The sequence below is a fragment of the Chimaeribacter californicus genome, from assembly GCF_002858675.1.
In the GTDB taxonomy this organism is placed as follows: Bacteria; Pseudomonadota; Gammaproteobacteria; order Enterobacterales; family Enterobacteriaceae; genus Chimaeribacter; species Chimaeribacter californicus.
Genome location: NZ_PJZF01000022.1, coordinates 1 through 55,624 on the forward strand (window position 1 = coordinate 1; position 55,624 = coordinate 55,624).

Annotated in this window: 58 protein-coding genes and 1 riboswitch (1 of these 59 cut by a window edge); of the genes, 28 read left to right on the top strand and 30 right to left on the bottom strand. The window is 62.2% G+C overall.

Features of this window, described 5'->3' with window-relative positions; all coding sequences use genetic code 11:
• Window positions 1–406: 406 nt before the first annotated feature.
• Window positions 407–1,276: an oxygenase MpaB family protein gene (locus CYR55_RS19280; RefSeq protein ID WP_101817976.1), complete on the bottom strand. Its 870-nt coding sequence runs from the start codon at window positions 1,274–1,276 to the stop codon at window positions 407–409.
• Between the two features lie 10 nt (window positions 1,277–1,286).
• A complete protein-coding gene (locus CYR55_RS19285) occupies window positions 1,287–1,946 on the bottom strand; it encodes a TetR/AcrR family transcriptional regulator (protein ID WP_101817977.1) in 660 nt (219 codons plus the stop codon).
• Between the two features lie 231 nt (window positions 1,947–2,177).
• Here CYR55_RS19285 and CYR55_RS19290 point away from each other — a divergent pair, with 231 nt between their 5' ends.
• The 6 genes from CYR55_RS19290 to CYR55_RS19315 all read left to right on the top strand — a co-directional run bounded on the left by CYR55_RS19290 (window position 2,178) and on the right by CYR55_RS19315 (window position 5,896).
• Window positions 2,178–2,432, top strand: a complete 255-nt coding sequence (locus CYR55_RS19290; protein ID WP_146001008.1) for a hypothetical protein — start codon at window positions 2,178–2,180, stop codon at window positions 2,430–2,432.
• Window positions 2,433–2,627: 195 nt separating this feature from the next.
• A complete protein-coding gene (gene bhsA / locus CYR55_RS19295; RefSeq protein WP_101817979.1) occupies window positions 2,628–2,885 on the top strand; it encodes a multiple stress resistance protein BhsA in 258 nt (85 codons plus the stop codon).
• Window positions 2,886–2,943: 58 nt separating this feature from the next.
• A complete protein-coding gene (bhsA, locus tag CYR55_RS19300) occupies window positions 2,944–3,201 on the top strand; it encodes a multiple stress resistance protein BhsA (protein ID WP_101817980.1) in 258 nt (85 codons plus the stop codon).
• Window positions 3,202–3,254: 53 nt separating this feature from the next.
• Window positions 3,255–3,509, top strand: coding sequence for a multiple stress resistance protein BhsA (gene bhsA, locus CYR55_RS19305; protein WP_101817981.1), 255 nt, complete (start codon window positions 3,255–3,257; stop codon window positions 3,507–3,509).
• 127 nt (window positions 3,510–3,636) lie between these two features.
• Complete coding sequence (locus CYR55_RS19310) at window positions 3,637–4,551, top strand: nucleoside hydrolase (RefSeq protein ID WP_101817982.1); 915 nt, start codon at window positions 3,637–3,639, stop codon at window positions 4,549–4,551.
• Window positions 4,552–4,705: 154 nt separating this feature from the next.
• A complete protein-coding gene (locus tag CYR55_RS19315; RefSeq protein WP_101817983.1) occupies window positions 4,706–5,896 on the top strand; it encodes an MFS transporter in 1,191 nt (396 codons plus the stop codon).
• 29 nt (window positions 5,897–5,925) lie between these two features.
• Here CYR55_RS19315 and CYR55_RS19320 read toward each other — a convergent pair whose 3' ends face one another.
• Both CYR55_RS19320 and CYR55_RS19325 read right to left on the bottom strand, forming a co-directional pair.
• Window positions 5,926–7,896, bottom strand: coding sequence for a glycoside hydrolase family 127 protein (locus CYR55_RS19320; protein ID WP_101817984.1), 1,971 nt, complete (start codon window positions 7,894–7,896; stop codon window positions 5,926–5,928).
• A 10-nt stretch (window positions 7,897–7,906) separates the two neighbouring features.
• Entirely contained in the window at window positions 7,907–9,319 is a 1,413-nt protein-coding gene (locus tag CYR55_RS19325) for an MFS transporter (protein ID WP_101817985.1), read from the bottom strand.
• A 272-nt stretch (window positions 9,320–9,591) separates the two neighbouring features.
• On the opposite strand from CYR55_RS19325, the gene CYR55_RS19330 reads away from it, so the two are divergent.
• Window positions 9,592–10,407 (top strand): helix-turn-helix transcriptional regulator, encoded by an 816-nt coding sequence (locus tag CYR55_RS19330; protein ID WP_101817986.1) that lies wholly within the window; start codon window positions 9,592–9,594, stop codon window positions 10,405–10,407.
• Here CYR55_RS19330 and ddlA read toward each other — a convergent pair.
• Window positions 10,404–11,501, bottom strand: coding sequence for a D-alanine--D-alanine ligase (ddlA, locus tag CYR55_RS19335; protein ID WP_101817987.1), 1,098 nt, complete (start codon window positions 11,499–11,501; stop codon window positions 10,404–10,406). The genes CYR55_RS19330 and ddlA overlap by 4 nt on opposite strands.
• Before the next feature lie 110 nt (window positions 11,502–11,611).
• Entirely contained in the window at window positions 11,612–11,953 is a 342-nt protein-coding gene (locus CYR55_RS19340; RefSeq protein ID WP_101817988.1) for a DHCW motif cupin fold protein, read from the bottom strand.
• A gap of 298 nt (window positions 11,954–12,251) precedes the next feature.
• Here CYR55_RS19340 and CYR55_RS19345 point away from each other — a divergent pair, with 298 nt between their 5' ends.
• A complete protein-coding gene (locus CYR55_RS19345) occupies window positions 12,252–13,625 on the top strand; it encodes an NAD-dependent succinate-semialdehyde dehydrogenase (protein ID WP_101817989.1) in 1,374 nt (457 codons plus the stop codon).
• A 168-nt stretch (window positions 13,626–13,793) separates the two neighbouring features.
• Window positions 13,794–15,500 carry a D-lactate dehydrogenase gene (gene dld, locus CYR55_RS19350; protein WP_101817990.1) on the top strand — a complete coding sequence of 569 codons (1,707 nt, stop codon included), beginning with the start codon at window positions 13,794–13,796 and terminating at the stop codon, window positions 15,498–15,500.
• Window positions 15,501–15,503: 3 nt separating this feature from the next.
• Here dld and CYR55_RS19355 read toward each other — a convergent pair whose 3' ends face one another.
• From CYR55_RS19355 to CYR55_RS19365, 3 genes are all read right to left on the bottom strand, one after another.
• Window positions 15,504–15,785, bottom strand: a complete 282-nt coding sequence (locus tag CYR55_RS19355) for a hypothetical protein (protein WP_101817991.1) — start codon at window positions 15,783–15,785, stop codon at window positions 15,504–15,506.
• Between the two features lie 202 nt (window positions 15,786–15,987).
• The gene (locus CYR55_RS19360; RefSeq protein WP_101817992.1) at window positions 15,988–16,578 is read right to left on the bottom strand and encodes a Yip1 family protein; all 591 of its coding nucleotides are present in this window, start codon (window positions 16,576–16,578) and stop codon (window positions 15,988–15,990) included.
• 199 nt (window positions 16,579–16,777) lie between these two features.
• Window positions 16,778–17,083: a PTS sugar transporter subunit IIB gene (locus CYR55_RS19365; protein WP_101817993.1), complete on the bottom strand. Its 306-nt coding sequence runs from the start codon at window positions 17,081–17,083 to the stop codon at window positions 16,778–16,780.
• 290 nt (window positions 17,084–17,373) lie between these two features.
• Between CYR55_RS19365 and CYR55_RS24285 the strand changes: the two genes are divergently transcribed.
• Window positions 17,374–17,457 carry a small membrane protein YohP gene (locus CYR55_RS24285; protein ID WP_455423860.1) on the top strand — a complete coding sequence of 28 codons (84 nt, stop codon included), beginning with the start codon at window positions 17,374–17,376 and terminating at the stop codon, window positions 17,455–17,457.
• A 57-nt stretch (window positions 17,458–17,514) separates the two neighbouring features.
• Here CYR55_RS24285 and pbpG read toward each other — a convergent pair whose 3' ends face one another.
• Both pbpG and CYR55_RS19375 read right to left on the bottom strand, forming a co-directional pair.
• Window positions 17,515–18,453, bottom strand: a complete 939-nt coding sequence (gene pbpG / locus CYR55_RS19370; protein WP_101817994.1) for a D-alanyl-D-alanine endopeptidase — start codon at window positions 18,451–18,453, stop codon at window positions 17,515–17,517.
• 190 nt (window positions 18,454–18,643) lie between these two features.
• A complete protein-coding gene (locus CYR55_RS19375; RefSeq protein ID WP_101817995.1) occupies window positions 18,644–19,243 on the bottom strand; it encodes an NADPH-dependent F420 reductase in 600 nt (199 codons plus the stop codon).
• Window positions 19,244–19,371: 128 nt separating this feature from the next.
• On the opposite strand from CYR55_RS19375, the gene CYR55_RS19380 reads away from it, so the two are divergent.
• The 3 genes from CYR55_RS19380 to CYR55_RS19390 all read left to right on the top strand — a co-directional run bounded on the left by CYR55_RS19380 (window position 19,372) and on the right by CYR55_RS19390 (window position 22,492).
• Window positions 19,372–20,307, top strand: a complete 936-nt coding sequence (locus CYR55_RS19380) for a LysR family transcriptional regulator (protein WP_101817996.1) — start codon at window positions 19,372–19,374, stop codon at window positions 20,305–20,307.
• Window positions 20,308–20,523: 216 nt separating this feature from the next.
• Window positions 20,524–21,540 carry an alcohol dehydrogenase AdhP gene (gene adhP, locus CYR55_RS19385; RefSeq protein WP_206604049.1) on the top strand — a complete coding sequence of 339 codons (1,017 nt, stop codon included), beginning with the start codon at window positions 20,524–20,526 and terminating at the stop codon, window positions 21,538–21,540.
• Window positions 21,541–21,616: 76 nt separating this feature from the next.
• On the top strand, window positions 21,617–22,492 hold the full coding sequence (locus CYR55_RS19390; RefSeq protein ID WP_101817998.1) for an RHS repeat protein: 876 nt from the start codon (window positions 21,617–21,619) through the stop codon (window positions 22,490–22,492).
• On the opposite strand, the gene dusC is transcribed toward CYR55_RS19390, so the two are convergent.
• Both dusC and rhlE read right to left on the bottom strand, forming a co-directional pair.
• Complete coding sequence (gene dusC, locus CYR55_RS19395) at window positions 22,464–23,396, bottom strand: tRNA dihydrouridine(16) synthase DusC (RefSeq protein ID WP_101817999.1); 933 nt, start codon at window positions 23,394–23,396, stop codon at window positions 22,464–22,466. The genes CYR55_RS19390 and dusC overlap by 29 nt on opposite strands.
• A 120-nt stretch (window positions 23,397–23,516) precedes the next feature.
• Window positions 23,517–24,884 (bottom strand): ATP-dependent RNA helicase RhlE, encoded by a 1,368-nt coding sequence (rhlE, locus tag CYR55_RS19400; RefSeq protein WP_101818000.1) that lies wholly within the window; start codon window positions 24,882–24,884, stop codon window positions 23,517–23,519.
• 339 nt (window positions 24,885–25,223) lie between these two features.
• On the opposite strand from rhlE, the gene CYR55_RS19405 reads away from it, so the two are divergent.
• The gene (locus CYR55_RS19405) at window positions 25,224–26,417 is read left to right on the top strand and encodes a multidrug efflux MFS transporter (protein ID WP_101818001.1); all 1,194 of its coding nucleotides are present in this window, start codon (window positions 25,224–25,226) and stop codon (window positions 26,415–26,417) included.
• Window positions 26,418–26,482: 65 nt separating this feature from the next.
• Here the strand turns inward: CYR55_RS19405 and CYR55_RS19410 are convergent, their stop codons facing one another.
• The 6 genes from CYR55_RS19410 to moaA form a co-directional block, all read right to left on the bottom strand.
• Window positions 26,483–27,193, bottom strand: a complete 711-nt coding sequence (locus CYR55_RS19410) for a Bax inhibitor-1/YccA family protein (protein ID WP_101818002.1) — start codon at window positions 27,191–27,193, stop codon at window positions 26,483–26,485.
• A 171-nt stretch (window positions 27,194–27,364) separates the two neighbouring features.
• Window positions 27,365–27,820 carry a molybdopterin synthase catalytic subunit MoaE gene (moaE, locus tag CYR55_RS19415; RefSeq protein ID WP_101818003.1) on the bottom strand — a complete coding sequence of 152 codons (456 nt, stop codon included), beginning with the start codon at window positions 27,818–27,820 and terminating at the stop codon, window positions 27,365–27,367.
• A gap of 2 nt (window positions 27,821–27,822) precedes the next feature.
• A complete protein-coding gene (moaD, locus tag CYR55_RS19420; protein WP_101818004.1) occupies window positions 27,823–28,068 on the bottom strand; it encodes a molybdopterin synthase sulfur carrier subunit in 246 nt (81 codons plus the stop codon).
• A complete protein-coding gene (gene moaC, locus CYR55_RS19425; protein ID WP_101818005.1) occupies window positions 28,065–28,544 on the bottom strand; it encodes a cyclic pyranopterin monophosphate synthase MoaC in 480 nt (159 codons plus the stop codon). The genes moaD and moaC overlap by 4 nt, the downstream gene beginning before the upstream one ends.
• A gap of 9 nt (window positions 28,545–28,553) precedes the next feature.
• The gene (moaB, locus tag CYR55_RS19430) at window positions 28,554–29,099 is read right to left on the bottom strand and encodes a molybdenum cofactor biosynthesis protein B (protein ID WP_101818006.1); all 546 of its coding nucleotides are present in this window, start codon (window positions 29,097–29,099) and stop codon (window positions 28,554–28,556) included.
• Between the two features lie 24 nt (window positions 29,100–29,123).
• Complete coding sequence (moaA, locus tag CYR55_RS19435; RefSeq protein ID WP_165699635.1) at window positions 29,124–30,113, bottom strand: GTP 3',8-cyclase MoaA; 990 nt, start codon at window positions 30,111–30,113, stop codon at window positions 29,124–29,126.
• A riboswitch (molybdenum cofactor riboswitch) is annotated at window positions 30,101–30,250 on the bottom strand. Its footprint overlaps the gene before it by 13 nt.
• Before the next feature lie 230 nt (window positions 30,251–30,480).
• On the opposite strand from moaA, the gene yvcK reads away from it, so the two are divergent.
• On the top strand, window positions 30,481–31,389 hold the full coding sequence (gene yvcK / locus CYR55_RS19440; RefSeq protein WP_101818007.1) for a uridine diphosphate-N-acetylglucosamine-binding protein YvcK: 909 nt from the start codon (window positions 30,481–30,483) through the stop codon (window positions 31,387–31,389).
• 49 nt (window positions 31,390–31,438) lie between these two features.
• Here the strand turns inward: yvcK and CYR55_RS19445 are convergent, their stop codons facing one another.
• Together CYR55_RS19445 and uvrB are read right to left on the bottom strand one after the other, a co-directional pair.
• Window positions 31,439–31,690, bottom strand: coding sequence for a VF530 family protein (locus CYR55_RS19445; RefSeq protein ID WP_101818008.1), 252 nt, complete (start codon window positions 31,688–31,690; stop codon window positions 31,439–31,441).
• Between the two features lie 63 nt (window positions 31,691–31,753).
• Window positions 31,754–33,760 carry an excinuclease ABC subunit UvrB gene (uvrB, locus tag CYR55_RS19450; RefSeq protein WP_101818009.1) on the bottom strand — a complete coding sequence of 669 codons (2,007 nt, stop codon included), beginning with the start codon at window positions 33,758–33,760 and terminating at the stop codon, window positions 31,754–31,756.
• Between the two features lie 1,309 nt (window positions 33,761–35,069).
• Here uvrB and CYR55_RS19460 point away from each other — a divergent pair.
• A complete protein-coding gene (locus tag CYR55_RS19460; protein WP_101818011.1) occupies window positions 35,070–35,777 on the top strand; it encodes an ATP-binding cassette domain-containing protein in 708 nt (235 codons plus the stop codon).
• Here CYR55_RS19460 and bioD read toward each other — a convergent pair.
• From bioD to bioB, 4 genes are read right to left on the bottom strand one after another with little or no spacing between them, the layout of a single operon-like run.
• Entirely contained in the window at window positions 35,758–36,444 is a 687-nt protein-coding gene (gene bioD / locus CYR55_RS19465; RefSeq protein ID WP_101818012.1) for a dethiobiotin synthase, read from the bottom strand. The genes CYR55_RS19460 and bioD overlap by 20 nt on opposite strands.
• Window positions 36,437–37,213 (bottom strand): malonyl-ACP O-methyltransferase BioC, encoded by a 777-nt coding sequence (gene bioC, locus CYR55_RS19470; protein ID WP_101818013.1) that lies wholly within the window; start codon window positions 37,211–37,213, stop codon window positions 36,437–36,439. The genes bioD and bioC overlap by 8 nt, the downstream gene beginning before the upstream one ends.
• Window positions 37,197–38,348: an 8-amino-7-oxononanoate synthase gene (bioF, locus tag CYR55_RS19475; protein WP_101818014.1), complete on the bottom strand. Its 1,152-nt coding sequence runs from the start codon at window positions 38,346–38,348 to the stop codon at window positions 37,197–37,199. Before bioF ends, bioC begins: the two co-directional genes overlap by 17 nt.
• 5 nt (window positions 38,349–38,353) lie before the next feature.
• Complete coding sequence (gene bioB, locus CYR55_RS19480; protein WP_101818015.1) at window positions 38,354–39,394, bottom strand: biotin synthase BioB; 1,041 nt, start codon at window positions 39,392–39,394, stop codon at window positions 38,354–38,356.
• 135 nt (window positions 39,395–39,529) lie between these two features.
• Here bioB and bioA point away from each other — a divergent pair, with 135 nt between their 5' ends.
• The 4 genes from bioA (at window position 39,530) to CYR55_RS19500 (ending at window position 43,266) form a co-directional block, all read left to right on the top strand.
• Window positions 39,530–40,798 (top strand): adenosylmethionine--8-amino-7-oxononanoate transaminase, encoded by a 1,269-nt coding sequence (gene bioA / locus CYR55_RS19485; RefSeq protein ID WP_101818016.1) that lies wholly within the window; start codon window positions 39,530–39,532, stop codon window positions 40,796–40,798.
• A 168-nt stretch (window positions 40,799–40,966) separates the two neighbouring features.
• Window positions 40,967–42,007, top strand: a complete 1,041-nt coding sequence (locus CYR55_RS19490; protein ID WP_101818017.1) for an NADP-dependent oxidoreductase — start codon at window positions 40,967–40,969, stop codon at window positions 42,005–42,007.
• Window positions 42,008–42,037: 30 nt separating this feature from the next.
• Window positions 42,038–42,718, top strand: coding sequence for a type 1 glutamine amidotransferase domain-containing protein (locus tag CYR55_RS19495; RefSeq protein ID WP_101818018.1), 681 nt, complete (start codon window positions 42,038–42,040; stop codon window positions 42,716–42,718).
• Window positions 42,719–42,783: 65 nt separating this feature from the next.
• A complete protein-coding gene (locus tag CYR55_RS19500) occupies window positions 42,784–43,266 on the top strand; it encodes a kinase inhibitor (RefSeq protein ID WP_101818019.1) in 483 nt (160 codons plus the stop codon).
• A 61-nt stretch (window positions 43,267–43,327) separates the two neighbouring features.
• On the opposite strand, the gene pgl is transcribed toward CYR55_RS19500, so the two are convergent.
• Window positions 43,328–44,344, bottom strand: coding sequence for a 6-phosphogluconolactonase (pgl, locus tag CYR55_RS19505; RefSeq protein WP_101818020.1), 1,017 nt, complete (start codon window positions 44,342–44,344; stop codon window positions 43,328–43,330).
• Window positions 44,345–44,537: 193 nt separating this feature from the next.
• On the opposite strand from pgl, the gene CYR55_RS19510 reads away from it, so the two are divergent.
• Window positions 44,538–45,359 (top strand): pyridoxal phosphatase, encoded by an 822-nt coding sequence (locus tag CYR55_RS19510; protein WP_101818021.1) that lies wholly within the window; start codon window positions 44,538–44,540, stop codon window positions 45,357–45,359.
• Window positions 45,360–45,391: 32 nt separating this feature from the next.
• Here CYR55_RS19510 and modC read toward each other — a convergent pair whose 3' ends face one another.
• The 4 genes from modC to CYR55_RS19530 all read right to left on the bottom strand — a co-directional run bounded on the left by modC (window position 45,392) and on the right by CYR55_RS19530 (window position 48,247).
• Window positions 45,392–46,450, bottom strand: a complete 1,059-nt coding sequence (gene modC / locus CYR55_RS19515; RefSeq protein WP_101818022.1) for a molybdenum ABC transporter ATP-binding protein ModC — start codon at window positions 46,448–46,450, stop codon at window positions 45,392–45,394.
• Window positions 46,450–47,139, bottom strand: coding sequence for a molybdate ABC transporter permease subunit (gene modB, locus CYR55_RS19520; protein ID WP_101818023.1), 690 nt, complete (start codon window positions 47,137–47,139; stop codon window positions 46,450–46,452). The genes modC and modB overlap by 1 nt, the downstream gene beginning before the upstream one ends.
• Window positions 47,139–47,930, bottom strand: coding sequence for a molybdate ABC transporter substrate-binding protein (modA, locus tag CYR55_RS19525; protein WP_101818024.1), 792 nt, complete (start codon window positions 47,928–47,930; stop codon window positions 47,139–47,141). Before modA ends, modB begins: the two co-directional genes overlap by 1 nt.
• Window positions 47,931–48,076: 146 nt before the next feature.
• Window positions 48,077–48,247, bottom strand: coding sequence for an AcrZ family multidrug efflux pump-associated protein (locus tag CYR55_RS19530; protein ID WP_101818025.1), 171 nt, complete (start codon window positions 48,245–48,247; stop codon window positions 48,077–48,079).
• A gap of 184 nt (window positions 48,248–48,431) precedes the next feature.
• Here CYR55_RS19530 and modE point away from each other — a divergent pair, with 184 nt between their 5' ends.
• From modE to gpmA, 7 genes are all read left to right on the top strand, one after another.
• Window positions 48,432–49,223 (top strand): molybdenum-dependent transcriptional regulator, encoded by a 792-nt coding sequence (modE, locus tag CYR55_RS19535; protein ID WP_101818026.1) that lies wholly within the window; start codon window positions 48,432–48,434, stop codon window positions 49,221–49,223.
• Between the two features lie 122 nt (window positions 49,224–49,345).
• Complete coding sequence (gene modF, locus CYR55_RS19540) at window positions 49,346–50,815, top strand: molybdate ABC transporter ATP-binding protein ModF (protein ID WP_101818027.1); 1,470 nt, start codon at window positions 49,346–49,348, stop codon at window positions 50,813–50,815.
• A 414-nt stretch (window positions 50,816–51,229) separates the two neighbouring features.
• A complete protein-coding gene (galT, locus tag CYR55_RS19545) occupies window positions 51,230–52,273 on the top strand; it encodes a galactose-1-phosphate uridylyltransferase (RefSeq protein ID WP_101818028.1) in 1,044 nt (347 codons plus the stop codon).
• A 4-nt stretch (window positions 52,274–52,277) separates the two neighbouring features.
• A complete protein-coding gene (galK, locus tag CYR55_RS19550; RefSeq protein ID WP_101818029.1) occupies window positions 52,278–53,426 on the top strand; it encodes a galactokinase in 1,149 nt (382 codons plus the stop codon).
• Window positions 53,420–54,457: a galactose-1-epimerase gene (gene galM / locus CYR55_RS19555; RefSeq protein WP_101818030.1), complete on the top strand. Its 1,038-nt coding sequence runs from the start codon at window positions 53,420–53,422 to the stop codon at window positions 54,455–54,457. Before galK ends, galM begins: the two co-directional genes overlap by 7 nt.
• 151 nt (window positions 54,458–54,608) lie before the next feature.
• Window positions 54,609–54,941 (top strand): PsiF family protein, encoded by a 333-nt coding sequence (locus CYR55_RS19560; RefSeq protein ID WP_101818031.1) that lies wholly within the window; start codon window positions 54,609–54,611, stop codon window positions 54,939–54,941.
• 229 nt (window positions 54,942–55,170) lie between these two features.
• Window positions 55,171–55,624 carry the 5' portion of a 2,3-diphosphoglycerate-dependent phosphoglycerate mutase gene (gpmA, locus tag CYR55_RS19565; protein WP_101818032.1) on the top strand. It continues 299 nt past the right edge of the window, so 454 of the gene's 753 nt are visible here — the first part of the coding sequence; it begins with the start codon at window positions 55,171–55,173; its stop codon lies beyond the right edge, outside the window.

The window sequence follows — 55,624 nt, forward strand, 5'->3', positions numbered from 1 at the left end:
AAATAAAAGGAAGAGATATTGAAAAAGCGCGCCGCATGCTGGTCTCGGCATATCAGCGCCGCTTTTTAAGCGGCACTGAATTTTGTGGGGAGCCGTGACATGCAAGGGGCGCGCGCCTACGCGCCCCTTGCGCGGTGGCAGCAGCAGAGCCGCAGAAAGAAGCCGGGCGTGTGCCAACGCAACAAACCTCGATCAAAAAAAGCTAATTCACCGCTCATAAACAACCGAAACATGCCACTTTATGACCGATGACGGCAGCAGAGCCGCAGAAAGACGCCGGGCGTCTGCCAACGCAACAAACCTCGATCCAAAGAACTAATCCCCCGCTCATAAACAACCGAAACATGCCACCCCACACCCGGTGGCGGCAGCGGAGCCGCAGAAAATAAGGGTCTAAGGCCTCCCCTTACAACCTCCCCATCCTCCGCATGGCCCGGTGCCACGACCCATTCCTCACCGCCCAGCGCAGCAGCCGCGCCAGCCGGCGGGTGCCGAACCGTACGGCGCGGCGGCGGGCCGGGGACATCGGCAGCTGGAGCTGCGCCGCAGCCCAGTCCGGCAGCAGGTCAATGCCCGCCTGCATGATCAGCGCGCCGAATGGCGCAGCGATCCGGCTCGGGGCCGGGGCGTTGAGCAGCACCCGGACGACCTCTGCGGTGCGGGCGTCATAACGCAATTGCGGGCGCATCGCCTGTAAATAGGCGTCAACCGCCGCCACACTCTCCGGCAGCGGCCCGGCTCCCAGCGCATAGGCCACACGCGCCGCCTCGCGGTAGTAGGCGTCCTGATCGGCAGGCGAAAGGTGTGGGTTGCGGTAACGGAGATGGGATTGCAGAAAACTGTAGGTTTCCGCCACATGCACCCAGACCAGCAACGCCGGATCATTGGCTGTGTAAGGCGTGCCGTGCGCGTCATAGCCGCTGACGCGGTCGTGAATCGCGCGTACCCGTTGGATCAGGCGCTCGGCATCGGCGGTCGGCCCGAAGGTGGTGCCGGAGATAAACTGGCTGGTGCGGCGCAGGCGGCCGAGCATGTCGGCGCGGAAGTTGGAGTGATCCCAGACGCCGGCCAGTGCCAGCGGGTGCAGCATCTGCAACAGCAGAGCGCATACGCCGCCGCAAAGCATCGAGGTAAAATCGCCGTGGATGCGCCAGGTCACGGAATCCGGGCCAAACAGCCCCGGGTCACCGGGCGGATGCCCGAAATCAATCCCGCCGAGCGACAGGCCGGAGATGCTCAATACCTGTCGCTCAATCCGTTGGCGCAATACTTCCACGATGAAGGCCTCAGGCAGAGGTAACGGGCTGCGCCTCAAAGGCGATCAGCTGAGGCCAGATCGCCATCACCACATCCACCAGCTGGTTCAGCTCGGCACGGCTCGCCCCATCACGCGCCTGCACTGACATCCCCTGCACCGTGCAGTTCAGGTACTTCGCCAGAATCCGGCTGGAAACCTGCGGCGACAGCTCGCCGGTCTCTTTCTTGCTGTCGAGGAACTCGCTCAGCGTCTCTTCCTGCAAATGGTGGCGTGAACGCAGCATCGAGGCGATCTCCTCCGACGCGGCAGACAGCGTGGCCGAAGTGCAGACCATAAAGCAGCCGGACGGGTTATCGCAGTCGGTAAACAGTGCTGCTGCGGCGCGCAGGTACTCTTCAATCGACTGGCGCAGCGGCACGTCAGACTGCATCAGCGCCCGGTTGCTGGTTTCCACAAACAGGGTCAGATAGTGCTCAACCGCCGCACGGAACAGCCCCTCTTTATTCCCGAACTCGGCATACAGCGTCGGCGCCTTGGCCCCGGTGGCTTCCACCAGATCGGCCAGTGAGGTCGCTTCGTAGCCATATTTCCAGAAAAGTTTCAGGGCCTTGTTTAAGGCGTCATCACGGTCAAACTGCTTCGGGCGTCCGCGGCATTTCTTGGCCAGTGCCATATTTTCAGTGCTCATACACCCTCTCTTATCACTGCTGTGATTAGGTCAGAAAATATTTATTAATGATCATTATAAAAAACAGTGGCAGGTGTGTCGAGGAGTGTTTATAATTTTGTTATCGATCGTTAAACAATTGACGACTCCCACCCTGCCGGGCAGCAACACCGCCACCCCGCCGGAGACTCCGGCGCCCCTGACGGCATCAGACCGGTTACCACGGGACTCGCCCTGATGGGACATATCACCATGAAAACCACGACTCTGCTTATTGCGGCCCTGCTTTCGGCCGCCAGCGCCCTGCCGGCCCTGGCGAACCAACAGGTTATCACGATGCAGGTTGATAGCCAGAAAATTGGCTTCTCAACCTATACCCGCCAGGATCTCTCCGGCCTGAAACCGGCCGCATCGCAGCGCACTGCCCTGCGCGATCCGGTTGCGCGGCAAATTATCGCCAGCTCCGGTGATAACCACCTGTTTGATGACAGCACACTCTACAATTAATTTCCCCGCGTTCCTGGGCGGTACGTGCCGCCCCTGTTGTTTCCTCTGCCGATCGCACACAATGTCAAAGATTAATTAACGAACGTTAAAAAAATAGTTGCACGACTGGGATGATCGGTCTAACATTTAATTATCGATCGTTAATTAAATAACGGTCACCGGACAAAACCCAAATTCGTTATAGGAATTCTCATCATGAAAAACCTGAAAATTGCCCTTGCCGCGCTTGCCCTGACCACTGCTTCTTTCGGTGCCTTTGCTGCCCAGGAAGTCAGCCAGGCCCCGACAGACGCCCAGCAAATCGGCACCGTCAGCGCCCGCTCAACTGACCTGAGTGGCCTGGAACGCCAGATTGCCCATCAAGCCCAGGAACAAGGTGCCAGTGCTTACCGCATCACCTCGGCGTCCGGCAGCACCAACCTGGTATACGGTACTGCAGAACTTTATAAATAAGACCGGCCGTTACCTGAGATAACGACCCTCTCATCACTTGCTTAAAGGAATGACTATCATGAAAAACCTTAAAATTGCCCTTGCCGCGCTTGCTCTGACTACCGCTTCCTTTGGTGCCTTTGCCGCCCAGGAAGTCAACCAGGCCCCGACAGACGCCCAGCAGATCGGTACCGTCAGTGCGCGCTCGACTGACCTGAGTGGTCTGGAACGCCAGATTGCCCATAAAGCGCAGGAACAGGGTGCGAGTGCTTACCGCATTACTTCTGCCTCCGGCAGCACCAATCTGGTGTACGGCACCGCTGAGCTCTACAACTGATACCGGTATAACGATTAATAATAAAATCATCAACTTCGGATAGGAATAAGATCATGAAAAACCTGAAAATTGCCATCGCCGCCCTTGCCCTGACCACCGCCTCGTTCGGCGCCTTCGCCGCCCAGCAGGTTGACCATGCCCCGGCCGGTGAACAAGCTGTCGGTGTTGTCAGTGCGCGCTCACTGAACCTGAGCGATCTGGAAAGCCGTCTGGCGCAGAAAGCCGACGAACAGGGTGCGACCTCATACCGCATTATTTCAGCCTCCGGCAATAACCATCTTTATGGGAATGCTGAGCTGTATAAATAAGCACACGCAGTACGGTCGAAGAGGCGGCATTGGCCGCCTTTTTCTTGCCTGCTTTTCCACGCATTGCCCTCTGCCCCGCCACCCTTTACTGTAGTGCTTCCGATTATCCTGACGTTCAGGTCTCTTCATGGCTTCACACCGTATTATCCTTGACTGCGATCCCGGCGTAGATGACGCCATCGCGATCCTGCTGGCGCTCGCCTCACCGCAGGCCATTACGCTGGCCGGCATCACTACCGTGGCCGGCAATGTCTCCGCCGCCTTGACCGAATACAACGCGCGGCGCATCTGTACCCTCGCCAGCCGCCACGACATCCCGGTGTTTTCAGGCTGCCCGCGCCCGATGCGCGACCTGCACGGCTACCACACGCAGGTGCACGGTCACGATGGGCTGGGCGGCGTGCCGCTGCCGGAGCCGGGTTTCGCCCTGCAACGCCAGCACGCGGTGGATTTTATTATCGAGACCATCAACGCTGAGCCCGGCGAAATTACCCTGTGCGCCATCGGCCCGCTGACCAACATTGCGCTGGCGCTGATCAAAGACCCCGGCATTGCAGGCAAAATCAAACAGCTGGTGCTGATGGGCGGCGCGGCCTTCTGCCCCGGCAACGTCTCTCCGGCGGCGGAATTTAACCTCTACGTTGACCCATGGGCCGCCCATGTGGTGCTGAGTGCCGGTATTCCGCAGGTAATGTTTGGGCTGGATGTGACGTTGCAGGCGCAGATGAACGCCGCCTGGCTCGACGCATTGCAACAGCGCAGCGCCACCGGCGCGACACTGACGGCAATGATGCGCAGCTACGGTGCCGCCGACCCCTGCCTGCATGACCCGTGCGTGATCGCCTGGCTGATTGACCCGACGCTGTTTACCGGCATCGACGGGCACGTCAGCGTGGTGACGGAAGGCGCGGCCGCCGGGCAGACGCTGGCCGCCGTCAAACCGCGCCACCTGGCCGGGCGCGCGCCTAATACCCACATCATGACCGGCGTCGATAACTCGCGCCTGCTGGCGCTGCTGGCAGAACGGCTGGCGGTTTACTGAGCGGGGTTTGACTTGACCTGACGGCACGCCTGTTTTACCGTCGGGTCTCTTGCCCTTTTGCGGAACCTGCCAATGTAGCTGCCTCATAACCTTCGCGTTTTTCTGTCTCCGGCCCGGCCGGATGACTTCTTGCGACTGTTAATGAGGAATAATTATGCTTCAGGCACTCTGTTGCGCCCTGCGCCGTCACCGCTGGCTGGCGCTGCTGGGCGGTGGTTCCCTGCTCTCTTCGCTCGGCAACGGGCTGACGTTTATCCTGGTTTACCATGCGTTACTGCATCTCGCGGCCCCAGCCTCATCACTGGCACTGGCTTACCTGCTCGCCACCCTGCCCGGCTGGCTCGGCAGTTGGCTCGGTGAACGCCTCAGTACCCGTATCCCACCGTTTGGCCTGCTGATGCTCGGCGAAGTTCTCGGGCTGTGTGGCCTGTTGCTGCCGCTCGGCGGCCTGCGGCTGGAAAGCATCCCGCTGCTGCTGCTGGCGCAGGCCTGCTCGGCGTTTACCCTGGGCATCACCTGGCCGGCGTGGAGCCTGATCGTTAAACGCGGCCTGTCGCCCGGTGACCTGCCGGCGGCCACCGCGCTGGAGACCCTGGTGTTTGCTGCGCATGTGCTGCTCGGCGTGGGCGTGGGGGTGCTGTTATTGCGCTGGTGGCCGCCGCAGGCGTTGCTGCTGCTGGACGCGCTGAGTTTTGTCGCCTGTCTGGGGGTGTTGGCGTGCGCACGGCGCGCTTTTCCACAGCCGGACAAGCCACAGCCCCTTGCCCCGGCCGCGGCCTTGCCTCCCCTCAGCCTGCCGCAACGGCGCAGCCTGTGGTTGTTGCCGCTGCTGGCCATGGTGGGCGCCCCGGCCATGGCTCTGCTGCCGGCGCTGGCCCCGATGGGGGATGGCGGGGAAACGGCGCTGGGGTTTCTGTTTGCGCGCAGCCTGGGGCAACTGATTGGCCCGCTGGTGATCCCCGCCCGGCAGATAGCGCGCCTGAGCGGTGACAACCGGTTAATTGCCGCCTGTCTGGCGCTGTTTGTCGCCTGCTACCTGCTGTTACCCTGGTTACCGGCGCGCGGGCTGGCCTGGCCGCTGATTGTGCTGGCGCACATCGCCTCCAATGTGGTGTTTGCGCTGGCCACGTTCAGCTTGCTGAGCCATTTTCCGGCCACGCAGACTACCACGGCCACCGCGCTGGCCTACCGGCGGCAGACCCTGGCCGCCGGTACCGGCTCCTTGCTGGCGGCTTTGCTGGCGGATCATATGGGTGCCCCGCTGGCGGTCGCGGTACTGGGCATCGGCGGCTGGCTGGCCGCCGTTGGCTGGCTGGCAGGACGGCGGGAGAACGTGCCGGGCTAAAAGCCCGGGGGCTTTACCGCCCCTGGTTTTCAGCCTTCGCGCACCCAGACGCGCATCTCGCCTTCGCCGCGGTTGGCCCAGGCGAAGTAAGGAATGAAGGTCAGCGTTTGCGGCGTGCGGGGCGCGGGTACCGGGTCAAACTGGTAGAGCGCGGCGTCGGGTGCGGCAGGCGGCACCCGCTGCCCGGCAGCGCGGATCAGCGTTTTACCGGCCAGTACCCCGTCCCCCTCCTGTAGGCTGAAAGCGGCATCGGGCGGCAACAGCAGGTTATGCAGCTCGCGGCCGTTATCCGCTTCTTCCAGGCAGTAAACCAGCGGCCCGCGCTGCAACGCCACCTGTCCGGCAGCGTGGCGCAGCGGTGCGGCCGCTTTCACCCGCCGTACCTCCATCGGCAGGGTCAGCACGATTTCATCCTCCGGTTGCCAGCAGCGCGTCAGCCAGAGATAGCCCTGCCGCGCCTGCGTGACGTCCTGCGCCCCGCCGTTTACCGTGACCTGCGGCGCCGCGCACCAGCCGGGCAGCCGCAGTGCCAGCGTCCCGCTGACCGGTGCTTCCATTGCCAGTGACAGCCGCATTTCGCCCTGCCGCAGGTAATCCCCGCGCTGGCGCAACGTCACTCCCTGCCCGCCTATCTCCACCCGCGCCTCACTGCCGATATAGAGGTTCACCAGCAGCGACTCAGGGGTCTGGGTGTAAATATACTGCCCCAGTGACGCCAGCAGCCGCGCAATATTCGGCGGGCAACAGGCGCAGCCGAACCAGCGCTGGCGCACCGGTTTGACATGATCATAGATATGGTTGTGGCGGCAGCTCTGCGGCTGCACCTCCAGCGGGTTGACGTAGAAGAAGTGTTTGCCGTCCAGCGCCATGCCCGCCAGCACGGTGTTGTAGAGCGCCCGCTCCATCACGTCGGCGTAGCGCCGGTCAGCCTCCAGATGCAGCATCCGGCGGGCAAACATCATCAGGCCAATCGAGGCGCAGGTTTCGTTGTAGGCGGTGTCGGGCGGCAGATCGTAGTCTGAACTGAACGCCTCGCCGCTGCTCTGTGCGCCGATCGCCCCGGTGATGTAGAGCTGCTTTTGCGCCATGTTGTCCCATAAGCGGCGGCAGATCGCCCGCTGGCCCGCGTCATTGCTGAGCTGAGCAAGGTGGGCGACCCCGGTCAGCAGGTAGACAAAGCGCACCGCGTGGCCCACGGCCACCTGCTGCTCCGCCAGGGGCTGATGCGCCTGGCTGTAGGCTTTGTCTTTCACCATCCACGCCGGGCCGTGCGTCTGCCAGTAGGAGGTGAAGCCGCGCCGGGCGTACTCCTCATCATAGAAGTGCGGCTGGGTACCGCGCTGGGCCACAAAGTATGCGGCCAGCGCCAGGTAACGCGGCTCATGGGTAACCTCATACAGCCGGGTCAGCGCCAGTTCGATCTCCGGGTGGCCGGGGTAACCGGGCAGTTTGCCCGCCTCTGTGCCGAATACGCTGTCGATGTGATCGGCCAGTTTGCAGGCGACGTCGAGCAGGCGGCGCTTGCCGGTGCCGTGGTAATAGGCCACCGCCGCCTCGATCAGGTGCCCGGCGCAGTAGAGTTCATGGCACTCCGCCAGATTCGTCCAGCGTGCGGCGGGCTCTTTCACCGTAAAATAGGTGTTGAGGTAGCCGTCCGGCTGCTGCACCGCCGCCACCAGCTCAATCACCTCATCGGCGGTCTGTTCCAGCGCCCCATCCGGCTGTTTATTAAGCAGGTAACCCACCGCCTCGAGCCACTTGGCGACGTCGCTGTCCTGAAACACCATGCCGTAGAATTCGCCGTCACGCTGCCCGGCAGCGATGCGGAAGTTCTCAATGGCGTGGCTTGGCTCCGCCTCGTCTACCCGATCGTTCAGCGCCGCCCACTGGTACGGGATCACGACGTCGCGGATCAGCTGCTGGTAGGCCAGCCAGAAGTCATCGTGGATGTCGATATTCGCCAGCGGTAATTCATAGGTTGGTTCAGTTGCTCTCTGCATCGTCTCTCCCTCATTTCTCATTCGTGGCGGCCTGTGGCGTAGTGCGCGAGAAGGCCTGCGCCATGGTTGCCAGCAATGCGTTGTCAATTTTGTAGCGGCTGCTCACCGCTGCCAGCAGCAGGTGGGTGATGCCGGGGGCCAGCGTTTGCAGCGCGGTGATCCCGGCCAGCGAGGCGGGCGTCTGGTTGGCTGCGCCGGATTTGTAGGCCACCAGCACAAACACCAGGCTGACAATCCCGGCCCCCGCCGCCCACGCCAGCTTGATAAAGAACAGGTTGAAGGCGAAATTCATGCCGGATGAGCGGATGCCGTTCTTCCAGTAACCGTAGTCATCAGCAAAGGCCATCAGCGAGAAGTGCAGCGGCAGGGTAAAACCGAGCACCGTGCCGTTGAGCAGGATCAGCGCCAGCCACAGCTCCTGGCTTACTGACGGCACAAACCACAGGCCGAGAGAGTAAACGCCCAGCAGCAGATTGCTCCAGGTGTAAGCCCTGGCCGCCGAAACCCGTTTCGTCACCGGGTTCACCAGCAGCGCGCCGAGGATCAGCGAGAAGGTCACCACCGCGAAAAACAGCGAGGTGTAGGCGGCGCTGCCGTGCAGCACATAGGTGATGAAATACATATAGCCGCCGCCGCGGGTGTTGAACACCGTCATCAGCAGGAAGGACATCGCCAGCATCAGCAATAGCTGGTCATTGCGGCGCAGGCCGCGCAGGTGCTCACGCAGGGTAAAGCGGCCCATCACGTTAAGCGGGATGCGTTCACGCACCGTGAAGAAGCACCAGAGGAACATCACCACCGCACAGACGCACAGCAGCGCCACCCCGCGCTGGTAGCCCTGTGCCGCCACGCCCTGCCCGGTGAGCGTCACCAGCCACGGCAGCCCCACCGACACCATAAAGCCCGCCACGCCGCACAGCACAAAGCGCCAGCTCTGGCAGGCCATCACCTCGCGGTGATCGGTGGTCATGGTGTTGATCAGCGCGCAATAGGGCACGTTGATGGCGGTGTAACAGAGCGACAGCAGCAGGTAGGTGCCGAACGCCCAGGCGATTTTGCCGGACTCGCCCAGCTCCGGCACGGTGAAGGTCAGCATCCCGGCGATGCCGATCGGCAGGGCGACCCACAGCTGCCACGGGCGGAAGCGCCCCCAGCGGCTGCGGGTGCGGTCAACGAAAATGCCCATCAGCGGATCGCTCACGGCATCCACCACCCGCAGCAGCACAAATACCGTGCCGACCACCGCCGGCGTCAGGCCAAAAATATCGGTATAGAAAAAGGTCAGGAAATTGCCGATCAGCGCGGTAATTATCGTGCCGCCGGCATCCCCCAGCCCGTAACCTATTTTTTCCCGCACGCTGAGTTTCGCGCCGGCAGCCACAGGCTGGCCGGTTAATTCCACATCATGAAGTGTTGTTGACATCAGGGTACCCTCATTGGCAGAGGTTCTTTTATCAGGGACAGCGGTTATTTTTTATTATCGGTTTATCACGGCGCCCGGCGTTATTTACCGCGACCGGAGTAATCTCGCACAGGCAAAATAAGCCAACAAGGTGCGGCAGCCGTATAAAAACGGGAGAATTCCGATCTGTAAGGGAAAAGTGTGAGGAGGGTCAAACTGCGCGGGAATTCTCCGGCAGGCGCGCCCGCCGGCTGCCAGACTAAGCAGTAATCTTCTTGAATAGGCTGGTAAAAATGCTGAACCTAACGTTTACCCTGCCGGTGCGGGTACAGAATGCCGGGCGGTTTATCTCGCGCGGCATCGGGACACATCCCACCCGCAGGCTTGATTCTTTTGAATTAATTTATGTTGAGCGCGGGCAATTGGCATTGCGGGAAGAGGCGCGGGATTTTTATATTCCCGCCGGAGAAACCCTATTATTATGGCCGGAACGTCAGCACAGCGGAATAGGCCCCTTCCCGCCTGACCTGATATTTTACTGGCTGCACTTTGAGGTATTCCCAGCAGAAACGATACCGGTAAACAGCCAATTATTCCTGGTGCCGCAGCAGGTAAAAATTCAGCAACGTGACGAGGTCGCCGCCCTGTTCCGGTTATTTCTCAGTGAGCAGGCACGGGATAACACCGCCGCCCTGCCGCTGATTCTGTTATTGCTGTTACAGCAGGTCGCGGCGGCGGCGGTCCACCCGCCGGACGCCTCAGCGGGCAGCGCCGCGCTGGCGTGGCAGGCCCGGCAGATCATCAAAACCCAGTTCCACCGGCCGCTGACGGCCTCCATCCTGGCGCAGCAACTGCACTGTAACCCGGACTACCTCGGGCGGGTGTTCCGCGCCACGTTTCACCACACCCTGACCGACGCCATCCACCAGCAGCGCATCCGCTGTGCGGAGGCACTGTTGCGTGAGGAGCAGCACCAGATCGCCGCCGTGGCCCGCCGCGCCGGGTTTGATGACCCCGGCTACTTCCGGCGGGTGTTCCGCAAGCTGAAAGGGATGTCGCCGCTGGCCTACCGGCGGCTTTACTGCAAAGAGCACATCAATTCCGATTAACGCACCGAGCTTTGCAGCCCGCTGTCTGCCTGGTGCCGTTCCAGCGCCAGCTCAATCAGTTGGGTGATGAGGTCACGGTAGGCCAGGCCGCTGGCTTCCCAGAGTTTCGGGTACATGCTGATGTTGGTGAAGCCGGGCAGCGTGTTGATCTCGTTGATCACGACGTCACCGGCGGCCGTCAGGAACACATCGACCCGCGCCATGCCGCTGCACTCCAGCACCTGAAACGCCTGCACGGCGATGGCGCGGATACGATCGTTGACGTCGGCCGGAAGATCCGCCGGGATCGCCACCGTGGCCCCTTCGGCGTTGATGTATTTGGTGTCGTAGGCATAGAACTCATCCTGCAAAATCACCTCGCCACAGACGCTGGCCTGCGGGTGGTCGTTGCCCAGCACCGCGCACTCAATCTCCCGCCCATTGATAGCGGATTCCACCAGCACTTTGTGGTCATAACGGAAGGCCAGCGCCAGCGCCGTGTCGTACTCCTGCGCGGTGCGCACCTTGCTGACACCCACTGAGGAGCCCTGATTGGCAGGTTTGATAAACAGCGGCAGCCCCAGTTTTTCACTGACGCGGGCAAAACCGTGCTGCGCCGCCGTACGCCGCGTCAGGGTCACAAAGGGGGCGACCGCCAGCCCGGCGTCACGCAGCAGCCGTTTGGTGACGTCTTTGTCCATGCTCACCGCCGAGCCCAGCACCCCGGCACCGACAAACGGGATGTTCGCCATCCGCAGCAGCCCTTGCAGCGATCCATCCTCGCCCAGCGTGCCGTGCACAATCGGGAAGATCACATCCAGCTGCGCCAGTGCGCTGGCATCACGGCTCTCAATCAGCTGGTGCTGCTGCTGGCCGGGGATCAGCGCCACATTGCGTTGTGATGGGTTAAGGGCAATGCGCGCCGGGTCGTCGGCGTGTTGCAGGTAGTGGGCGGCGTCGTTGACGTGCCACTCCCCTTGTTTGTCGATGCCGAGCAGCGTGACCTCAAACCGCTCTTTGTCCATCGCGTCCACGATGTTTTTTGCCGATTGCAGCGACACCTCATGCTCTGCCGATTTGCCGCCAAAAATAACGCCTACCCGAATTTTCGCCACGCCGGTTCCTTAATGAGTACAGGGAGTAATTGACGCGAAATAATGGCGCGGCCGGGGGGAGGATGTAAAGACGCTGCGTGCGTAAAACCGCTGTCAGCCAGCAATAACGGCTAGTCGATAATAAACAGCGTTGCGCCTTCGGCGGTAAAGGACTGGTGCGCTTCGTGATCGTCCGCAACCTGGTAACTGATGCCGGGCGTCAGCACAAAGGTGCGGCCGTCGTCGAGCCGGCTTTCGAGTTGCCCGGCCAGGCAGAGCAGGATATGGCCTTTTTTGCACCAGTGGTCGGCCAGGTAGCCGGGGGAGTACTCCACCATCCGTACGCGGACCGGGTTTGCCTCATCACCAAAGTGCCGGGTGCGCCACCGGGCTACGCCCTGCTCGCCGGGGTGTTCGGTGGCCTCAATGGTTGACCAGTCAGTGATGCCGAAGGGAATAGCAGAGAGTTTCATGGAACGCGCCTTTTCTGAATGTCAGGCGTTGCAGCATACGGAATCGCCGGCGGCGCTGAACAGCCGGAAAAAGTGAAAAGTTAAGTAAATCAGGCAAAAAGCAGAAAACGTGGAATTTCAGGCGGTCAGGCAGGGGCCATGCCGGATAACCCACCGCTCTGTTGCAAAACATGTCTGCACGGCAGAAACGCGATTTTTTCAACTATGCTTAAAGACGTTTGCCGCCTTCACCGGTGGCCTCTTTTCACGGCGTACTCTGTTACTCACATGACAATTCGCCGTCACCAAGGAGCACGATATGCCTTATCAAACTGTTAATCCTTTCAATAATAAACTCATCAAAGAATACCCGACCCATGATGACCAGCAGGTGCAGCAGGCGCTGGCGACCGCCCACGATCTCTACAAATCGGAGTGGGCGCAGGGCGACATCCAGCCGCGCTTACAGGTGCTGCATAAGCTGTCTGAGCTTATCTCTGCGCGGGTGGATGAACTGGCAAAGATCGCCAGCGAAGAGATGGGCAAGCTGATTGAGCAGAGCCGGGGCGAAGCGAAGCTCTGTGCCGCCATCGCCAAATACTATGCTGAGCATGCCGAAGAATTCCTGAAGCCGACGCGCTACCCGACTGAGCTGGGTGAAGCCTGGGTGGAAAACGCCCCGATTGGCGTGCTGGTGGCCGTGGAGCCGTGGAACTTCCCCTATTACCAGCTGATGCGCGTGCTGGCACCGAACCTGGCCGCCGGCAACAGCATTCTGGTGAAACATGCCAGCATCGTGCCGCACTGTGCAGAGGTGTTTGAACAGCTGGTCACCGAAGCCGGTGCGCCGAAAGGGGCGTATACCAACCTGTTTATCTCCACCGATCAGGTCGGTAACCTGATTGATGACGACCGGGTACAGGGCGTGGCGCTGACCGGCTCGGAAAAAGCGGGCAGCATCGTGGCCGCACGGGCCGCCGGCAAGCTGAAGAAATCCACGCTGGAGCTGGGCGGCAACGATATCTTTGCGGTGCTGGATGATTGCGACCTCGACAAAGCGGTGAAAGCCGCCGCCTTTGCCCGCCTGAACAACTGCGGGCAGGTCTGTACCGGTGCCAAACGTTTTATCGTGCATGAGAAGGTGGCTGACCAGTTCCTACAAGGCTTCACCGAACAGATGAAGGCGGCAAAACTGGGTGACCCGCTTGACCCAACGACCACCCTTGGCCCGCTCTCTTCCGCGCAGGCGCTGAAAGACCTGGAAAAACAGGTGAATGACGCGGTGAAAGCCGGGGCGACGCTGCACCTCGGCGGCAAGAAAGTGGAAAATAACCCCGGCAACTTCTACCTGCCGACCATCCTGACCAACATCAAACGGGATAACCCGGCCTACTTCCAGGAGTTCTTCGGCCCGGTGGCGCAGGTGTACGTGGTGAAAGATGATGACGAGCTGGTAAAACTGGCTAATGATTCCAACTACGGCCTCGGCGGTGCGCTGTTTACGCAGGACATTGAGCGCGGCAAGAAACTGGCGTCACGCATTGAAACCGGTATGGTCTACATCAACTCCCTGACCGATACCGCGCCGGAGCTGCCGTTCGGCGGCATCAAGCGCTCCGGGTATGGCCGCGAGCTGTCCGATCTCGGCATCAAAGAGTTTGTGAACCAGAAACTGGTGGTCGTCGCGAAATAACCGTGACAGGCACCCTGCCCCTTCCGGCCGCTGCCCTGGCGGCCGGTTTTTATTGTCCCGGCTCCCATCCGGTTCCGCATCAATCCCGCCGTCGTTTTATTGACCATACCCCAGGATAGGATTAGGTTTATTCATCAAGTGAATAATTCATAAGCACAGGGAGAGAGTATGAACCAGCCCGCCAGCGTCAACCGCGTGTTCCTGACGCGCTTACAGGAGATTGTCGGCAGCCAGAACCTGCTGACCGATGCGCGCAGCACCGAACGTTACCGCCACGGCTACCGCTCCGGCGGCGGCAACGCGCTGGCGGTGGTGCTGCCCCAGACGCTGTTGCAGCAGTGGCGCGTGCTTCAGGCCTGCGTGGTCGCCAATAAGATTGTGATTATGCAGGCGGCCAACACCGGCCTGACGGAAGGCTCCACGCCGAGCGGCAATGATTACGACCGCGACGTGGTGATCATCAGCACCCGCAAGCTCGACAAGCTGCAACTGATCAACAACGCCGAACAGGTGATCGCCTTTCCCGGCAGCACCCTGCACCACCTGGAAAAAGCACTGAAACCGCACGGCCGGGAGCCGCATTCGGTGATTGGCTCCTCCTGCATCGGTGCGTCAGTGATGGGCGGCATCTGCAACAACTCCGGAGGGTCGCTTATCAAACGCGGCCCGGCCTACACTGAGCTGGCGCTCTATGCGCAGGTCACTGCCGAAGGGGAACTGAAGCTGGTGAACCATCTCGGCATCGATCTCGGCGAGACGCCGGAGGAGATTCTGACGCGGCTGGAGAAAGGCAGTTACAGCCCGTATGAGATTGAGCAGAGCCCGCGCGCCGCCTCTGACCATGAGTACGTTGAGCGGGTGCGTGACGTGGACGCCGACACCCCGTCGCGCTTCAACGCCGACCCGCGCCGCCTGCATGAGGCCAGCGGCTGTGCCGGGAAACTGGCGGTGTTCGCGGTGCGGCTTGATACCTTCCCGACGGAGCCGCAGCAGCAGGTGTTCTACATCGGCACCAATGACACCGGCGTGCTGACGGCGATCCGCCGCCATATCCTGCGCCATTTTACCGCACTGCCGGTGGCCGGGGAGTATATGCACCGCGACTGCTTCAACATCGCGGAGATTTACGGCAAAGACACCTTCCTGATGATCGACCGGCTCGGCACCGACCGTATTCCGGATCTGTTCCTGACCAAAGGCAAGCTGGATGCCCGGCTGAACAAGGTGCCGCTGCTGCCGCGCAACATGAGCGACCGGGTGATGCAGTGCATGAGCCGCCTATTGCCGGGCCACCTGCCCACCCGCATCACTGACTATCGCGACCGCTATGCGCACCACCTGCTGCTGAAGATGTCCGGTGACGGCGTGGCCGAAGCGGAGGCGTTTTTGACCCACTTCTTCCAGCAGGCCGAGGGCGATTTTTTCGCCTGTACCGAGGAAGAGGGGCGCAAGGCGTTCCTGCACCGCTTTGCCGCTGCCGGGGCGGCGGTGCGTTACCATGCGGTACATCAGGAGGAGGTCGAGGATATTCTGGCGCTGGACATCGCCCTGCGCCGCAATGAGACGGATTGGTTTGAGTCACTGCCGCCGGAGATTGAACAGCAGCTGGTGGCGAAACTCTATTACGGCCACTTTATGTGCCATGTGTTCCACCAGGATTACATCGTGAAAAAAGGGGCGGACGCCCACGCGATTAAGGCGCAGATGCTGGCGGGGCTGGCGGCCAAGGGGGCGGAATACCCGGCGGAGCACAATGTCGGCCACCTCTACCCGGCCAAACCGGCGCTGAAGGCGTTTTACCGTGAGATTGACCCAACCAACAGCTTTAACCCCGGCATCGGCAAGACGCCGAAGCAGAAACACTGGCAGGGGTAAGGGTCAGAGGAAAAAGGCCCCCGCCACGCCGGCGGTCAGCACGACGCCGGCGCACTGCACGCCCACCAGCAGTCTGAACCCGCGCCGCGCCGGTGCCATCGTCAGCATCGCCAGGTGCAACAGCAGCGTGGTGAAATTGGTGATCGCCAGAATGCCCAGCGCCACATAGCCGTTAAAATGCACAAATTCCCCGCGGGGGGCAAACCAGACGGCATCCGCTGCCAGTAACACACCAATCAGGGTGACCATCCACGACACCACCGTAAATAACGCTTTCAGCTGCATACCGTGACGGGCTGTGGCCCGTTCCTCTTTTCCTTTCAGGAAAGCCACTTTAACAAATGACGGCGGAAGGTGCGCGCTAAAGCGTGCGTTCAGGCCAACCGAAGACGGCAAGGTGCAAAAAAAACCCCGCAGCGCCTGGAGTTACCTCAAAGCGCGGCGGGGTTTTCCCGGCGGTGAACCACTGACAACTAAGCAGGAAACCTCAGAAGAAATGCGAGCCGTACCCCCACATCATCACCGCCAGTGCCAGCAGCAATTCCAGCACCAGCACGCCGATGCCGAGCGTGGAGCCGAACACCAGCATCCCCTCCTGCCGGTCGATGCCGAGGAACGCGGGCATTCCGAGCGCCAGCAGGTAACCGCTGTAAGCCAGCGCCAGCGCACCGACAAACAAACAGAGCCATACCATCGGGTAGAGCGCCACCAGCCCACTCAGGAACATCGGCGTCGCGACGTAACCGGCGAACACGATGCAGTCATTGCGTGACGGGCGGCTCGGGTAGCGGCTGGCGAGCAGGTGGATCACCCGCCCCATCACCGCCACCGCGCCCAGCATCAGCAGGTAGAACACCACCGCGATGCCCAGCGCCGTCGAGGGCAGTATGCGCAGGTACTCGCCGTCACCAAAGCTCCAGCCGACCCGCGTAGTGCCGATAAACGAACAGACCACCGGAATGGCGGCCATTAACATGACATGGTGCATATACAGGTGAGGAACCGATTCATGCTCACGTTTAATCTGTTGCATTTCCGGTTCAGGATGGGCAAACAGCCCCCAGACGTGATTGATCATAGCTACCTCCAGTGTCCGCCTGTGGCCGCAACAGACGAACCGGATGAGGCGCGCCCGGGTTGGCCCGGGTGTGTGCGACCCTCTTCAGCTCAAGTATAGTGCTGCTCAGGTTTTATACAGATTCTCTTATGCAGAAAGGCGGCGGCGCAGCAGGAAGCATCAGGGGGAAAGTCCGCGCAGCCCGCTGCGCGGCAGGGGATCAGGGGATCAGGGAGAGCGCCTTATCCAGCACTTTGTCACCGCGCATGGTGCCGTAATCCATCATGTCAATCACATCCACCGGTTTGCCCAGCGGCGCGGCCGCTTCCTGCAACCGTTTCAGCTGGAACTTCACCTGCGGCCCCAGCAGGATGACATCCGCATCCTTGACGATCAGCTCGAAATCCGACACCGGCACCGCCTCGATATCCACCTCAATCTGGCGCTTTTCCGCTTCCTGACGCATCCGCTGAACCAGCATACTGGTCGACATTCCGGCGGCACAACACAGCACGATCTTTTTCATCAGTCACTCCTTGGTGTGTCCATTCAGGTTAGTTACCCAACCATAACCCAGGCGGGGGTGAATACAAGGCGCGCACCGCCCGGAGGCGGACTAAAACTCCGGGTTGCGATAAACGTCATGGTTTTCAGTTGGGTATGCAGGCGTTTTCCGGCAGAAAAGGGGAAACTGTCTATACTTATGGTTACCGCGCCGGTTAACGGGGCGACACGGGATGCGAGGGAACATGCGCGGCCGTTTTGGGATGACAACGTGATGACGTTGGAATGTGCACAGGAAATCAGGAGAAAAGTATGAAAATTATTTTATGGATTATTGCGATTATCTTTATTGTTGGCCTGCTGACCTTGACCGGCGTCTTCAAGATGCTGTTCTGACCGGCCCCGCATTTCCCTGTCCGGCCGGCAGGTCGGACAGGCGTCACCTTCAGGCGTTTACTCGATCGCCTGCGCCACCGTTGGGTGGTCAAGCTGTTGATCCTTTTCCTTCCGGTAGTTTTTTGCCACTTGCGGCACCGGCGCGGCGCGCCCGGTCTCCATCCAGCTGCGCAGCCGGTTGGCATCCGCAAAGTGGGTATATTTCCCAAACGCATCCAGTACCACTAAGGTCACCGGCCGGTGGTTAATGGTGGTGCGCATCGCCAGGCAGTGGCCGGCCTGATTGGTAAAGCCGGTTTTGGTCAGCTGGATGTTCCAGCTGCCGTTGCTCAGCAGGTGGTTGGTATTGCGGAACGGCAGGCTGTAACGCGGGTGGGTAAAGCTGACCTGCGCCTGTTCGGTGGTGCTGAGCTGGCTTATCAGCGGGTAGAGCCTGGTCGCCTGCAACAGCTTGGTCAGGTCACGGGCGGTTGAGACGTTCTGCACCGACAGCCCGGTCGGCTCCACATAGTGGGTGTGGGTCATGCCCAGCGCGCGCGCTTTGGCGTTCATCGCCCGGATGAAGGCGTCATAGCCGCCCGGGTAGTGGTGCGCCAGCGTGGCCGCGGCCCGGTTCTCCGACGACATCAGCGCCATCTGCAACATCAGCCGGCGGCTCGCCTCACTGCCGACTTTCACCCGGGAAAATACGCCGCGCATCTCCGGCGTATTGTGGATATCCACCGCGATCACCTCATCCAGCGGCAGTTTGGCATCCAGCGTGACCATGGCGGTCATCAGCTTGGTGATGGAGGCGATCGGCACCACTTCATCCGGGTTGCGGGAATAGATCACCTGATGGGATTGCATATCCACCACCATCGCGCTGCCGGAGGCGATCTCCAGCGGCGTGAGCTTGCCCGCAATCGCCGCGTTGCTGGTGGCCGGGGCAAGCGGTGCTGCCATCACGCCCGCGTTCACCGCGAGCAGGCTTAAAACCAAAAAGGGGATTTTCACATGCGTACTCTGTTACGTATAAGGATTAGTCACGTACAAGGCTTAGTTGCGTATACGGTTTCGTCGGGAACTGCCCGCCAGATTGCCGGGGAATTATAAGTGACGTGAATACCGTTAGCACTTGGATAATGCAGGACTATTTGTGACAAAGTGCAAGTGAAGAAGGTGCCGGTTTCCCGGCCCCGCCCTGTTATTCCTGTTTCACCAGATGGTGCACCGCCAGCGGGCCGCCGGGGAACTGGAACAACGCCCCACCCGCTGCCAGTGCGCCGAGATCGATCCCCGCGAACCCCAGTTGCGCCATCAGCGCCGCCACCTGCTGTTTTGCCTCTGCGTCATCCCCGGCGTAAAACAGCACCCGCCGGCCGCCGTGGCTCTCCGGCGGCTCGCTTAACAGCGGCGCGCTGAGGTGGTTAAAGGCTTTCACCAGCCGTGCGCCCGGCAGGTTTGCTGCCACCACCTCGCTGGACGTCTGCCCGCCCAGCGGTACGGCGCGAAATGAGGGCACCTCCACAGCGTTGTTGGCATCAATCACGATGCGGTTATGCCACGCCGGAAGACCGGCCAGCGCCTGCGGCAGCGTCGCCCAGTTCACCGCCAGAAACACGATCTCCGCCTGCGCCGCCTGTTCGCGGGTCACGGCCGTCAGCGTCGGGCCAATCTCCTCCACCAGCGCCGCCAGCGTCTCCGGGCCACGGCTGTTGGCGATCATCGCCGGGATGTGGTGACGCGCCAGGGCGCGGGCAAAGGCACTGCCGATAGCGCCTGCGCCAATAATGCCGATTGTCATGGTCTGTTCCTTCTGGGTTAACAGATTAAGTGGGGATGTCGGTATGGCTTAAGAGTACGCTTCCGATTCCCCGCTGATTAGCCCATAGTGATGGCTATCATTTTCAACCAATGCTTGAAGGTAATGGGATGGAAACGCTGGCGAATATTGAGTCTTTTATGCGCAGTGCCGAGAGCGGCAGCTTTTCCGCGGCGGCGCGGCGGCTGGGGCTGACCCCGGCGGCAGTGAGCCGCAATGTGGCGATGCTGGAACGCAACCTGGGGCAGCGGCTGTTTCTGCGCAGCACCCGCAAGCTGACGCTGACCGAGGCGGGTGAGCGTTTCCGGCAGGCCGTTGGCGGCCATCTGGAGGGGTTACAGGCAGCGATTGCGGCCCAGACCACACAACAGGGCGAACCGGCGGGCGTGCTGAAAATCAGCATGTCGCTGGTGTTCGGCACCGACTACCTGCTGCCGCTGCTGCCGGCGTTTGTGGCGCGCTACCCGGCCATCCGCCCGGAGTGCCACTTTGAGAACCGCGCGTCCGATCTGATTGCCGAGGGGATTGATGTGGCGATCGGCGGCGGTTTCACCCTGACGCCGGGGCTGGTGGCACGGTCATTGGCCCCGGCGCACTGTATCGCGGTGACCTCCCCCACGGTGCTGGCCGGGCGCGCCCTGCCCGCCACGCCGGACGATCTGGCGGCGTTTAACGGCATCCTGCTGCGGTCGGCCAATACCGGCCGCCTGCGCCGCTGGGTGTTGCGCAATGCGGCAGGCGAGGAGCAGGCGGCGATGCTGAGGGAGTCATTGGTGGTGAACGATCCGCTGGCGATGCGGCAGGCCGCGTTGCAGGGGCTGGGCGTGGCACTGATCACCCTGCCCGACGCCCTGCCCTGGCTGGCATCAGGCGCACTGGTGCGGCTGCTGCCGGACTGGTACGCCGATCTCGGCCCGATCTCCCTTTACTACGCCGGCCGCACGCTGCTGCCGGCCAAAACCCGGGTATTTGTTGATTACCTGGCAGAGGCCTTCCGCCAGCGCGACTACGCCACGCTGTTTAACGCCCGGCCGCCGGCGCCCTAATCCCTGCATTTTATCAGGTTAATCTGAATTCCCCGGCCGGCCCGCCGTCGCCATGCCCCGGCTGACGCGGCGTGTGACACTTTTGTCACGCGGGCGTGACAGCGCGCACCCTACCCTTTTGCCCGGCTTTCAGCCCCATCGCCTACGCTTAACGGGCACCTTTGCAGCCCGTTCCGGTGGCTGCGTTCCTTCCAAGGAGTTTTTATGGCAACAACAATGAAAGCCGCAGTTGTGCATGAATTCAACAAACCCCTCCAGATAGAAGATGTGCCGGTTCCGGCGGTCGGGCCCGGCCAGATCCTGGTGAAAATTGCCGCGACCGGCGTCTGCCACACTGACCTGCATGCGGTTCAGGGTGACTGGCCGGTGAAACCCAACCCGCCGTTTATTCCCGGCCATGAGGGCGTCGGCCATGTGGTCAGCGTCGGCGCGGGCGTCACCCACCTGAAAGAGGGCGACCGCGTCGGCGTGCCGTGGCTCTACTCCGCCTGCGGCCACTGCGAACATTGCCTCGGCGGCTGGGAAACCCTGTGCGAGCAGCAGCAGAATGCCGGGTACTCGGTCAACGGCAGCTTTGCCGAATACACGCTGGCGGATGCCGATTACGTCGGCATCCTGCCGGACAACGTCAGCTTTACCGAGATTGCGCCGATCCTCTGCGCCGGGGTCACGGTGTTTAAAGGGCTGAAGATGACCGAAACCAAACCCGGCCAGTGGGTAGTGATTTCCGGCATCGGCGGGCTGGGGCACCTGGCGGTGCAGTACGCCAAAGCGATGGGCATGAACGTGGCGGCGGTGGACGTGGATGACAGCAAGCTGGCGCTGGCGACGCGCCTCGGCGCGACGGTGACGGTGAATGCCCGCCAGCAGGACCCGGCCGCCTACCTGAAAAAAGAGATTGGCGGTGCCCACGGCGCGCTGGTAACGGCGGTCTCGCCGATTGCGTTCCAGCAGGCGATCGGCATGACGCGCCGCGGCGGCACCATTGCGCTGAACGGGCTGCCGCCGGGCAACTTCGAGCTGTCGATTTTTGACATGGTGCTGGACGGCACCACGGTGCGCGGCTCCATCGTCGGCACGCGGCTCGATCTTCAGGAAGCACTCAACTTTGCCGGTGAGGGCAAAGTGCAGGCCACCATCGCCACCGAGCCGCTGGAGAATATCAATGACATTTTTGCCCGGATGCACGCCGGAAAGATCGAAGGGCGCATTGTGATTGATATGGCGCTGTAAACCACGAAAGGCGCCTGACGCTGCCCGGCCTATCCGCTACGATAGAGAGACGACCTCTCTCAACAACGGACAGACAATGGGCACAGCGCTGAAAGCATTTACAGGGATCGTTCTGGCGGCCGGGGTCACCGGCAGCGCAACGGCCGCCGATCTTCCCTGCGTGGTGAAAAACCGCCAGGTCAATGAGAGCAATATCCAGATTTTACTGGGCGGCAGCGCCCGGGGCGACATCCGGCAGTTTGTTTCCGGCTCGCTCGGCAAGGACGTCAACCAGCAGGTACACCTCAGCGGGAATATCGACCGTTGTGGCCGCCTCAGCGAGGCCACGTTCAAATACCAGAAAACCGAGAAAAACATCCGGCTGGAGATGATAAGCCGCACCCTGCGGGTGGAGGCGGGCTGGATAACCGATTATGAGGTCAGGATCTCGGTGCTGAAAGAGGCAAGCCAGACGCTGGTCAACCGCAAGCGCGGCACCCTCTATTACACCACCGGCAAGCGCGGCAATATCACCGCTTCCACCGATCTGTTCACCATCAACGATCAGTCCGGCTTTACCACCGGCACCTACGATTATGACGCCCAGCTGCGGCTGGTGCGCAGCGTCACGCGCGGCACCGACGCGCTCAGCAACCAGGAGACGCGCTACCGCTATACGCCGCAGGGCTGGCTGCTCAGCGCCACCGCCACCGACGGCGACCGCAGCACCTACCGCTATGACCCACAGGGGCGCGAAAGCGGCTCCGTCACCTTCTCCTCGTCACCGTTCAGCCAGACCAGCCGCGTGGAGCGCTGCCAGTCCTGGGATGAGACCGGCAACTGCACGCTGAGCGAGACCTTTGAAACAGAGTTGCTGCCGTCAATGCGCCTGACGCGCAACCTCGGCACCGCCTACCAGTACCGTTACTGGGATGACCCGCCGGTTACTGGCGATCAATCACCCGGGCAATAGCGGCGGATGACGTCAGGGTGCGGATTTCGGTAAACAGCGCCGTAGCCTCGGCATACTCTTTGCGCAGGTAGCCGAGCCACTGTTTGATGCGCGCCACATGGTAGAGGCCGGTGTCGCCCTGCTTCTCCAGCCGCACATATTTTTGCAGCAAGGTAACCACCTGCGGCCACGCCATGCGCGGTTCATTGTATTTCACCACCCGGCTGAGGTTCGGCACGTTGAGCGCGCCGCGCCCCAGCATCACTGCGTCACAGCCGGTGACCTTCATGCACGCCTGCGCGCTGGCGTAATCCCAGATTTCCCCGTTGGCGATCACCGGGATGCGCAGGCGTTGGCGGATCTCGCCAATCGCCGCCCAGTTGATGCGCTCCGCCTTGTAGCCATCCTCTTTGGTGCGGCCATGCACCGCCAGCTCGGTGGCCCCAGCCTGCTGCACCGCGTCGGCAATCTCCAGGCTGCGGCTGCCGGAATCCCAGCCCAGGCGGATTTTCACCGTCACCGGCAGCGCACCCGGCACCGCCTCGCGCATCGCTTTCGCGCCGCGGTAGATAAGCTCCGGGTCTTTCAGCAGCGTCGCCCCGCCGCCGCTGCCGTTCACCAGCTTCGACGGGCAGCCGCAGTTGAGATCCACGCCATATGACCCCAGCTCCACGGCGCGCGCGGCGTTCTCCGCCAGCCATTGCGGGTGCTGGCCCAGCAGTTGCACCCGCACCTGGGTGCCGGAGGGCGTGCGGCTGTTGTGCTCCAGCTCCGGGCAGAGGCGCAGGAAGGATTTGGCCGGCAGCAGTTGGTCAACCACCCGCAAAAACTCGGTGATGCAGAGATCGTAATCATTGACCTCGCTGAGCAGCTGCCGCACCAGTGAGTCGAGGACGCCCTCCATCGGGGCGAGTAATACACGCATTGCCGGATACCTCAGAAAAAGTGTGCGCCATGATACGGGCGATGCGCCGCCCGGGCAATCGCCTGAGCCACAGGCAAAAAAAAAGCTGCCCGCAGGCAGCTTTTTTTGGTGAGCGGGCGATTAATCCGCTTTGCCGGCCGGGCGTGAACGGCGCGGCTGGCTCGGGCGGCTCGGACGGCGCTGGCCGTCGCTGTGCTCCTGGCGCTGGCGCGGCTGGCCGTTGCGGCTTTCGCCGGTGCGCGGGGCACCGCTGCGCTGGCCGCCGCCATTGCCGCCGTTACCCCGGCCGCCGCCCTGACCACGCCCGCCACCCTGGCGGCCGTTGATGATCGGCTCTGCCTTGATGGTCGGGTCCGGGTCATAACCCGGCAGCGCAATACGCGGGATCTCTTTCTTCAGCAGGCGCTCGATGTCACGCAGCAGCTTGTGCTCATCAACGCAGACCAGCGAGATCGCCTCACCGGTGGCTTCAGCACGGCCGGTACGGCCGATGCGGTGCACGTAATCTTCCGGCACGTTCGGCAGCTCATAGTTCACCACGTGCGGCAGCTGGTCGATGTCCAGCCCACGCGCCGCGATGTCCGTTGCCACCAGCACGCGGATGCGGCCGTCTTTGAAGTCCGCCAGCGCACGGGTACGCGCGCCCTGGCTCTTGTTGCCGTGGATCGCGGCGGCGGTGATGCCGTCTTTGTTCAGCTGCTCCGCCAGGTGGTTGGCGCCGTGCTTGGTGCGGTTAAACACCAGCACCTGCTGCCAGTCACCGGTGCCGATCATCTGCGACAGCAGTTCCCGTTTGCGCTTCTTGTCCACGAAGTGGACGCTCTGCGCAACCTGCTCAGAGGCGGTGTTGCGGCGGGCCACTTCCACCGACGCCGGGTTGTGCAGCAGCTTGTTCGCCAGCGCTTTGATCTCATCAGAGAAGGTCGCGGAGAACAGCAGGTTCTGGCGCTTGGCCGGCAGTTTGGCCAGCACGCGGCGGATGTCATGGATGAAGCCCATGTCGAGCATCCGGTCCGCTTCGTCCAGCACCAGGATTTCGATCTGGGAGAGATCCACCGCGTTCTGGTGTTCCAGGTCGAGCAGGCGGCCAGGGGTGGCGATCAGCACATCCACGCCACCGCGCAATTTCATCATCTGCGGGTTGATGCTTACCCCGCCGAAGACCACCAGCGAGCGCAGGCGCAGGTGTTTGCTGTAGGCGTCGACGTTCTCGCCAATCTGCGCCGCCAGTTCACGGGTCGGCGTCAGGATCAGGGCGCGAACCGGGCGGCGGCCTTTGCTCTGGTGCGGGGTTTTGTTCAACAGGTGCAGCAGCGGCAGGGTAAAACCAGCGGTTTTACCGGTACCGGTCTGGGCGCTGGCCATCAGGTCACGGCCTTCAAGCACCACCGGAATCGCCTGACGCTGGATAGGCGTAGGCTCACGGTAACCCTGTTCTTCTACCGCACGCAGAATATCGGTATGTAAACCGAGAGAATCAAATGACATAAAGAATAAAGCTCCAGATCTCCCGTTACCAACAAGGTTGGTGCAGTTTCCGGGGAGATAGTAGACGAGGCAAGATGGGGCATCACCACGAGGATTCGGCACAAACTGCAAGTGCGCCAGTTGCGCAAAGTGTAGCAGATAACCCCTGCGATACGTTAAATATTATGCGGCCGGTCACACTGTGATGAAAAAAATCCTGGCCCACAGCCGGTTTTCCGCAGGCTGGCATGGGACTTTCCCGCCCATGACATAAAATCCTACGTTTTTCCGCTGTGCCCACCGTTCACCGGCCTGCTACCCTTGAACTCTGTTTCCCTGCAAGAAGACGGTTTGGGATCGATGGAAACCTGGAAGGTTAATCTTTTCTCAGTCTGGTTAGGCTGCTTTTTCACCGGGTTGGCGATGAGCCAGATCCTGCCGTTTCTGCCGCTCTATATTGAGCAGCTTGGGGTGCATGACCATGAAGCGTTGAGCCTCTGGTCCGGGCTGGTGTTCAGCGGCACCTTCCTGGTGTCGGCGATTGTCGCGCCGATGTGGGGCAGCCTGGCGGACCGCAAAGGGCGCAAGCTGATGCTGCTGCGCGCCTCCCTCGGCATGGCGATCGTGATGCTGTTGCAGGGCTTTGCCACCAACGTCTGGCAGCTGTTTATCCTGCGCACCCTGATGGGCCTGACCTCCGGTTATATCCCGAACGCCATGGCGCTGGTGGCCTCACAGGTGCCGCGGGACAAAAGCGGCTGGGCGCTCGGCACCCTCTCCACCGGCCAGATCTCCGGCGTGATTTTAGGCCCGCTGCTGGGCGGCTTTATGGCTGACCACGTCGGGCTGCGCATCGTGTTTTTCATGACCGCCGGGATGCTGTTTCTCAGCTTCCTGGTGACGCTGTTCCTGATTAAGGAGCGGGTGGTGGTGGTGAGCAAAGCGGACAAGCTCAGCGGCAAGGCGGTGTTCGCCTCCCTGCCCTACCCTATGCTTATCATCAGCCTGTTCTTTACCACCCTGACCATTCAGCTGGCGAACGGCTCCATCGGGCCGATTCTGGCGCTGTTTATCAAAGCGCTGACCCCGGCCAGTGACAATATCGCGTTTATCAGCGGGGTGATCGCCGCCGTACCGGGCGTCTCGGCGCTGCTGGCCGCGCCCCGGCTGGGGCGGCTGGGTGACCGCATCGGCACCGAGCGGATTTTGCTGGCCGCGCTGCTGTTCGCCACGCTGCTGTTTTTCATGATGTCCTGGGTCACCACGCCGGTGCAGCTGGCGGTGCTGCGCTTTCTGCTCGGCTTCGCTGATGGCGCGCTGCTGCCCGCGGTGCAGACGCTGCTGATGAAGCACAGCAGCGATCAGGTCACCGGCCGCATCTTCGGCTATAACCAGTCGTTTATGTACCTCGGCAACGTCGCCGGGCCGCTGATTGGCTCCGGTATCTCGGCGCTGGCCGGGTTCCGCTGGGTGTTTATCGCCACTGCCGCGATCATCATCATCAATACCGTGCAGCTCTGGCTGAACGTGAAACGGGTGCCGCGGCGGCGCTGAACCGCAGGCAGAAAAAAACCGGGCAATGCCCGGTTTTTTGTTTTCTGCTTTCTGCAACAGCGCAATCAGCGGCGGTTGCCGAAGATGCGCAGCAGCATCAGGAACAGGTTGATGAAGTCGAGGTAGAGCGTCAGCGCGCCGACAATCGAGTACTTGCGGAAGCCGTCGCGGTCTGCCGGATCGAGCTGTTCGCCGATGTTTTTCAGCTTCTGGGTGTCGTAGGCGGTCAGGCCGACAAACACGATGACGCCGATGTAGGTCACGGCCCACATCAGGGCGGTGCTCTTCAGCCAGATGTTCACCACGGACGCCAGCACAATGCCGATCAGCGCCATAAACAGCATGCTGCCCATGCCGCTCAGGTCACGCTTGGTGGTGTAACCGAACAGGCTCATCGCGCCGAACATCCCGCCGGTCACCACAAAGGTGCTGGCGATGGAGGAGTAGGTGTAGAGCACAAAGATGCTCGACATGGTGAGGCCGGTCAGCACCGAATAGAGCATAAACAGCGCCGTGGCCGCTGCGCCGCTCAGGCGGTTCACCAGCCCGGAGAGCACAAACACCACCGCCAGCTGGGCAATGATCAGCCCGAAGAAAGTGATCTGGCTGGAAAAGATCGCCTGCATTACCGCCGGAGTATTGGCGGCATACCAGGAGACAAATGCCGTCAGCAGCAGGCCGCAGGTCATCCAGCCATAAACCTGGGCCATGTAGGTCTGAATGCCGGTACCGGCACCCTGGATGATGGAATTATTGGAACGCGGATATCTGTCCATGTGAAACCTTTTGCGTAAGTGACAGAAAAATCAGGCTGCAACCGGCAGCCCCCTTAAAAGTATAGTTTAGCACAGCCGGGACAACCGCCTTACAACAGCAGCCTTACAACGACAGCCGCTTAACGACTGCCGCCGCGCGCCTGGCTCTGCGGGCGCGGCGCGGCCTGCGGGCTACGCCCAGCGCCCGGCGGCCTGGTGGTCACTGTCACGCGCATCTACCCAGCGGTCGCCTTCCGGCGTCGCTTCACGCTTCCAGAACGGCGCGCGGGTTTTCAGGTAATCCATGATGAATTCCGCCGCGTCAAACGCCATGCCGCGGTGCGCCGCCGTCACGCCGACAAACACGATCTCATCGCCGGGGTACATCGCGCCAATGCGGTGGATAACCGACACCCGTTGCAGCGCCCAGCGTTGGCGCGCCTCAGTGACGATCTCCGCCAGCGCTTTCTCCGTCATGCCGGGGTAGTGCTCCAGCGTCAGGGTGCTGACCTCACTGCCCAGGTTGTGGTTGCGCACTTTGCCGGTGAAGGTCACTACCGCACCGTCGTCGTCACACGCGGCCAGCCAGTTATACTCGTCGCCGACGCTGAAATGCTCAGCGCCGACGCGGATGCGGGTGTTGTCCATGTTCAGCCCCCGGTGACCGGCGGGAAGAAGGCGACTTCATCCCCCGCCTGTAACGGGTGGTCCATCGCCACCAGCGACTGGTTCACCGCCGCCAGCAGGTTGCCGGCTTCCAGCGCCAGCGCCCAGCGGTCACCCCTGGCGCACAGCGCCTGCCGCAGCGCGTCAACGTCTTTAAACTCTGCCGGCAGCGTCAGTGACGCCGTGCCGGTCAGCTCGCGCACCTGCGCGAAAAACAGGATCTCAATCATACGTCCGCCCTGAAGTCGCCGGATTTGCCGCCGCTTTTAGCCAGCAGGCGCACCGGGCCAATCACCATGTCTTTCTGCACCGCCTTGCACATGTCATAGATGGTCAGGGCGGCCACCGAGGCGGCCGTCAGCGCCTCCATCTCCACGCCGGTTTTGCCGCTCAGGCGGCAGCGCGACTCAATCCGCACCCGGTTATGTTCCGGTTGCGCCTCAAGCTGCACCTCGACTTTGGTCAGCAGCAGCGGGTGACAGAGCGGGATCAGATCCCAGGTTTTTTTGGCGGCCTGAATGCCGGCGATGCGGGCAGTGGCGAACACGTCACCTTTGTGGTGGCTGCCGTCGATGATCATCGCCAGCGTAGCGGGCAGCATCTCAACAAAGGCTTCGGCGCGCGCCTCGCGCACGGTTTCCGCCTTGGCGGAGACATCCACCATGTGGGCTTCCCCAGCGGCGTTGATGTGGGTCAGTTGGGACATAACACTCTCTTACTCGGTGGCATCCGGCGCGTCAGCCTGCGGCAGCGGCTTGAGGTGCGGGATAAAGTTACAGGGGCCGTGGCGGGCATCGAGTTGCTCGGCGATGATGCGCTCCCAGGCGGTGCGGCAGGCGCGGGTGGAGCCGGGCATGGCGAAAATCACCGTCTGGTTGGCGATGCCGCCAATGGCACGCGACTGGATAGTCGAGGTGCCGATCTCCTCATAGGAGGCCATGCGGAACAGCTCGCCAAAGCCTTCGATTTCGCGGTCAAACAACGGCCGCAGCGCTTCCGGCGTGCTGTTGTGCGCCGAGAAGCCGGTGCCGCCGTTAATCAGAATCGCCTGCACATCCGGGTCGGCAATCCACGCCGAGACCACGGCGCGGATCTGGTAGAGGTTGTCTTTGACGATCCGGCTCACCACCACCCGGTGCCCGGCCTCGTGCGCTGCTTCGCGCAGGTAGTCACCGGAGGTGTCATCCGCTTCGGTGCGGGAATCGGAGACGGTCAGCACCGCAAGCTGGGCGGGTACAACGTCACCACGGGGTTTGCTCATGGAAGCTCCTTAACAGGCAGCGAATCAGCCGCCGATAAATGACAGGTTCTGCGTGATGCCGGTGTTGCCCTCATGCAGGAAGTGGGTCTGCTTTTTACGGCGCAGCCCGCCCTGGATGCGGTCCAGCAGCGCCTCGTGGTCGCGGTCATGCGCCAGCAGGTCGCGCAGCGGCACGCCCTGCTCGCCGAACAGGCAGAGGTGCAGGTTGCCGATGGCGGAGACGCGCAGGCGGTTGCAGCTTTCGCAGAAGTCTTTGGCATAGGGCATGATCAGGCCAATCTCGCCCTGATAATCGGGGTGGCGGAACACCAGCGCCGGGCCGTCACTGCGGCCGCGCAGCTGTAACTGCCAGCCCTGCTGCATCAGCTGGCGCTGGATCACCTCGCCGGAGATGTGGTGCTTGCGGAACAGCTCGCTGCCGTCGCCGGTTTCCATCAGCTCAATAAAGCGCAGCTGGATCGGCCGGTCTTTGATCCAGTTGAGGAAGGCGGGTAACTGTTTGTGGTTGACGTCGCGCATCAGCACCGCGTTGACCTTCACCTTCTCGTAACCGGCCTCAAAGGCGGCGTCGATCCCTTCCATCACCTGGCGGAATTTATCCTGCCCGGTGATGGCGTGGAACTGGCGGGCGTCGAGGCTGTCAACGCTGACGTTGATCGCCGTCAGCCCGGCATCACGCCAGGCCGCGACGTCACGCGCCATGCGGTAGCCGTTGGTGGTGGTCGCCAGCGTGCGGATCTCCGGGTTCTCGCGCACGGCCGCGATGATCTCGCAGAAGTCACGGCGCAGGCTTGGCTCGCCGCCGGTCAGGCGCACCTTTTCGGTGCCCAGCTCAGCAAAGGCGCGCGTCACGCGGCGGATCTCATCCAGCGAGAGAAAGCTTTTTTTGGCATGGCCGGCGGATTTATAGCCGTCCGGTAAGCAATAGGTGCAACGAAAGTTACACACGTCAGTAATTGACAGGCGCAGGTAATAAAACTTGCGCGCAAAAGCATCGGTAAGTTGGGGCACCAGTAACACCTTTCCAAATACGGGAGATGCAGGCATTTCTGCCTCGCACCCTGGTGGCTTGCGCCACGGCCAGGGCGCCATATCATTTGTGTGAAGGTTTTAAATGACTTAGGCGCAAAGGCTAGGAGTATGATCATCCACCGGCCGCCAGCGGCGGGGGTGAAGACCCTGTTGAGAGGGAAATCTTAGCGCTAATTTCGCGCCGGCGCCAATCTGCTTTTTCGCTATATATATTGATATACAACGTATTTTGGCGCGCAACCGCTTGCTTTGTATCTGTCAGTAACAGCCGGTAAAAAAATCAGGTAAGATCGCCGCCGTCACGCCGGGCCCTCCCGCACGGCCCCGATTTCCCTCAGTAAGGAGCAGCATGCGCAACAGAACATTGGCCGATCTGGACAGAGTGGTCGCCCTTGGCGGGGGCCACGGCCTGGGCCGGGTGATGTCCGCCCTCTCCTCGCTCGGCTCCCGGCTGACCGGCATCGTCACCACCACCGACAACGGCGGCTCTACCGGCCGCATCCGCCGCTCTGAGGGCGGCATCGCCTGGGGGGACATGCGTAACTGCCTGAACCAGCTGATCACCGAACCCAGCGTCGCCTCGGCGATGTTCGAATACCGCTTCACCGGCAACGGCGAGCTGGCCGGGCATAACCTCGGCAACCTGATGCTGAAAGCGCTGGATAACCTCAGCGTGCGGCCGCTGGAGGCGATCAACCTGGTGCGCAGCCTGCTGAAGGTGGAAGCGCAGCTGATCCCGATGTCGGAGCAGCCGGTGGATCTGGTGGCGCTCGACCACGAAGGCAACCACGTGTATGGCGAGGTGGACGTTGACCAGTTGCAGCACATGCCGCAACAGCTGATGCTGTCGCCGCCGGTGCGCGCCACCGCCGAGGCGATCGACGCCATCATCCATGCGGACATTATCCTGATCGGGCCGGGCAGCTTCCTGACCAGCCTGATGCCGCTGCTGCTGCTGGATGAGCTGGCCACCGCGCTGCGCCGCAGCACTGCGCCGATTATTTACATCGGTAACCTGGGCCGTGAACTGAGTGTGGCGGCGGCGTCACTCTCCCTGCCGGACAAGCTGGCGCTGATGGAGCAACGTATTGGACGCAAGGCGATTCAGGCGATCATTGCCGGGCCGCGCGCCGACACCCGCGGCGTCACCGACCGGCTGATTGTTCAGCAGCCGCTGGAAGCCAGTGACATTCCCTACCGCCATGACCGCGAACTGCTGCGGCTGGCACTGGAAAGCGCACTGCAACAGATGAAATAATCCGTTACACCGCCAGTAAACGCAAAAACCGCCGTCAGGCGGTTTTTTTTCAGGGCTGCTTCCAGGGATTGCCGTGTTGGGTATCAATATAGAGCTCTTCGACTTTCTGCCGCGCCCACGGGGTACGGCGCAGGAACTTCAGGCTGGATTTGATGCTGGGGTCGCTTTTGAAACAGTTGATGCTGATGCGCTGGGCGAGGCCCGGCCAGCCGTAATGCGCCACCAGCGCCGTCAGCAATTGCTCCAGCGTGATGCCATGCAGGGGATCTTTCGGGGGGTGGGAAGTCTTGTCGTGCGTCATCGCCGTGTCGCCTCTGAAATCGGGGGCGCACACCTTAACAGGTTTGTGCGCCCCGGCAAACCATCAGGAGGCGGCGATGAACTGCTCGCGCAACTGATGGATCTCATCACGTACGCTGGCCGCTTCCTCAAACTCCAGGTTCTGCGCATGCACGTACATTTTCGCTTCCAGCTCGCGGATTTTGTTATCCAGCGCTTTCGGCGACAGCGCCTCGTACGTCGCTTTGGCCTCGGCAGCGCGTTTGCTCTGCTTGGTGCGTGAGGTCGGCTGGCCGAGTTGCAGGATGTCGGCAATGCGCTTGTTCAGCCCCTGCGGCGTGATGCCGTGCTCCTCGTTGTACGCCTGCTGTTTGGCGCGGCGGCGCTCCGTCTCTTCAATGGCGCGCGCCATCGAGTTGGTGATCTTGTCCCCGTAGAGGATCGCCTTGCCGTTAAGGTTACGCGCCGCACGGCCGATGGTCTGGATCAGCGAGCGCTCAGAGCGCAGGAAGCCCTCTTTGTCCGCGTCCAGAATCGCCACCAGCGACACCTCCGGCATGTCCAGCCCCTCACGCAACAGGTTGATGCCCACCAGCACATCAAATTCGCCCAGGCGCAGGTCGCGGATAATCTCGACGCGCTCCACGGTGTCGATGTCTGAGTGCAGGTAACGCACCCGCTCGCCGTGCTCTTCCAGGTACTCGGTGAGATCCTCGGCCATGCGCTTGGTCAGCGTGGTGACCAGCACGCGCTCGTTGATCGCCACGCGCTTGCGGATCTCTGACAGCAGGTCGTCCACCTGGGTGCCCACCGGGCGCACTTCGATCAGCGGGTCCAGTAAGCCGGTCGGCCGCACCACCTGGTCGATCACCTCATCGCCGGATTTTTCCAGCTCATAGTTGCCGGGCGTGGCGGAGACGTAAATGGTCTGCGGCGCCAGCGCCTCAAACTCCTCAAACCGCATCGGCCGGTTGTCCAGCGCGGACGGCAAGCGGAAACCGTACTCCACCAGCGTCTCTTTACGCGCCCGGTCGCCCCGGTACATGCCGCCGATCTGCGGGATGGTGACGTGGGACTCGTCAATCACCAGCAGGCCGTCCGCCGGCAGGTAGTCAAACAGCGTCGGCGGGGCCTCGCCCGGCGCACGGCCGGAGAGGTAGCGCGAATAGTTCTCAATGCCCGAGCAGTAGCCCAGCTCGTTCATCATCTCCAGGTCAAACTGGGTACGCTGGGTAATGCGCTGCTCCTCGAGCAGTTTGTTGTTCTCCAGCAGCGACTTGCGCCGGTCGGCCAGCTCCACCTTGATGCCCTCCATCGCCTCGAGGATGCGCTCCCGCGGCGTAACGTAGTGGGTTTTCGGGTAGATGGTGAAGCGCTGCACATCCTGCTCCAGGTGGCCGGTGAGCGGGTCAAACAGCGACAGCCGCTCCACTTCCTCATCAAACAGCTCCACCCGCAGCGCCAGATCGTCTGACTCCGCCGGGAAGATGTCGATCACCTCGCCGCGCACGCGGAAGGTGCCGCGCTGGAACGCCTGATCGTTGCGGGCGTATTGCAGCTCCGCCAGCCGGCGCAGGATCGAGCGCTGGTCAATGATCATGCCGCGCGTCAGGTGCAGCATCATTTTCAGGTAGGCGTCCGGGTCGCCCAGGCCGTAAATGGCGGAGACCGAGGCCACCACCACCACGTCGCGCCGCTCCAGCAGCGCCTTGGTGGCCGAGAGCCGCATCTGTTCGATGTGCTCGTTCACCGCCGCATCCTTCTCGATGAAGGTGTCGGAGCTGGGGACGTAGGCTTCCGGCTGGTAGTAGTCGTAGTAAGAGACGAAATACTCCACGGCGTTCTCCGGGAAGAACTCCTTCATCTCGCCATACAGCTGGGCCGCCAGCGTCTTGTTGGGTGCCAGCACCATGGTCGGCCGGTTGAGGTCAGCGATGACGTTGGCCACGGTGAAGGTTTTGCCGGAGCCGGTCACCCCCAGCAGTGTCTGGTGCGCCAGCCCGTTCTCCAGCCCCTCTTCCAGGCGGCGGATCGCCTCGGGCTGATCCCCGGACGGCTTGAAATCGGAACGCAGTTTGAACGCTTTACTCATTGATAGGCTACCTGTTGGAGAGACGCGGATGACACCGCGGGAAAACCTGACCCTGCCCGCGACGCGGAAAGGGGTTACACGGCTACTAAGTATGGAGGCCGGTGCGATTTTTGCCAGCTCTATTCTACTGGATATAATTCCAGGTTCAAGTGCACTTTTTCAGCGCGCCTGACGGGCGGTGCCTTACCCACGCTGGGCAAGCCTGCATGAAATGACAAAAAAATGATGCTTTTATCACAGGTTGACTTTTATCCCCAGAACGCGTCGCAAATTAACCTGATGATAAAAATGAGACATCCTCGCAACAAAATTATCGCCCCGGTTTTTACCTGACTTGTTTTTTACTAATTTACTGATAAAAAACATCTTTTATAAAAAGCGGCGTTTCGCACCAATCTGGGCGAAAGCCGCGCCCCGCCTTGCTTACAGCGACTTTTCGTCCGCTCATGCACAAGGTTATCCACAGGAATGGTGGATAACTCACACAGCGCCATACGCGGCGGGAGTTGGCAAAAAAGGCGCTTCGCCCGGTTGATGAGGTTTAATGGCCTTTTTTTAGTTAATTTTATCCCGGTTTGCCTGGCTATTTATACTGATAAAGACTAATACGCCCCCTTGCCAAACCGCAGAACGTCCTTTTTCGCGGAGAGGAGGCGGCCGGGCCTGCGCCACCGGTCAAGAGTGCACCAGCATCACCCGGCAGGCACCGGCGGAGTGCATACCCATGGCGCGCCACCTGCTCAATGATTAACCCGGCTTACCTTTTTCTGCCCGTTATTCCCTGACCAACCGTTAACAACCGTGTAACTTTCTCCTTTTTTCCTGGTAACTGAAAGTTGGCCTGCGGATTGCTTGATGGTTACAGCGGCAGCCGTTTTTCCCTGTTTCAGGGCACAGCGGCATTTCACTGTCAGGGTGCGCCGGTGCCTTGTTTTCGTCGGGCAGACGACGGCTTTTCACCATTAACCCCTGCCGGAACGCCGTTTACCTGCGCTTTCACCTGGGGTCACCCAGGCCGGATCACCGCAGAATCTGCTGGGGATAGGGGTAAAAAGGTGACCCTGTCCTGCCTCTGCCGCAGGTCACCCACGCGCCCGCCGTGTAAGAGGCCCGCGGCTGAGTGTTATAGGTAAGCCTCTGTTTTGCCCGGCCCGCCAGTGAAGGTACGCCGGGCGCAAGGCGCTGCCCCTTTTGCCCGGTTAACGGGCGTGGCGCACGCCGCAGGCGTTGTTATCGTGCACCATGACCAGGTTGTCAGGCCACCGGGGACAACCACACCATGAATCATCGCGTATCGGGGGAGTACCTGATGTTAAGCGTAAAAGCAGTCAACCAGTTCTATGGACCGACCCACACCTTATGGGACGTTAATCTGGAGTTGCCGCGCGGTAAGTGTACCTGCCTGCTCGGACGGGCGGGGGTCGGCAAAACAACGCTGGTGAACTGCATCATGGGGCATCTGCCGGTCAAAAGCGGCACGGTCATCTGGCAGACCGGCGACCGGCCGCCGCAGAACCTGCTGCAACAGCCGGTGGAGAGCCGCGCCGCGCTCGGCATCAGCTATGTGCCGCAGGGGCGGCAGATCTTTTCACAACTGAGCGTGGAGGAGAATTTGCACGTGGCGATGATGGCGGCACAGCACCAGCACCGCCAGATCCCGACGCTGGTGTTTGACCTGTTCCCGGCGCTGCATGACATGGGCAGCCGCCGTGCCGGGGAGCTGAGCGCCTTCCAGCAGCAGCAGCTGGCGATTGCCCGGGCGCTGGTGCCGGAACCGGAGCTGCTGATCCTGGATGAACCCACCGACGGCAGCGCGCCGGAGATGGTGGCGGAGATGGGCAACATCATCCACCGGCTGAACCGTGACCTCGGCGTCACGGTGCTGCTGGTGGAGCATCAGTTGCCGTTTATCCGCCGCGTGGCGGATCGCTTCTGCCTGCTGGACCGCGGGCGCAACGTGGCAGAAGGCACGCTGGATCAGCTGGACGACCGGCTGATCAGCGATTACCTGATGTGATGCGGCTGAGATCGAGGTACGTGCCGAGCGGTTGGGTGAGATCGTCCAGATAAGGGATTTCGCCCAGCATCGGCGCGGGCAACAGCCGTTGCAACGTAGCCAGGTACTCCGTATGCCGCCGCCCCGGCGGCTGCACATCATTGGCGATCCAGCCCGCCAGCGGCAGTCCGGCTGCCTGTACCGCCGCGGCGGTGAGCAGCGCATGGTTGATGCAGCCGAGTTTCACCCCGACCACCAGAATCACCGGCAATTGCTCCTGCAACACCCAGTCAGCAAAGCTGAACGCCTCGCCCAGCGGGGTGAACCAGCCGCCCGCTCCTTCCACCAGCACCCACTCCGCCCGCGCTTCCAGCGCGCGTAACCCGGCAGACAGCACGGCGGGGTCGATCGGCCGCCCTTCATCCTGGCTGACGATATGCGGCGAGGTTGGTTCCGCAAAGGTGTACGGGTTCACCTCGCTGTAACCCAGTGCCAGCGTGCTGTGCTGCTGCAACGCCAGCGCGTCACTGTTGCGCAGGCCGTCGGCGGTCTCCTCACTGCCGGAAGCCACCGGCTTGTAACCGGCGGTCTGGTAACCGGCGCATGCGGCCGCCTGCAACAGCGCGCTGCTGGTCACGGTTTTGCCGACTTCGGTGTCGGTGCCGGTAACAAAATAGCGTTTAATCACGGTAAATCACTCCATAAGCCACATGGTAACTCAGTGGGCACTGCCCGTTCCGGCGCGGGAACACCTGCTCCAGCTTCTCCAGCCGGCGGCGGCCGGTCAGCCCCGGCGCACGGCCCTGATGCAGGTGGGTCGCGCCGATGCCTTTCAGCGAGCGCATCAACGCCCGCACATCGACAAACTGCTCCCGCTCATGGGCAAAACCCAGTTCATGCCGGTAAGGCGCACAAGCGGCGGCAATCTGCTCAGGGGGCAGGAAACGGTTCACGTGCCCGTGCCCGTCGATCTGCTGCCAGGCGTCCGCCAGCTCCGCCAGCGACCCGGCGGCCAGCGTGGAGAACATGATCACCCCGCCGGGGCGGGTAACGCGGTACAGCTCCGCCAGCACCTGGGGCAGCGCGTCGCACCACTGCACCACCAGGCTGCTGAACACCGCGTCGACGGCGGCATCCGGCAGCGGCAGAGCCTCGATGTCGCCGGTCAGGTAGCGATCGGCCGAGGCCAGCGCCTGCGCCTGCTGCACCATGCCCTCCGCCAGATCCAGCGCCACGACACGGTGCCCAGCCTCGCGCCAGCGGCGGCTGAAGTGGCCGGTGCCGCACCCGGCATCCAGCACGGTGGCCCCGGCCGGTACTGCCGCCAGCGCCATCAGCCGTTCGCCGACCCGCCGCTGTAGCGCGGCGGCTTCATCATAATGGTGTGCAGCGCGGCTGAATGCCGCCGCCACTGCGCGTTTATCCACGGTTGTGGGGTGGTCAGCCACAGAGAGCATGCAGTGCCTCCAGAAGGGTATCGATATCGTCCGGCCGATGGGCGGCGGTCAGGGTCAGGCGTAAGCGGGCGCTGCCGGGCGGCACCGTGGGCGGGCGGATGGCACTCACCCAGATGCCGCGTTCACGCAGCCGCGCCGCCAGGTCCAGCGCCGCCTGGTTTTCCCCGACGATCAGCGGCTGGATGGCGGTGGCCGAGTCAGCCAACTGTAACGGCAGCCCCGCCACGCCGTCGCGGAAGCGGCGGATATGCTGATGCAGCCGTTCACGCAGGGCATCACCTTCGATCAGCGCCGTCAGCGCAGCATCCAGCGCGCAGACCTGCGCGGCGGGCATCGCGGTGCTGTAGATCAGGTGGCGCGCCCGTTGCAACAGGAATTCGGCGGTGGCGTCATCACACAGCACCGCCGCCCCACTGACGCCAAACGCCTTGCCGAAGGTCAGCACCAGCAGATCCGGCCGTACCCCCTGCTGCCGGCAACTGCCTGCGCCCTGCTCCCCCACCACGCCGATGCCGTGGGCGTCATCCACCAGCAGCCAGGCGTTGTGCGCCGCTGCCTCAGCCGCCAGCGCCTTCAGTGGCGCGGCGTCGCCGTCCATGCTGAACACCCCTTCGGTCACCACCAGCGTCTCGCCGCTGATCGGCTTCTCCAGCAAACGCGCCAGTGCCGCAGCGTCGTTATGGGCGAAACGGCGCAGCCCGGACGGCGCATGCAACGCCGCCTCCAGCAACGAGGCGTGGCTGAGCTTGTCCGCCAGCACCCGGTCATCGGCCTGCAACAGCGCCGCCAGCACCGCCTGATTGGCGGCAAACCCGGAGATAAACAGCAGCGCGCGCGGGTAGCCCTGCCACCCGGCCAGCCGCTGTTCAAACCGCTGGTGCACCTCGCTGTAACCGGTGACATGGCCGGAGCCGCCGGCGCCGACGCCGTAGTCCGCCGCGCCCTGCTGCCAGGCGGCGATCACCGCCGGATGGTGGCTGAGGCCCAGATAGTCATTGCCGGAGAAGTTGAGGTAAGGCCGCCCGTTCTGCACCAGCTGGCGGCCATTGCCGCCCCGGTTCGGCACGCGGCGGCGGTAGGCGGCCGCCGCGTGTTGCTCAGCCAGCGCGGCCGCAATGCGTTGTTGCCAGCCCATAATGCTCAGCGCGCCGCCGCATTGTAGAACTGGTCGTTGTCAGCGGTGAGCAGCTGCGCCGCCAGCGCCTGTTGCTGCTGGTTGTCGCCGTGCTCTACGCCGGTGGCCTGCGGGTTCAGCCCCAGTTTGCGGAACAGGATCAGGTCTTTGTCTTCCGCTGGGTTTGGGGTGGTCAGCAGTTTGCAGCCGTAGAAGATCGAGTTGGCCCCGGCCATAAAGCACATCGCCTGCGTCTGCTCGCTCATCTGCTCACGCCCGGCCGACAGGCGCACGTAGGAGGTCGGCATCATGATGCGCGCCACCGCAATGGTGCGGATAAAGTCGAACGGGTCGACGTCGTCGTTGTCCGCCAGCGGCGTGCCTTTGACCTTCACCAGCATGTTGATCGGCACGCTTTCCGGCGGGGTCGGCAGGTTGGCCAGCTGCATCAGCAGCCCGGCGCGGTCGCGCACGCTTTCGCCCAGCCCGACGATGCCGCCGGAACAGACTTTGATGCCCGCGCCGCGCACTTCGTCCAGCGTGTCCAGCCGCTCCTGATAGCTGCGGGTGGTGATGATGTTGCCGTAAAACTCCGGCGAGGTGTCGAGGTTATGGTTGTAGAAGTCCAGCCCGGCGTGTGCCAGCCGCTGCGCCTGCTCGCTGTTCAGCGTGCCGAGGGTCATGCAGGTTTCCATGCCCATCGCTTTCACGCCCTGCACCATCTGCTCCAGATAGGGCATGTCGCGGTCATGCGGGTTTTTCCACGCCGCGCCCATGCAGAACCGGGTAGATCCGGCCGCTTTCGCCTGGCGCGCCGATTCCAGCACCTGATCAACCTGCATCAGCCGTTCCGCTTCCAGCCCGGTTTTGTAGCGCGAACTTTGCGGGCAGTATTTGCAGTCTTCCGGGCAGGCCCCGGTTTTGATCGACAGCAAGGTACTGACCTGTACCTGACGCGGGTCAAAGTGTTGGCGGTGGATCTGTTGCGCTTCAAACATCAGCTCTAAAAAAGGCTTCTCAAACAGCGCCTGGGTGGTTTCCGGCGTCCAGTGAATACGTTGTGCCACGGCGGCATCTCCTTATCGGTGTTGTGGGCACAGTGTAAATAACGGCATCAAGCTGTCAACCAAAAACAGATCACTTTAGTTTACGGTAAACTTTATATAGACTTTATGGTTTACCGCTTTTGCCGGAACTGTTTGATGACGCACGACGATCTTGCTTTTGACCAACGCCACATCTGGCACCCTTACACCTCGATGACCACCCCGTTGCCCTGCTACCCGGTGGTGTCTGCGCAGGGCGTGGAACTGACGCTGGCCGACGGCCGCACGCTGGTGGACGGCATGTCCTCGTGGTGGGCGGCGATCCACGGCTATAACCACCCGGCGCTGAATGCGGCGGCCACGGCGCAGCTCGGCCAGATGGCCCATGTGATGTTTGGCGGCATTACCCACCCGGCCGCCGTGGCGCTCTGCCGCCAGCTGGTGGCGATCACCCCGGCGGCGCTGGAGTGCGTATTCCTGGCCGATTCCGGCTCAGTGGCGGTGGAAGTGGCGCTGAAGATGGCGATGCAGTACTGGCAGGCGCGCGGCGAAACGCGCCAACGCGTGTTGACGCTGAAACGCGGCTACCATGGCGACACCTTCGGCGCGATGGCGGTGTGTGACCCGGAAAACTCGATGCACAGTTTGTATCAGGGTTATCTGCCGCATCACCTGTTTGCCGAGGCGCCGCAGTGTGGGTTTGATGAAGCGTGGGACGCCGCGGACATCGCGCCGTTTGAACAGCTATTGGCGCAACACGCCACGGAGATCGCGGCGGTGATCCTGGAGCCGGTGGTACAAGGCGCGGGCGGGATGCGCATCTACCACCCGGACTACCTGAAGGCGGTGCGGGCGCTGTGTGACCAGCACGGTATTTTGCTGATTGCCGACGAGATCGCCACCGGCTTCGGCCGCACCGGCAAACTGTTTGCCTGTGAACATGCCGGTATCACGCCCGATATTCTCTGCCTCGGCAAGGCGCTGACCGGCGGCTACATGACGCTCTCCGCTACGCTCACCACCCGGCAAGTGGCGGAGACCATCAGCAACGGCGCGGCGGGCTGCTTTATGCACGGCCCGACCTTTATGGGCAACCCGCTGGCCTGTGCGGTGGCCGGGGCCAGCCTGGCGCTGCTGGCGGAAAACCGCTGGCAGGCGCAGGTCGCGGCGATTGAAACCCAGCTCAACGCGGAGCTGATGCCGCTGGCCGCCCACCCGGCGGTGGCTGCGGTGCGGGTGCTGGGGGCGATTGGCGTGGTGGAGCTGCACGCGCCGGTGGAGATGGCGCGGCTGCAACGCCACTTTGTGGAACAGGGGGTCTGGATCCGGCCGTTCGGCAAGCTGATTTACCTGATGCCACCCTACATCATCACCCCGGAACAGCTGACGCGCCTGACCCGTGCCATCGCCTCCGCGCTGGCGTAACGGCCTGGGGAAGCGGGCACGCTTCCCCTTTTTTTGCCCTGCCTCCTGCCCGCCCTGTCCCGCTTCTTACCCATTCCGCCACGCGCGTCGCCGTCACCGCATAAAATCCTAAGAACTCATGCCTATACTTAGGGATGGTGTTCCTTTTCCCGCGAACAGGAGTGAGTGATGAGTCAAAGCAACAGCGTAAACCGTCAACTGGTTCTGGCGTCACGCCCGCAGGGCGCGCCCACTGCCGATAATTTCCGTCTGGAACAGCACCCGATCCCCGAGGCGGCAGAGGGTGAGGTGCTGCTGCGCACGGTCTACCTCTCGCTTGACCCGTACATGCGCGGCCGCATGAGCGATGCCCCCTCCTACGCCGCGCCGGTGCAGATCAATGAGGTGATGACCGGCGGCGCAGTCTCGAAAGTGGTTGCCTCGCGCCACCCCAATTTCCAGGAGGGCGACTGGGTGCTCGGCACTACCGGCTGGCAGGATTACAGCGTGATGCCGGGCGACAAGGTGCAGAAGCTGGCTGACCACATCGCAAACCACCCGTCGCTGGCGCTGGGCGTGCTCGGGATGCCGGGCTTCACCGCCTACATGGGGCTGCTGGACATCGGCAATCCGCAGCCGGGTGAAACCGTGGTGGTGGCCGCGGCCACCGGGCCGGTCGGCTCGATGGTCGGGCAGATTGCCAAACTCAAAGGCTGCCGCGCTGTCGGCATCGCCGGGGGCGAAGAGAAGTGCCGCTACGCCCTGGAACAGTTCGGCTTTGATGCCTGCATCGACCACCGGGCTGACGATTTCGAGGCACAGTTAAAGGCTGCCTGCCCGGACGGCATTGACGTCTATTATGAGAATGTCGGCGGCAAAGTGTTTGACGCGGTGATGCCGCTGCTCAACAGCAAGGCGCGCATCCCGGTGTGCGGCGTGGTGGCGCAGTATAACGCCACCGGCCTGCCGGATGGCCCGGATCGCCTGCCGCAGCTGGCAGGGCTGATTCTGCGCAAGCGCCTGCGGATGCAGGGTTTTATTATTTTCGATGACTACGGCCACCGTTACCCGGAGTTCGCCACACAGATGGGCGAGTGGTTCAAGGCGGGCAAAATTAATTTCCGTGAAGACATCACGGACGGGCTGGAGAACGCCCCGCAGGCGCTGATTGGCCTGCTGGAAGGCAAAAACTTCGGCAAAGTGGTGGTTCGCGTAGGGGATGACGCGTAATTTCTGCTACCCCTTAGATGAGGAGGAAAGATGAAAATTCTGATGATTCTGACGTCACACGACCAACTGGGTGACACCGGCAAAAAAACCGGCTTCTGGCTGGAGGAGTTCGCCGCCCCCTATTATGAGTTTATCGATGCGGGCGCGGAGGTCACTGTCGCCTCCCCCAAAGGCGGCCAGCCGCCGCTTGACCCAAAAAGCGATGAGCCGGACGCCCAGACCGCGCACACCGAACGCTTCCGCAAGGATGACGCGGCGCAACAGGTGCTGGCGAACACCCTGACCCTGGACGCGATCAACGCCAATGAGTATGACGCGGTGTTCTACCCCGGCGGCCACGGCCCGCTGTGGGATCTGGTGGATGACCGTAAATCGATCATGATCATCAACACCCTCTACGCGGCCGGGAAACCGGTGGCGGCGGTCTGCCATGCACCGATTGTGCTGCGCAATGCCGAAAAACCGGACGGCACCCCGCTGGTGCAGGACAAGCGCGTGACCGGCTTCAGCAACAGCGAAGAGGACGCAGTAGGCCTGACCAAAATTGTGCCGCACCTGGTGGAAGATGAACTGAAGCGCATGGGCGGCGAGTACAGCAAAGAGGCGGACTGGAAAAGTTACGTCATCGATGACGGCCATCTGGTGACCGGCCAGAACCCCGGTTCCTCGGCGGCCACCGCCCAGATGTTATTGAAAAAGTTGAACGTATAGGGTAGAGATCCCTGCCTGGGGCGGCACCGGGTGCCGCTTTTTACCACTTTGTTTCAGGGGACCACATGGCATTTACATTACGCAGCAACGATCTGAAAGACGGCGACAAAATGCCGCAGCAGCAGGTCTTTAACGGCATGGGCTACAGCGGCGAGAACCTTTCCCCGCACCTGGCCTGGGACGGCGTGCCGGAAGGCACCAAAAGTTTCGCCATCACGGTGTATGACCCGGACGCCCCGACCGGCTCCGGCTGGTGGCACTGGGGTGTCGCTAACATCCCGGCTGACGTGCGTGAACTCGCCACCGGCGCCGGTTCCGGCAAAGGCGGCCTGCCTGCGGGCGCGGTGCAGACCCGCACCGACTTCGGCAAAGCCGGTTACGGCGGCGCAGCCCCGCCGAAAACCGAAACCCACCGCTACCAGTTCACCGTACACGCGCTGGACGTTGACCACCTCGACGTCGATGACAACACCAGCGGCGCGATGCTCGGTTTTAACCTGCACCACCACAGCCTCGGCAACGCCAGTTTAACGGTGACGTTTAACTGAGTGCGTGTTCCATGTAAAAAGCCGGCCCCCAGGGGCCGGCTTTTTTATAGGGCAGGACGCCTTACTCAATCGACGAATATTGCTTGTCGAGGTCGAGGATGGTGACCCACATCGGGCCCTGGCCGACGTCGTAGCGGGCCAGCGTGCTCAGCGCGCCGGTCGCCTGGTCGATTTTCGCCACTTCAATCCCGGCGGATTTCTGCCCGGCGGTGATCACGTACCGGCCGCTGTGGTCGATGTTGAAGCCGCGCGGCTGGGTTTCGGTCGGGTGGTGGCCCGCCAGCGTCAGCACGCTGCCGTCTTCCGATACCTGGAACACGCTCAGCAGGCTGGCGGTGCGGTCGGTGGTGTAGAGGAAACGTCCATCCGGCGTGATGTGGATGTCCGCCGCCCAGCGGGTGTCGGCAAAATCGTCCGGCATTGCGTTAAGGGACTGCACCTGACGGTAGCCGCCCTGCCCATCCTGCTGGTAGACGTCCACGCTGCTGTTCAGCTCGTTAACGCAATAGACCACGCGGTGGTTCGGGTGGAATGCCATATGGCGCGGCCCGGCCCCTTCTGCCGCAGAGAGCGCTTCCGGCTGGTGCGGGGTGGCGGTGCCGTCCTGCGCCAGATCGAACAGGCGGATGCGATCCTCTTTCAGGCAGGGGATCAGCAGCAGCTGGTTGTCCGGTGAGATATTGGCGGAGTGCGGCGCCTGTAAGTTCTCCAGCGTCTGGCTGGCGGCCTGCACCACGCCGTCCTGGCCTATCGGGCTGATGCTGACGCAGTTGCCGCTGTAGGAGGCGGCGAACAGGAAGCGCCCCTGCAAATCGGTCTCCAGATGGGTCGGGCCGCCCGGCAGCGGGGCCATACCGGCCTGCTCCAGTTTACCGTCATCGGCGATGCGGTAGCTCACCACGCCGAACGCCGGGCGCACGCCGACGTACAGGAAACGGTTGTCCGGGCGCAGCACCATCGGCTGTACCTGGCCGGGCACATCAACGGTCTGCAACAGGGTGAGCGTGCCGTCACCGGCGAGCTGCCAGGCGTGGATCTGCTGGCTGTCCGGGCTGGCGACATAGACGACTTGCTTCATGGTCTCTCCTTTTACAGCTGCCGCAACGGGCAGCATGGGTGGCGTAAGTCAATGTACGTTGTCAGTAATCCTTCTACCATAACCATTCAGCCGCCCGCCGCAAAGTGCCGTGTGCGTTTTCCCCGTGCGGCGTTCGCGTGTACTATCTTCTGAACAGGCTGACTTTTATTCACTTTCGATAAAGAGACCCGCTATGACCTATCGCGTAATTGCGCTCGATCTCGACGGCACGCTGCTTGACCGTCAAAAACGTATTCTCCCGGAATCCCTGAAAGCGATTCAGGCCGCCCGTGAACAGGGCGTGAAGGTGCTGGTCGTGACCGGCCGCCACCATGTCGCCATCCACCCGTTTTATCAGGCGCTGAAGCTCGATACCCCGGCCATCTGCTGTAACGGCACCTACCTGTATGACTACCAGAACAAAAAGGTGCTGGCGTCCGACCCGCTGCGCGAAGATCTGGCGCAGGAGGTGATCACCCTGCTTGATAGCTCCGAGATTCACGGCATGCTCTATGTGGACAATGCGATGCTGTATGAACGACCGACCGACCATGTGCTGCGTTCGCTGGCGTGGGCGGAGACGCTGCCGGAAGGGCAGCGCCCGACGATTTTGCAGGTCAACAGCCTGCGCGAGGCGGCCCAGGAGGCGGACGCCATCTGGAAATTTGCCACCACCCACCCGGATCTGAAGGCGCTGAAAGCCTTTACCGTAGAAGTTGAAGAAAAACTGGGGCTGGCGTGTGAATGGTCATGGCACGATCAGGTGGACGTGGCCAAAGGCGGCAACAGCAAAGGCAAACGCCTGCAGGCGTGGGTGGAAGCGCAGGGCATGACCATGAAGGATGTGCTGGCGTTTGGTGACAACTATAACGATCTCTCGATGCTGGAGACCGCCGGGCTGGGTGTGGCGATGGGCAACGCTGACGACTACATCAAAGAGCGCGCCGCCCTGGTTATCGGCACCAATGAGGAGCCGGGCATCGCAAAGGTGATCACCAAAGAGATTTTGCAGTAACTCCCCGGGCGGCCGCGGTGGCCGCCCCCTTCCTAACCGGAAATCGACACGCTTTTAATCTGCGCGTAGAGCCACATCCCCGGCTTTATCTGTAACTCGTCCCGCGCCCAGGGGGAGATGCGCGCCCAGAGTACCTGTTCACCCACCGCCAGTTTGACTTCCACCTGATCGCTGACTTCAAGGCACTCCAGCACTTTGGCGCGCAGGATGTTGCGGATACTGCTGCCGGTGGGCGGTTGCAGCGCCAGCGACACATCGGCCGCCTGCACGCGGATGCGCAGCGGCGACTCTACCGCCGCCTCTACCCGATTGACCCACAAATGCTGGTCGCCGAGGCTCAGGGCGCTCATGGCGTAACGCGGGTGGTGCTCCAGCACCGTCACCGGCAACACGCTGCTCTGCTCCTCTTTCGGCAGCCATGGCCGCAGTGCGCTGCTGGCCCAGACTTCCTCCAGCGGCCCGACGGCGCGCACCTGCCCCTGATCGAGCATCAATACGTTCTGCGCCAGCCGCAGCAGCTCATCCATGCTGTGGGTAACGTAAAGCACCGGCAGTTTGACGTCCCGCACCAGCCGCTCCAGGTAGGGCATCAGCTCACGTTTGCGCGGCAAGTCCAGTGAGGCCAGCGGCTCATCCATCAGCAGCATCTCCGGCCCGGTCAGCAGCGCCCGGCCAATCGCCACCCGCTGCTTCTCGCCGCCGGACAGGGTGTTCGGGTGCCGCTCCAGCAATGGCTCGATGCCGAGCAGCGCGACGACGGTGTCGAACTGCGCGCGCTGGGCAGGCGGCATGCCGTAGGTCAGGTTGCCGCGTACCCGGTAGTGCGGGAACAGCCGCGCATCCTGAAAAACGTAACCGATGCGGCGTTTTTCCGGCGGCAGCCACTGGCCGTTGGCGGTGTCCACCAGCACGCGGCCGTTAAGCCGGATGTGGCCGCGATCGGGGCGCGTCAGGCCGCCAATCACATTGATCAAGGAGGTTTTGCCGGCCCCGGAGAGGCCGAAAATGGCGGTGATGCCCTGCGCGGGCAGCGTGGCCTGCACCGACAGCGTTAAATCGCCGAGCTGTTGCGTCAGATCGAGTTCCAGCATCAGGCCCCCAGCCGCCGTTGGCTCCAGCGCGCCAGCCACTCCGAGAGCAGCAGTGCGCCCAGCGACAGCACAATCGCAATCACACAAAGCCGCGCCGCCGCCGCTTCCGCGCCCGGCGTCTCAATCAGGGTGTACATCGCCAGCGGCAGGGTGCGGGTCTCCCCCGGAATGTTGGAAACAAAGGTGATGGTCGCGCCGAACTCGCCCAGCGAACGGGCGAAGGCCAGCACGGCACCGACAATGATGCCCGGCAGGGACAGCGGCAGGGTCAGCGTGAAGAAGACCCGCCACGGTGACGCGCCCAGGGTGCGCGCCGCCTGCTCCAGCCGCAGGTCGATCGCCTCCAGCGCCAGCCGGATGGCGCGCACCATCAGCGGGAAAGCAACCACCGCCGAGGCCAGCGCCGCCCCGCGCCAGCTGAAACTGAAGCTGATGCCGAAGGTCTCATACAGCCAGCCGCCAATCAGCCCGCGCCGCCCCATGCCGATCAGCAGCAAATAGCCAATCACCACCGGCGGCAGCACCAGCGGCAGGTGGATCAGGCTGTCGAGCAGTGCTTTGCCGGGAAAACGGCAACGCACCAGCACCCATGCCATCAGGATGCCGAACGGCAGGCTGCACACCACCGCCACGCCCGCCACCTGTAAACTCAGCAGCACCGCCTGCCACTCATACGCGCTCATGATCATCAGTGTGAGGTTGATCCATTCTGGGTAGGGGTAAATCCATAGTGTGTAAAGACCGCAGCCGCCTGCGGCCCTTTCAGATAATCATAGAAGGCGCTGACCGCCGCTGTCTGGTGATCTTTGACTATCGCCATCGGGTATTCCACCGGCTTGTGGCTTTCAGCCGGGAAAGTGCCCGCCACTTTCACTTTGTCGCTGACCACCGCATCGGAACCGTAAACGATGCCGTAAGGCGCTTCGCCGCGCTCCACCAGCGCCATCGCCGCACGCACGTTATTGGCGCGCGCCAGTTCCGGCTCCAGCGCCGCCCAGGCACCCAGCGACTGCAACGCCTCTTTGGCGTAAATCCCGGCCGGGACATGGTCTGGGTCGCCCACTGCCAGCCGTTGCCCCGCCAGCAATGACGTCCAGTTGGTCTGTTTATTCAGCGTGACCTTCGCTGTGTTGGCCTGCGCCGGGGCGATTAGCACCAGATCGTTGCCCAGCAGCGTGTAACGGGTTGGGGTGATGATCTGCTGCTTCGCCACCGCGTAGTCCATCCACTGCTGGTCAGCCGAGATAAAGAGATCCGCCGGGGCGCCCTGCTCAATCTGCCGCGCCAGCACTGACGAGGAGGCGTAAGAAGAGACGATCTCCACCGGGTGGGTTTTCTGGTACGCCACGGCGATGTCCTGCAACGCATTGGTCAGCGATGCGGCGGCAAACACGGTGATCTTCTCCGCCGCCTGCGCCTGTGAAGTCAGGGCAGAGAGCAGCGTCAGGGCAAGCAGGCTTTTTTTGGTCAGCAAGGGCATCAGGGGGTTCTCCGGGTTACGTTATATAGCGAAGGATATAACGTCATGACAAACCTTGTCATTCGGTTTATCGGCCGTGAAAAACAGAACTTGAGGCTGGGCATAAAAAAGCCCGGCACAGGGGCCGGGCGGGGTCAGGCGTTGATTCAGTGGCGGGCACCGGCATGCGTGTTGCCGTTGCGGCTCTCTTTCGGGTGGCCGACCTTCGAGAAGACGTTAAACACCGCACCCAGCCCATAAATCAGGCCAAGGATAATCGCCATCACCACCGGCACCATCACGATGGCAAACGCCAGACTCTCTAACAATTCCAACATAATCGCCTCACTTAGCTGTGCGTTATGCGGCACATGCCGCGCGCGTCCTGCCCCGATAATAGCAACAATCGCACGCGGTGGCGTTAGCAATTCACCAACCGCCGCGGTTTGCCTCACTGCGTTCAATCAGCGACAATCCTGTTTATGCTGTTACTTTTCCACTTCCCTGTTGTTGGATGCCGCCATGCATGCTGAAATTTTGCTGACCCTGAAACTTGACCAACACCTGTTCGCTGACCCGCGCCGCATCGCCCTGCTGAAACAGGTGCAGGCCACCGGCTCCATCAGCCAAGGGGCGAAACTGGCGGGCATCAGCTATAAAAGCGCCTGGGATGCGATCAATGAGATGAACCAGCTGGGTGAGCAGACGCTGGTGGAGCGCGCCACCGGCGGCAAGGGCGGCGGCGGGGCCACGCTGACGCGCTACGGCCGGCGGCTGATCCAGCTGTATGACCTGCTGACCCAGATTCAGCAAAAGGCGTTTGATGTGCTGAACGACGACGCCCTGCCGCTTGACAGCCTGCTCGCGGCGGTGGCGCGCGTCTCGTTGCAGACCAGCGCCCGCAACCAGTTTTTCGCCACCGTGACCGATCGCGGCCACCAGCATGTGCAGCAACAGGTGCAGTTGCTGCTGGCGGACGGGCAGACCCGGCTGACGGCGGCCCTGACGGAGCAGAGCGCCGACCGGTTGCAGTTGCAGCCGGGCAAAGAGGTGCTGGCGCTGATCAAAGCGCCGTGGGTGACGCTGGCGGCGGCCGACACCCCGGCCCCGGCCAACAGCAACCAGTTTGCGTGCGTGGTCAGCCGCCTCCATCCGGGCCAGGAGAGCAGCGAAGTGCTGCTGACCTTTGCCGGTGATGAGACGCTGTGCGCCACTGTGCCAAATGCGCAGGTCGCCGCGCTGGCGCTGACGCCGGGCCTGAATGTCGTCGCGCAGGTGCAGCCGGATCAGGTGATTGTCGCCACCCTGTGCTGATTGTGGTTCTTTATCAGATAGTTGCATTTTCAGCGTTAACAGTTTGCAGATTTGTCAATTGACTTCATCCGGCCGGGCGCTTATCCCTAACCCAAACTGGTTGCACAATAAGGGATACCACCATGTCGTCATTGCAGATTACGCAAGGCCTGTTCCGCCTGAGCGATACCCGCACCCTCCACCTGCCGGATCTGCGCCTGAATGCCGGGGAGAGCTGGGCGTTTGTCGGGGCCAACGGCAGCGGCAAATCGGCGCTGGCGCGCGCACTGGCCGGGGAGCTGGTGCAACTGGCCGGCACGCGCCACAGCGATTTCAAACGGGTTGCCCGCCTCTCGTTTGAGCAGCTGCAAAAGCTGGTGAGCGACGAATGGCAGCGCAACAACACCGACCTGCTGAGCGCCGATGAAGATGACACCGGCCGCACCACCGCTGAAATTATCCAGGAAAGCCACCGTGACCCGGCACGCTGTGCGGCACTGGCCGCGCAGTTCGGCATTACGCCGCTGTTGACGCGCCGCTTCAAATACCTCTCTACCGGCGAAACGCGCAAAACGCTGCTGTGCCAGGCGTTGATGGCCGCGCCGGATCTGCTGATCCTCGACGAGCCGTTTGACGGGCTGGATGTGCAGTCACGCGGCCAGCTGGCGACGCTGCTCGGCACGCTGTCGCAACAGGGCATTACGCTGGTGCTGGTGCTGAACCGCTTTGATGAGATCCCGCCGTTCATCGGGCAGGTCGGGGTGCTGGCGGATTGCCACCTCACCACCACCGGCAGCCGCGCAGAGGTGATGTCCCAGGCGCTGGTGGCGCAACTGGCGCACAGCGAGCAGCTGGCGGGCCTGGCCCTGCCGGAGACCGAGGAGCCGCAGCGCCGCCCCACCCTGCCGCCCGATCAGCCGCGCATTATCCTGCGCCACGGCGTGGTCTCTTATAACGATCGCCCGATTCTTAACGGCCTCGACTGGCAGGTGAACCCCGGCGAGCACTGGCAGATTGTCGGGCCGAACGGCGCGGGCAAATCTACCCTGCTGAGCCTGATTACCGGCGACCATCCGCAGGGCTACAGCAACGATTTAACGCTGTTCGGCCGCCGGCGCGGCAGCGGGGAAACCATCTGGGACATTAAAAAGCATATCGGCTACGTCAGCAGCAGCCTGCATCTGGAGTACCGGGTCAGCGCCAGCGTGCGCACGGTGATCCTCTCCGGTTTCTTCGACTCTATCGGCATCTATCAGGCGGCGTCCGATCGCCAGCAACAGCTGACCCAGCAATGGCTGGCGCTGCTCGGGCTGGATGGCGCAGCGGCCGATGCGCCGTTCCACAGCCTCTCCTGGGGGCAGCAGCGGCTGGCATTGATTGCCCGCGCCCTGGTGAAACACCCGGCGCTGCTGATTCTCGACGAGCCGTTACAGGGGCTGGACCCGCTGAACCGCCAGCTGGTGCGCCGCTGGATTGATGTGCTGATTGGCGAGGGCGACACGCAGCTGCTGTTTGTGTCGCACCACGCGGAGGACGCGCCGCAGTGCATCACCCACCGGCTCAGTTTTGTGCCGGACGGCGACAGTTACCGCTACCCGGTTGAACGCCTCTGATTTCACAGGGGCACCGGTTGCCCCCTTGCCTTTGTTCAGGCTGCCCGTTAAGTGAAAGCGATTACACTTCACGGCAGCGGCGCTATGCCGCCTGTTCGCCTGCTGAGGCCACAATGCCTGCCCCGCGCTTTTTCAGCCAAACACCTGCTGCCTTTTCCCCGGGGCTTATGCTAGGCTTTCCCGTGTAAGCGATTCCATTTTTTAAGCCTGGATCACCTTTTCCTGCCCGCACGCATGCTATCTTTCAGCACGCTATGTGACAGAAAAGCGTGACGCCGTGATGGCTTGCTGTGGAAACGATTACACCCATGCGCCGACAGGCGGCGCTTCCTGTTGCTGTTCCCTGTTTTGCCCCTGGGCCAGATGCCCTGATGGCGACCCTCAGGGCCGTTCGGATTAAGGAATGTTTACGTTATGTCGATTTTTAACCCGGTTGATCATCCGCATCGCCGTTACAACCCGCTGACCGATCAATGGATTCTGGTCTCCCCGCACCGTGCCAAACGCCCGTGGCAAGGGCAGCAGGAATCCCCGGCGCTGGAAACGTTACCCAGCCACGATCCGGACTGTTTCCTCTGCCCCGGCAACACCCGCGTGACCGGTGACGTGAACCCGGATTACCCGAACACCTATGTGTTCACCAATGACTTTGCTGCGCTGATGCCGGACACCCCGGCCGCGCCGGAAAGCGACGACCCGCTGATGCGTTGCCAGGGTGCACGCGGCACCAGCCGGGTGATCTGCTTCTCGCCTGACCACAGCAAAACCTTGCCGCAGCTCTCGCTGGACGCGCTGGAGGCGGTGGTGAAAACCTGGCAGGAACAGAGCGCCGAACTGGGCAAAACCTACCCGTGGGTGCAGGTGTTTGAGAACAAGGGCGCGGCGATGGGCTGCTCCAATCCGCACCCGCACGGCCAGGTGTGGGCCAACAGCTTCCTGCCGAATGAGGCGGAGCGTGAAGACCGGCTGCAACGGGACTACCTGCAACAGTACGGCTCGCCGATGCTGGTGGATTATGTGCAGCGTGAACTCGCTGACGGCAGCCGCACGGTGGTGGAAACAGAACACTGGCTGGCGGTGGTGCCTTACTGGGCGGCCTGGCCGTTCGAAACGCTGCTGCTGCCGAAAGCCCCGGTATTGCGCCTGACTGACCTCACGGACGACCAGCGCCGTGACCTGGCGCTGGCGCTGAAGAAACTCACCAGCCGGTATGACAACCTGTTCCAGTGCTCTTTCCCCTACTCGATGGGCTGGCACGGCGCGCCGTTTACCGACGGCGACCACGCGCACTGGCAGTTGCATGCACACTTCTATCCGCCGCTGCTGCGCTCCGCATCAGTGCGCAAATTTATGGTCGGGTACGAGATGCTGGCCGAAACCCAGCGTGACCTGACCGCTGAACAGGCCGCTGAGCGTCTGCGCGCCGTCAGTGACATCCATTACCGTGACGCGGAGTGATCCCATGAGCCTTACCACTACGACCCAACAGATTTTTGAGCAGGTGTTCGGTTACCCGGCCGCGCTGACCGTCAAGGCCCCCGGCCGCGTCAACCTGATCGGCGAGCATACCGACTATAACGACGGCTTTGTGCTGCCGTGCGCCATCGACTACGAGACGGTGATCGCCTGCGCCAGACGTGATGACCGCCAGATCCGCGTGGTGGCGGTGGATTATGACAACCAGCAGGACAGCTTCTCCCTCGATGCGCCGATCCTCAGCAGCGACGAACTGCCGTGGGCCAACTATGTGCGTGGGGTGGTGAAACACCTGCACCAGCGCAGCCCGGGCTTCGGCGGCGCCGATCTGGTGATCAGCGGCAATGTGCCGCAGGGCGCGGGGCTCAGCTCCTCCGCGTCGCTGGAGGTGGCGGTCGGCCAGGCGATACAGGCGCTGTATAACCTGCCGCTGGATGGCGTGGCACTGGCGCTGAACGGCCAGGAAGCGGAAAACCAGTTTGTCGGCTGCAATTGCGGCATCATGGACCAGTTGATCTCCGCGCTCGGCAAGCAGGATCACGCGTTGCTGATCGACTGCCGTTCGCTGGAGACCCGTGCAGTGCCGATGCCGGAAAACGTCTCGGTGGTGATCATCAACTCCAACGTCAAACGCGGGCTGGTGGGCAGTGAGTACAACACCCGTCGCGAACAGTGCGAAGTGGCCGCCCGCTTCTTCGGCGTCAAGGCGCTGCGCGACGTTAACCCGGACATCTTCTTCCCGATCGCCGACGAGCTTGACCCGGTGGTCTCCCGCCGCGCGCGCCATGTGATCACCGAAAACAACCGCACGCTGGCCGCCGCCGACGCGCTGGCCGCAGGCGACCTGAAGAAAATGGGCCAGCTGATGGCCGAGTCCCACGCCTCGATGCGTGACGATTTTGAGATCACCGTGCCGCCTATCGACGCGTTGGTCGAAATGGTGAAAGGGGTGATTGGTGAGCGCGGCGGTGTGCGCATGACCGGCGGCGGCTTCGGCGGCTGTGTGGTCGCGCTGATGCCGGCCGATCTGGTAGACGAAGTGAAAGCCACGGTGGCGCGGGAATATCAGGCCAAAACCGGGCTGAAAGAGACCTTCTACGTCTGCCGCGCGATGCAGGGGGCGGGCGTATGCTGAACCAGACCCCGGCACCGGACGGCCAGCCGTTCCGCCTGCATACCCTGCGCAATGCCCACGGCATGACCCTGACCTTTATGGACTGGGGCGCAACCTGGCTCTCCGCCGTGCTGCCGCTGGCAGACGGCACCGAGCGCGAGCTGCTGCTGGGCTGTGAATCCACCGATCGCTACCCGGTGCAGGACGCCTACCTGGGGGCGACCGTGGGGCGTTACGCCAACCGCATCGCCAATGCCCGCCTGCAACATGGCGGCAAAACGTTCCGGCTCGCCGCCAATCAGGGCGCGCACCAGCTGCACGGCGGCCCGGAAGGGTTCCATGCCCGCCGCTGGCACTGCCTGGAGGCGGATGAGACACAGCTGCGTTACCAGATCCAGTCACCGGATGGCGACCAGGGTTACCCCGGCAACCTCACCGCCACCGTCACTTACCACCTGACCGACGATAACCGGCTGGAGATTGAGTACGCTGCCACCGTTGACCAGCCTTGCCCGGTTAACCTGACCAACCACGCCTATTTCAACCTGGACGGCGAAGGCACGGATGTGCGCCGCCACCGGCTGCAACTCTTTGCCGACCACTTCCTGCCGGTAGACAGCGAAGGCATCCCGAGTGCCGATCTGACGGCCGTGGACGGCACCGGCATGGACTTCCGCCAGCCTAAAACCCTGGCGCAGGATTTCCTGAAAGATCGCGACCAGCAACGGGTGAAAGGGTATGACCACGCCTATCTGCTGCGCCGCTCCAGCGGTGCGCTGGACTGCCCGGCCGCGAACCTCTGGTCATCAGATGACAAGGTAAAACTGAGCGTGTTCACCACCGCCCCGGCGTTGCAGCTCTACAGCGGTAACTACCTGAGCGGTGTACCAAACCGCAACGGCGGCAGCTATAGCGCTTACCAGGGCGTGGCGCTGGAGAGCGAATTCCTGCCCGACAGCCCGGCCCACCCGGAATGGCCGCAGCCTGACTGCTGGCTGGCACCCGGTAAAACTTACCGCGCCACCACCGTGTACCAGTTTTTCGCGCTGTAACCCTGCCCTGACGGGAGCCCTGCTCCCGTTTTTTTCGTGTCTTTTCAGCAACAAAATGTGAGAACCGGCACACTCCCGGCTGAAATCCCGCCTTGCCCCCTTTCTGCCCTCTACGCTTAAAGACGTGCCCTTTCCCGTTCAAGGAGTTCCTATGCGTAATGCTTTCTGCTGCTGTGCCTTTGCCCTGCTGGTTACCGGCAGTGCGCTGGCGGCCGGCCACGCGTCCGCCGTGCCCTCTTCGGTGCTGCGCGACCCTGAGCAGCAAAAAATGACCGACTGCGAACAGCAGGCCACCATGCAATCACTCAAGGGGGAGGACCGGAAAAAATTCATGAGCCAGTGCCTGCCCGCCCAGGTCAACCCGGCGAAAGAACTGACGCCCCATCAGTTAAAAATGCAGGCCTGTAATCAGGACGCCGACAAGCAGGACATCACCGGCGATGCACGCAAAACCTTTATGAGTAAGTGCCTGAAAAAGCATTGATGACCACTGAAATCAGCGGGGCGTGCGCCTGCCTGCCGCGCCCTGCGCCGCGTTTCATTTTCTTTGTGCCCTAAATTTCGTTATGGTGTAGGTCAACAGATTGTCCCCGCCAATGGGTTGGTGGAAAAAGACGCGGGTGACCGCGGCACAATCCGATTGTCGGCGCGATGGTCAGGCAATATAATGATAATTGTTATCATTAAAAATCAGGAAATTAAGGAGTTTAGCTATGGCTGTAACGAAGCTGGTGCTGGTGAGACATGGTGAAAGTGAGTGGAACAAAGAGAACCGCTTCACAGGCTGGAAAGATGTCGATCTTTCTGAAAAGGGCCGCACCGAAGCCAAGCAGGCAGGTCAGTTGCTGAAACAGGAAGGCTTCCATTTTGATTTTGCTTACACCTCGGTACTGAAACGTGCCATCCACACCCTGTGGAACATCCTGGATGAGCTGGACCAGCCATGGCTGCCGGTGGAGAAATCCTGGAAACTGAACGAACGTCACTACGGGGCGTTGCAGGGCCTGGACAAAGCCGAAACCGCGCAGAAGTATGGCGACGAGCAGGTTAAACAGTGGCGTCGCGGCTTCGCGGTGACCCCGCCGGAGCTGACCAAAGACGACGAGCGTTTCCCTGGTCACGACCCGCGCTATGCGAAACTGCGTGCTGAAGAGCTGCCGACCACGG

Coding starts and splice junctions, on each gene's coding strand:
- CYR55_RS19405 (WP_101818001.1), top strand. CDS start 25,224: ATGGAAACCTGGAAGGTTAATCTTTTCTCAGTCTGGTTAGGCTGCTTT.
- rhlE (WP_101818000.1), bottom strand. CDS start 24,884: ATGTCATTTGATTCTCTCGGTTTACATACCGATATTCTGCGTGCGGTA.
- CYR55_RS19460 (WP_101818011.1), top strand. CDS start 35,070: ATGTTAAGCGTAAAAGCAGTCAACCAGTTCTATGGACCGACCCACACC.
- bioA (WP_101818016.1), top strand. CDS start 39,530: ATGACGCACGACGATCTTGCTTTTGACCAACGCCACATCTGGCACCCT.
- galM (WP_101818030.1), top strand. CDS start 53,420: ATGCTGAACCAGACCCCGGCACCGGACGGCCAGCCGTTCCGCCTGCAT.
- CYR55_RS19320 (WP_101817984.1), bottom strand. CDS start 7,896: ATGCAGAGAGCAACTGAACCAACCTATGAATTACCGCTGGCGAATATC.
- CYR55_RS19325 (WP_101817985.1), bottom strand. CDS start 9,319: ATGTCAACAACACTTCATGATGTGGAATTAACCGGCCAGCCTGTGGCT.
- CYR55_RS19495 (WP_101818018.1), top strand. CDS start 42,038: ATGAAAATTCTGATGATTCTGACGTCACACGACCAACTGGGTGACACC.
- CYR55_RS19560 (WP_101818031.1), top strand. CDS start 54,609: ATGCGTAATGCTTTCTGCTGCTGTGCCTTTGCCCTGCTGGTTACCGGC.
- bioC (WP_101818013.1), bottom strand. CDS start 37,213: ATGCTCTCTGTGGCTGACCACCCCACAACCGTGGATAAACGCGCAGTG.
- moaE (WP_101818003.1), bottom strand. CDS start 27,820: ATGGACAACACCCGCATCCGCGTCGGCGCTGAGCATTTCAGCGTCGGC.
- moaB (WP_101818006.1), bottom strand. CDS start 29,099: ATGAGCAAACCCCGTGGTGACGTTGTACCCGCCCAGCTTGCGGTGCTG.
- CYR55_RS19380 (WP_101817996.1), top strand. CDS start 19,372: ATGGAAACGCTGGCGAATATTGAGTCTTTTATGCGCAGTGCCGAGAGC.
- CYR55_RS19290 (WP_146001008.1), top strand. CDS start 2,178: ATGAAAACCACGACTCTGCTTATTGCGGCCCTGCTTTCGGCCGCCAGC.
- dld (WP_101817990.1), top strand. CDS start 13,794: ATGAACCAGCCCGCCAGCGTCAACCGCGTGTTCCTGACGCGCTTACAG.
- modA (WP_101818024.1), bottom strand. CDS start 47,930: ATGCCCTTGCTGACCAAAAAAAGCCTGCTTGCCCTGACGCTGCTCTCT.
- CYR55_RS19375 (WP_101817995.1), bottom strand. CDS start 19,243: ATGACAATCGGCATTATTGGCGCAGGCGCTATCGGCAGTGCCTTTGCC.
- CYR55_RS19510 (WP_101818021.1), top strand. CDS start 44,538: ATGACCTATCGCGTAATTGCGCTCGATCTCGACGGCACGCTGCTTGAC.
- CYR55_RS19445 (WP_101818008.1), bottom strand. CDS start 31,690: ATGACGCACGACAAGACTTCCCACCCCCCGAAAGATCCCCTGCATGGC.
- CYR55_RS19530 (WP_101818025.1), bottom strand. CDS start 48,247: ATGTTGGAATTGTTAGAGAGTCTGGCGTTTGCCATCGTGATGGTGCCG.
- CYR55_RS19355 (WP_101817991.1), bottom strand. CDS start 15,785: ATGCAGCTGAAAGCGTTATTTACGGTGGTGTCGTGGATGGTCACCCTG.
- CYR55_RS19490 (WP_101818017.1), top strand. CDS start 40,967: ATGAGTCAAAGCAACAGCGTAAACCGTCAACTGGTTCTGGCGTCACGC.
- CYR55_RS19390 (WP_101817998.1), top strand. CDS start 21,617: ATGGGCACAGCGCTGAAAGCATTTACAGGGATCGTTCTGGCGGCCGGG.
- modE (WP_101818026.1), top strand. CDS start 48,432: ATGCATGCTGAAATTTTGCTGACCCTGAAACTTGACCAACACCTGTTC.
- uvrB (WP_101818009.1), bottom strand. CDS start 33,760: ATGAGTAAAGCGTTCAAACTGCGTTCCGATTTCAAGCCGTCCGGGGAT.
- bhsA (WP_101817981.1), top strand. CDS start 3,255: ATGAAAAACCTGAAAATTGCCATCGCCGCCCTTGCCCTGACCACCGCC.
- bhsA (WP_101817980.1), top strand. CDS start 2,944: ATGAAAAACCTTAAAATTGCCCTTGCCGCGCTTGCTCTGACTACCGCT.
- adhP (WP_206604049.1), top strand. CDS start 20,524: ATGAAAGCCGCAGTTGTGCATGAATTCAACAAACCCCTCCAGATAGAA.
- CYR55_RS19285 (WP_101817977.1), bottom strand. CDS start 1,946: ATGAGCACTGAAAATATGGCACTGGCCAAGAAATGCCGCGGACGCCCG.
- moaD (WP_101818004.1), bottom strand. CDS start 28,068: ATGATTGAGATCCTGTTTTTCGCGCAGGTGCGCGAGCTGACCGGCACG.
- bhsA (WP_101817979.1), top strand. CDS start 2,628: ATGAAAAACCTGAAAATTGCCCTTGCCGCGCTTGCCCTGACCACTGCT.
- CYR55_RS19500 (WP_101818019.1), top strand. CDS start 42,784: ATGGCATTTACATTACGCAGCAACGATCTGAAAGACGGCGACAAAATG.
- CYR55_RS24285 (WP_455423860.1), top strand. CDS start 17,374: ATGAAAATTATTTTATGGATTATTGCGATTATCTTTATTGTTGGCCTG.
- CYR55_RS19345 (WP_101817989.1), top strand. CDS start 12,252: ATGCCTTATCAAACTGTTAATCCTTTCAATAATAAACTCATCAAAGAA.
- CYR55_RS19330 (WP_101817986.1), top strand. CDS start 9,592: ATGCTGAACCTAACGTTTACCCTGCCGGTGCGGGTACAGAATGCCGGG.
- dusC (WP_101817999.1), bottom strand. CDS start 23,396: ATGCGTGTATTACTCGCCCCGATGGAGGGCGTCCTCGACTCACTGGTG.
- yvcK (WP_101818007.1), top strand. CDS start 30,481: ATGCGCAACAGAACATTGGCCGATCTGGACAGAGTGGTCGCCCTTGGC.
- modB (WP_101818023.1), bottom strand. CDS start 47,139: ATGATCATGAGCGCGTATGAGTGGCAGGCGGTGCTGCTGAGTTTACAG.
- CYR55_RS19340 (WP_101817988.1), bottom strand. CDS start 11,953: ATGAAACTCTCTGCTATTCCCTTCGGCATCACTGACTGGTCAACCATT.
- pgl (WP_101818020.1), bottom strand. CDS start 44,344: ATGAAGCAAGTCGTCTATGTCGCCAGCCCGGACAGCCAGCAGATCCAC.
- galK (WP_101818029.1), top strand. CDS start 52,278: ATGAGCCTTACCACTACGACCCAACAGATTTTTGAGCAGGTGTTCGGT.
- CYR55_RS19365 (WP_101817993.1), bottom strand. CDS start 17,083: ATGAAAAAGATCGTGCTGTGTTGTGCCGCCGGAATGTCGACCAGTATG.
- moaC (WP_101818005.1), bottom strand. CDS start 28,544: ATGTCCCAACTGACCCACATCAACGCCGCTGGGGAAGCCCACATGGTG.
- modF (WP_101818027.1), top strand. CDS start 49,346: ATGTCGTCATTGCAGATTACGCAAGGCCTGTTCCGCCTGAGCGATACC.
- CYR55_RS19360 (WP_101817992.1), bottom strand. CDS start 16,578: ATGATCAATCACGTCTGGGGGCTGTTTGCCCATCCTGAACCGGAAATG.
- CYR55_RS19410 (WP_101818002.1), bottom strand. CDS start 27,193: ATGGACAGATATCCGCGTTCCAATAATTCCATCATCCAGGGTGCCGGT.
- modC (WP_101818022.1), bottom strand. CDS start 46,450: ATGCTGGAACTCGATCTGACGCAACAGCTCGGCGATTTAACGCTGTCG.
- CYR55_RS19315 (WP_101817983.1), top strand. CDS start 4,706: ATGCTTCAGGCACTCTGTTGCGCCCTGCGCCGTCACCGCTGGCTGGCG.
- CYR55_RS19310 (WP_101817982.1), top strand. CDS start 3,637: ATGGCTTCACACCGTATTATCCTTGACTGCGATCCCGGCGTAGATGAC.
- galT (WP_101818028.1), top strand. CDS start 51,230: ATGTCGATTTTTAACCCGGTTGATCATCCGCATCGCCGTTACAACCCG.
- bioF (WP_101818014.1), bottom strand. CDS start 38,348: ATGGGCTGGCAACAACGCATTGCGGCCGCGCTGGCTGAGCAACACGCG.